Raw genomic sequence first — 45,754 nt, forward strand, 5'->3', positions numbered from 1 at the left:
AGTGGACGCAACAGGTCGGGGTCGCTTTGCGGCACAGCCTGATCGGCGAGCTCCTCGGCACAGCGCTCTTGCAGCCGGTCGTCGAACCGCCCGATCCTCGCTCCGCCCGCCGGCGCCGCTCCGTCTCCCGCTCAGTCCTTCGTCCCACGCAACGGAACCCGAGTCGGGACCGGAGCGTAGTGCGAGGCAGCGCACGCCCTTCCCGACCAGAACGTGGGATGCGAGTTGCCTACGGGATTCTCACTGTTCTAGAATTCCCATCAGTTTGGTCGGATAAATCGAACTACTAGGATTCACCCCCTCTCATAGAAAGCATTCCCATGAGCAGCAATGTCAGACGACGCAGCGTCATCGCGGCCGCCGGTGCGGCCCTTACCGCGGCTCCGGTTCTCGCCGCGTGCGGCGATGACGCCCCCTCCGCCGCGGACGCCGACAGCTCCACCGCCAGCGGCACCATCCGCCTGGGGTACTTCGGGAACATCACCCACGCCCCCGCCCTCGTCGGACTCGAAGCCGGGGTCTTCAAGGACACGCTCCCGGACGAGGTCACCATCGAGACGACCGTGTTCAACGCCGGGCCCTCCGCCATCGAGGCCCTGTTCGCCGAGGCCATCGACATCTCCTACATCGGCCCCAACCCGGCCATCAACGGCTGGGCCCAGTCCGGGGGCCAGGCCCTGCACATCATCGCCGGGTCCACCTCCGGCGGTGCCGGGCTCGTGGTCAAGCCCGACATCACCGAGGTCGAGCACCTGCGCGGCAAGGCCCTGGCCACGCCGCAGCTGGGCAACACCCAGGACGTCGCGGCCCGCTACTGGCTCAAGGAGCAGGGCTACGAGACCGACCAGAACGGCGGCGGCGACGTCTCGGTGGTCCCCATCGACAACGCCGAAGTGGCCGCCGCGTTCGAGGACGGCACCGTCCAGGCCGCCTGGGCCGTCGAGCCGCGCTACTCCCAGCTCCTGCTCCAGAACGGCGCGGTCGAGTTCCTCAACGAGCGCGAGCTGTGGGAGGGCGGCGAGTTCGTCACCACCCACATCATCGTCTCCAAGACATTCCTCGACGAGCAGCCCGCGCTGGTCAAGGCCTTCATCGAAGCCCACGTGGCCGCGCTGGACTACATCGAGGCGAACCCCGACGAGGCCCAGACGCTCGCCAACGACCACATCTTCGCGCTGACCGACAAGCGCCTGGACGACGACGTGATCGCCGCGGCCTTCGCCAACCTGAGCTTCACCGCCGACCCGCTCGCCGACTCGCTCCAGGGCAGCAAGGACCACGCCGTCGAGATCGACCTGCTCGAAGAGGTCGACCTCAAGGGCATCTACGCCCTCGACGCGCTCAACCAGGTGCTCAAGGACCGCGGCGACGCCGAAGTCTCGGCGGGTGAGCTGGCATGACCGAGACCCGCACCGACACGCGGGTCGCAGACACCGCCCGGGCCCAAGGAGCCGTGGTGCTGACCGACGTGGTCAAGCGCTACGGCCGGGGCCCGGGCGCCGTCACGGCCCTCGACGGCGTCTCGCTCAGCGTCGATCCCGGCAGCTTCACCTGCCTGCTCGGCGCCTCCGGCTGCGGCAAGAGCACCCTGCTCTCCCTCGTGGCCGGACTCGACGACATCTCCGGCGGCTCGATCGAGCACGTCGACCAGCCGGTCGCCATGATGTTCCAGGAGTCGGCGCTGTTCCCGTGGCTCACCGTCGCGGGCAACGTCGAGATCGCACTGCGGGTGAGGGGCGTCGGTCGGGCTGAACGACGCGCCCGCGCGCTCGACCTCCTGGAGACCGTGCGGCTCACCGGGTTCGCGCACAAGCGCCCGCACGAGCTCTCCGGCGGCATGCGCCAGCGGGTCGCGCTCGCGCGGGCCCTCGCGCAGGACGCCTCGGTGCTGCTCATGGACGAGCCGTTCGGCGCGCTCGACGCGATGACCCGCGACATCCTCCACGACGAGCTGGAGCGGATCTGGCGCGAGCAGGCGCTGACGGTCCTGTTCGTGACCCACAACGTGCGCGAGGCGGTGCGCCTGGGCGACCAGGTGGTGCTCTTGAGCTCGCGTCCGGGCCGGGTCCTCAACATCTACGACGTGGAGATGGACCGCCCCCGGCGGATCGACTCCGCGCCGGTCGCGGCGCTGGCCGCCGAGATCACCGACGCGCTGCGAGAGGAGGTGTCCCGCCATGCCGGTTGAGGCCGTCAAGAAGGAGAAGGACACGTCCCGCAACTGGGTCGCCGGGCTCGACGAGCTGGAGCGGACCCCGGTCACCGAGACGCGCCTGGGTCGCCTGGGCGCGAAGCTGTGGGCCGGGACCTGGCCGAAGGTCCTGGCGCTGATCCTGGTCGTGGGCTCGTGGCAGCTCCTGTTCCTCTCGGGATGGAAGAAGCCGTGGGTGCTGCCCTCGCCGCTGACGGTGTGGCAGGACCTCGTGGCGTACGCGAGCACCTCGGACTACTGGGAGGCCATCCTCATCACCGCGCAGCGGGCCCTCAGCGGCTTCGCGCTGTCGGTGCTGGTGGGCACGGTGCTGGGGATCGCGGTGGCGCGGTTCAAGCCGCTGCGGGCGGCGATCGGGTCGCTCATCACCGGACTCCAGACGATGCCGTCGATCATGTGGTTCCCGCTGGCGATCCTGCTGTTCAAGATCTCGGAGTCGGCGATCCTGTTCGTGGTGGTCCTGGGGGCGGTGCCCTCGATCGCCAACGGGATCATCTCGGGGATCGACTACGTGCCGCCCGCGTGGAAGCGCGTCGGCGCGGTCCTGGGCATGAAGGGCTTCACGCTGTACCGCCACGTGATCCTGCCCGCGACGCTGCCGTCGTTCGTGTCGGGCCTGAAGCAGGGCTGGGCGTTCGCGTGGCGCTCGCTCATGGCCGGCGAACTCCTGGTGATCGTGGCCGGACAAGGCTCGGTCGGCGCGCTCATGCAGGGCGCCAGGGAGTTCAACGACTCGGCGCGGGTGCTCACCTGGATCCTCACGATCTTGTTCATCGGCATCCTGGTCGACTCGGTGTTCAAAGCCGCTGACAACAGAATCCGCAGGTCCTGGGGCCTGCACCAAGACCGCTGACCGCACTTCCCCGCGGGCCGGGCGCACCTTCGGCCCGCGGGGACCTCCCCACCTGAATCGCTTGGGGCACGACATGACCACAATTCCCATTAAAAACATCGGACAAGTAGACATCAAGCGTGTCGCGACCCGCTTGCGGCTCGACCGCCTGCGCGTCCTCATCGGACCGGTGGCCCTGGTCGCGGTCTGGCAGCTCGGCTCGGCCACCGGCCTCATCCCCGAGCAGACGCTGGCGGCGCCCTCGACGGTGATCGCCGCGGGCGGCGAGCTGATCGAGACCGGGCGGCTCCAAGAGCACCTGCTCGTCTCGCTCGGCCGGGCCGCGACCGGCCTGGCCCTCGGCGTGGCGATCGGGGCCGTGCTCGCGATCGTCGCAGGACTGTTCCGTCTCGGCGAGGACCTCATCGACGGCCCGATGCAGATCCTCCGCGCCATCCCCGCACTCGCGCTGGTGCCCCTCGCGATCGTGTGGTTCGGGATCGGCGAGGAGGTCAAGGTCTTCCTGGTGGTCTTCGCGACCGCGTTCCCGGTGTACGTCAACACCCACGCGGCGATCCGCGGCCTGGACCCGCGCTACGGCGAGCTCGCGCGCACCGCCGAGCTCGGCAAATTCGCCCTGGTGCGGCAGGTGATCCTGCCCGGGGCGCTGCCGGGGTTCTTCACCGGGCTGCGCTTCGCGACCGCGATCTCGTGGCTGGTGCTGGTCGTGTCCGAGCAGATCAACGCCACCAGCGGCATCGGCTACCTCATGACGCAGGCGCGCAGCTTCGCCCAGACCGACATCATCGTCGTCGGCCTCGTGGTCTACGGCCTCCTCGGGCTCACCTCGGACCGGCTGGTCCGCCTCATCGAAGGGAGGGTCCTGCCGTGGCGACGGACCTTCGCAGCGCAATAGACCTCCACGTCCCGACCGCGGTGTCGGTCAAGGGACTCGACAAGTCCTTCGGCTCGCAGCACGTGCTGCGCGGGGTCGACCTCGACCTGGCCCCCGGCGAGTTCGTGGCGCTGCTCGGGCGGTCGGGCTCGGGCAAGTCGACGCTCCTGCGGGTCCTCGCCGGACTCGACACCGACTACGAGGGCGAGGCCACCGTGCCCGGGCGCCGGGCCGTGGCGTTCCAGGACGCGCGGCTGCTGCCGTGGAAGCGGGTCCTCGACAACGTCTTGCTCGGACAGAAACGCGCGAAGGAGCGCGGGCTGGAGACGCTCGCCGAAGTCGGGTTGGCGGACAAGGCGAAAGCGTGGCCGCACACCCTCTCGGGCGGCGAGGGCCAGCGGGCCGCGCTGGCGCGGGCGCTCGTGCGCGAACCGGAGCTGCTGCTGCTCGACGAGCCGTTCGGAGCCCTGGACGCCTTGACCCGCTTGAAGATGCACGCGCTGCTGCGCAGGCTCTGGGCCGCGCACCGCCCCTCGGTCCTGCTGGTGACGCACGACGTCGAGGAGGCCATCGCGCTCGCCGACCGGGTGCTGGTCCTCACCGAGGGCCGGATCTCGCTCGACGCGCAGGTCGAACTCCCCGAACACCTCCCCCGCCGGTCCCCCGAGTTCGCCGATCTGCGCGACCGGCTCCTGGGCGAACTCGGCGTCGCCGAATCCGAACGTTAAGGCAGGTAACGACAATGACCATTCCCGAGCACGCGCGAGGCTACGAGGGCTTCGGCGGCACGATCGGACGCACGAGCGACGAGTCCACCCCGTGGTGGCCCGAGGAGCCTACCGCCCCGGCCGGGGCCCCGAACATCATCGTGGTGCTCCTGGACGACATGGGCTACAGCGACATCGGGCCGTTCGGGTCCGAGATCGACACCCCGAACCTCGACCGGATCGCCGCCAGCGGTGTGCGGCTGACGAACTACCACACCACCCCGGTGTGCTCCCCCGCCCGGGCCGCGCTGCTCACCGGGCTCAACCCGCACCGGGCCGGATACGGCTCGGTCGCCAACGGCGACCCGGGCTATCCCGGGCTGCGACTCGAACTCGCCGACGACGTGCTCAGTCTTCCCGAAGCGTTGCGCGCCAACGGGTACGCCACGTACGCGATCGGCAAGTGGCACCTCGCGCGGGACGCTAACCTCGCGCCGGGCCGCCCGCGGGACTCCTGGCCGCTCCAGCGCGGCTTCGACCGCTACTACGGCTCGCTCGAAGGCCTCAACTCGTTCTTCCACCCCAACCAGCTCACCGTCGACAACGGACCGTCCCCGGTGGAGGATTTCCCCGAGGACTACTACCTCACCGACGATCTCACCGATCAGGCCGTCGAACGCATCAAGGAACTGCGCGCGCACGACCCCGAGAAGCCGTTCTTCCTGTACTTCGCCCATGTTGCGATGCACGGGCCGCTCCAGGCCAAGGCCGACGACATCGCGAAGTACCGCGGCAAGTACGCCGAGGGCTGGGACGTGCTGCGCGAGCAGCGCTTCGCCAAGCAGCTCGCCGAAGGGCTGTTCCCCGAGGGCACTCGGCAGGCACCGCGCAACACCGAGCCGGGCTTCGACGTCCCGGCCTGGGACGAACTCAGCGAGGACGAGCAGGACCGCTTCGCCCGCTACCAGGAGGTCTACGCCGCGATGGTCGACAGCGTCGACCAATCGCTGGGGCGCATCCTCGACACCGTCGAGGCCCTCGGCGAACTCAACAACACCATCGTGGTGTTCACCTCCGACAACGGCGGCACCGCCGAAGGCGGCCCGGCCGGGACCCGCTCGTACTTCTCGCAGTTCGTGCACCACCCGGTGCCCGGCGACTGGGAGCGCGACGTGCCGCACGATCCGGACCTGATCGGTTCGGCCAAGCTCGGCGTCCACTATCCCAGGGGCTGGGCCCAGACCTCGAACACGCCGTTCCGGTTCTACAAGGGCCAGACGTTCGCGGGCGGGGTGCGGGTGCCGTTCCTGCTCTCGTGGCCCGCCGGGCTGCGCCGCGCGGAGGGCGACGACGGCGTGCGGGACCAGTACGGGTACGTCACCGACGTGTTCCCCACGCTCCTGGAACTCGCCGGGCTCACCGCCCCGGGCGAGCGGGCCGGACGAGCGGCGCAGGAACGCGACGGGGTGAGCCTGGCCGAGGTACTGCGCGGCAAAGAGACCGCCAGCGCGCACACCGAGCAGTACGCCGAGTTCGGCGGGCATCGCGGGTACTACAAGGACGGGTGGAAGCTCGTCACGCTGCATCGTCCGGGCACGCCGTTCGAGGACGCCGAGTGGCAGTTGTTCGACACGCGCACCGATCCGACGGAGCTGGTCGACGTGGCCGACGAGTTCCCCGACGTGGCGAAGGAACTGGCCGAGGCGTGGGAGCACGCGGCTTGGCGCAACACGGTGTTCCCGCTTCAGACGGGCCGGGCGTTCGGGTCGGGGGCGCGGCGGCCGTTCGACGAGCGGTTCTCGCGGCCGGTGCGGCTGCTGCCGGGTTCGCCTGTGCTGGAACGGCACCGGTCGGCCTCGCTGGTGCAGTACCGGTCGTTCACCGTGGACGTGGAGTTGACCGACGACGGCGGCGACGGGGTCCTGGTGGCGCACGGCGATCCGCAGGGCGGGTACGTGCTGTACATCGAGGACGGTCGGATCCGGTTCGGCTACAACCAGTACGGCAAGGCCACGGTGATCGACGGCGGCGACGTCCCGGCCGGGACGCGTTTGATTCGGCTGCACGCGCAGGCCACGCCGAAGCTCCAGTGGGACTTCACGATCGGTCTCGGCGACGGCACCGGTGAACCCGTCGAGGCCGGGCGGTTGCCCGGGCGGCTCCAGCTCGCCGGGCTCGCGCCGTGGACGGGCATCTCGGTCGGGCGCGACGCGAGGGGCCCGGTCCTGTGGGACCTGCGCGAGCGGCGCGGGGCGTTCCCGTTCAACGGCGAGCTCGCCGCCGTGACCTACACCCCGGGGCCGCTCGCGTTCGGCCCCGAGGAGATCCGCGCGATCAAACGCGAAGCCGAACTCCTCGCAGATTAAACGACACATATCGAAAGGCACGATGACATGACCACCGCTTCCCGCCGCACCCTGCTCGGGGCCGCCGCCTCCGCACCGCTCGCCGCGCTCGGCCTGGCCGCGTGCTCTGACGACGCGGACGGCTCGGTCACGCTGCGGATCGGCGAGCTCGGGGCGACTCCGGTCACCCAGGAGCTGTTCAAGGCCGCCGGGCTCGACCAGGACCTGCCCTACGCCATCGAGTGGAAGCAGTTCGTCAACGCCGGACCCGAGTACATCGAGGCCGCCGGGGCCGACGCGGTGGACGTGGGCTTCACCGCCGACACCCCGCTGATCTTCGCGGCCTCGAACGGAGTGAAGCTCAAGGCGATCGCGGCGACCACTGTGGACGACCCGTCCACGTCGTTCAACGCGATCCTCGCCGGCCCCGGGACCGGGATCTCATCGGTCGCCGACCTCAAGGGCCGCAAGGTGTCCTTCCAGGAGGGCACCATCACGCAGTACCACGTGGTCAAGGCGCTCGAATCGGTCGGATTGAGTCTCGACGACGTCGAGACGGCGAACCTGCCGGTGGTCGACGCCAACACCGCGCTGGCCAACGGCGAGATCGACGCGGTCGCGACGCTCGGCATCTACTGGTCGCAGGCCGAGCTCGCCGGGGCGACCTTGGTGGCGACCGGGGCGGACTACTTCCCGAGCATCTCGTTGCTCTCGGCGCGGACCGAGATCATCGAGGACGAGGCCTATGCCGATGCGCTTGCGGACTATGTGGAGCGATACGGGAAGGCCCAGGAGTGGCGTTACGCGAACCTCGACGCGTGGGTCGAGCAGTACGCCGCGCTCACCGGGCTGCCGATCGAGGTCGTGGAGGCGACCGAGACGCGCGCGCCGGTGACGCTGGGGCCGATCACCGAGGAGATCCGCGCGTCCCAGCAGGAGCAGTCCGACGGGTACGCGGCCCTCGGCATCATCGACGAGCTGGACGCCGCGGGCCAGTTCGACGACCGGTTCAACACCGTGTTCGAAGCCTGACAGCCCATTGAAGACGGTCGGCGGCGGGATTCCCGATCAGCTCGCGGGATTCCCGCCGCCGACGCCCACACCGAGAGGAACCGACATGCCCACCGCTTCCAAGTCCTATATCGACACCAATGCCGCCCGGCAGCTCGTCGAAGAGCACCAGGCGATCCTGGTCGACGTCCGCACCCCCGGCGAGTTCGCCACCGAACGCATCACCGACTCCCGCAACATCCCGCTCTCCCTGGTCAAGTCCGCCCAAGGCGCGCTCGGCGAGACCGAACGCCCGGTGATCCTCGTATGCGCCTCGGGCGCCCGCGCGGGCCAGGCGAAAGACCTCCTCGGCGAGGAGACCGGCGTCCCCGTCCACATCCTCGAGGGCGGCCTCACCGCCTGGAAGCAGGCAGGAGCCCCGGTCGAATCCACCGGCCGCAGGGTCTGGGGCATGGAACGCCAGGTGCGCCTGACGGCGGGCGCCCTCGTGATCACGTTCGTGGCACTGAGCCTCGCCTGGGAACCACTCAAGTGGCTGGCCGCGGCGATCGGAGCGGGCCTGGCAATAGCGGCGATCACGAACACCTGCGCGATGGCGAGGGTCCTCGCGATCCTCCCCTGGAACCGCCGCGCAGCCTGACCATTGGGGACGGCGCGGCCACGCAGGCTACGATCATGGCCGCGGCGGTGACCGGGACTACCCGCTCGCCGCTGCCTCGCCCGACGCCCCGAACCCATAGCTGGATCCCCATGCCCTTCACGCCCCAAGGCCTCGACATGAGGCCGCCGATCAATGTGCGCCATGAAGTCGTCTGCGCCGTCCTGCCCCTCGGCCTCGCCGCAGCGATCGCCGCCGCCGCCTGGCTACACATGTTCGCGGCCGATTCGGCGCTCACCACCGCCGCCTTCGTCATCTGCGTCCTCATCGCGACGGTCGGGGCAATCGCAGTGGTGGCGACGACGTTCATGGGCCGCCTGCGCCAGGCCATGGGTCGCCTCACCTACCTCGTCCCGGCATTCGCGCTGCTCGGCGCCATGGTCCCCATGTACGCACTCGACCAGTTCGCCCTCGTCCACCGCGGCATACAGGTCCAGTGCGAGGTGGTCGCGATCGACAACTACGTGCGAGGCAGCGACACCTTGCGGACCGACCACGAGTTCGCCTGCCCCGGTTGGCCTTCGTTCAACGCGGACACCTCGCGCGCGGAGCGGTTCCCGATCGGACACGACCTGATCGCGACTATCGACCCGCTCGACCGCGCCGAGCCCTCGATCCGCGAGGTCTCCTCGACCAATGCCCTCATCGCGGCCGCGTTCTCGATCGGCCTGCTTGCGGCGGTCGTCTTCGGCCGACTCGACGCCGTCGACGACGGCCGGATCCGTGCCGCGTGGAGGGTCCGAATTCGGCGCCTGCGCAATCGCGGGGTCGCATGAGCGTTCGTAGACGAGAGCTCAGGCTTGCCGTTGTTCCGCCGGTGGTCGCCGCCGTGGCGGTTGCGAACTTGAGTTGGACGGTCATGTTCGAGCCGTCGTGGGTGCCGGGGTGGTGGACCGGCGTCGGTGTCGGGGGCACTGCGGCCGCCGGGTTGGGGTTGTTCGCCACGGCGCTCGTCGGGCGGCTGCGGCGCAAGGGTGTCGCCTGGTTCATCGTGCCGTTCTTCACCGCGTTCGGCCTCGCCGGGCTCGTCCCCGCGTTCGACGCCACCGCGCTCGCCATGCGGGGCGTCGAGGTCGGATGCACCGTGGCCTCCAAGTACGAGGAGGAGCACCGGGGCACGATGTACGTCTACCACGTGCTGGAATGCCCAGGCTGGCCGTCGCCGACGATGAGCACCAAGCGGGCCCAGCAGCTCGACGTCGGCGAGGCCGCGTCGGCCGTGCTCGATCCCGAGGGGCGGACCCATCCGGACTTCGACGGGGTCGACTGGGCTGCCGGGCCGCTGTGGGCGGCGGCAGCGCTCGCGGTGGCCGCCATCACGGTCACGAGCCGGATCGTCATGGTCGACGACGAGTTCAGGGCCAAGCTCACCAGGGGCATCGCACCCGAATCGGCGGCGAACAAACGGTGAACCGCGTCCGCATTCATGGCCGGTGCGAACTGGCCAGGTTACGGTTGCGGCGGTGCACTGTCTGCCGAATGGAAGGTCCGCCGTGATCTACAGCCTCTTCGACTCCGCTGCCGCGTACGAGCTCAGTGAGGACGACCAGGCCGGGGCGGTGCCGCCGGTCGAGGCGGTGCTGTTCGACTTCAGCAACACGATCTTCAAGCTCATCGACGTGGAGACCTGGCTGCGCCGCTTCGAGGCCTCCACCGGGCGGGCCCTCAGCGCCGAGCTGCTGGAGAAGACCGCCGGGCAGCTCGGAGAGACCTACCTGATGCCCGAGGTCGCCGCCGCGCAGGTCGGGCGGGACGAGTCGGCCGAGCAGCACCGCACCGCGCTGTTCACGTGGTTCTCCCACGTCGACTACCTCCAAGGCCACGAGGACACCGCGTACGACCTCATCGCCGCCCCCGACGCGTGGGTCCCCTACCCCGACACCGAGCCGCTCCTGCGGGAGCTGCGCTCGCGCGGGATCAAGACCGGGATCGTCTCCGACTTCGCATGGGACGTGGGCGTCCACATGGAGCACCACGGCATGCTCGACCTCATCGACGTGCGGGTCGTCTCCTACCAGCACGGCACCGAGAAGCCCGACCCGGTGCTGTTCCTCGCCGCGTGCGAGCAGCTCGGCGTCGACCCCCGCCGCACCCTCATGGTCGGCGACAACCCGACCAAGGACGGCGGCGCAGCAGCCTCGGGCCTGCGCGCCTACATCCTCCCGGGCGAACCCCGCACCGGCGAGCGGGGCCTGCGCCACGTCCTGGGATTCCTCGAATAGGTCACCGATGCGGCTGCGCGCGAACGGATCGCGGCGTCGCTGGCGCTGCTCGGCGCGCACACCGGCTAAGACTTGCGCTTGGGCTTAGCGCGCAAGTGGGCCCTTTCGCCTTGGGCGCCGAAGAGGCTGAGGAACTCGACCGGGTGTTCGTCGGCGCTGCCGAACCAGTGCGGGGTGCGCGTGTCGAACTCGGCGGCCTCGCCGGGCTTCATCACGAAGTCGTGCTCGCCGAGGACCACCCGCAGGCGGCCGTTGAGGACGTACATCCACTCGTAGCCCTCGTGGACCTTCAACTCCGGCTCGCCGCGCTCGCTCGGGGCGATCACCAGCTTGTAGGCCTGGATGCCGCCCGGGTTGCGGGTGAGCGGCAGCATCGTCATGCCGTGGTGGGTGATCGGACGCAGGTGGATGCGCGGATCGCCGGTCTGAGGCGCGCCCACGAGGTCGTCGAGGGTCACGCCGTGCGCTTTCGCCAACGGCAGCAGCAGTTCCAGCGTGGGCTTGCGCGCACCCGACTCCAGGCGCGAGAGAGTGCTCACCGAGATCCCGGTGCGCTCCGAGAGGTCGGCGAGGGTCGCCTCGCGTTGCTTGCGCAGCGCCCGCAGGCGCGGCCCGACCGAGTCCAGGGCCTGGTCCATCGCTTCGTCCATCCATCGAGTTTGCCAGATCGGCAAGAAAGTTTGCCAGTTTCGACCAGCTCGACTTACGGTCGTGGCGGAGGTGGTCGAAGTGACCGATGAACTGAAGGACCGGTACGACGTCGTGGTGATCGGCGGCGGCGCCGCAGGCCTGAGCGGGGCCCTCATGCTCGCCCGGGCCCGCCGCTCGGTGGCGGTGATCGACGCTGGCGAGCCGCGCAACGCCCCCGCCGAAGGCGTCCACGGGCTCCTCGGCCGCGAGGGCATGCCGCCCGCCGAGCTGCTCGAACGCGGCCGCGGCGAAGTGCGGCAGTACGGCGGGCACGTCGTCAGCGGTACCGTGACCGGCGCGAAGGCCCTCGACGGCGGCTTCTGCGTGTCACTGGAGGACGGGCGCGAAGTGCGGGCCCGGCGGGTGCTCGTCACCACCGGCGTCACCGACCGCATGCCCGACATCCCGGGCCTGCGCGAGCAGTGGGGCCGCGGCGTCGTCCACTGCCCCTACTGCCACGGCTGGGAGATCCAGGGCCAGGCCATCGGGATCGTGGCCACCGGCCCGGCCTCGGTGCACCAGACGCTGCTGTTTCGCCAGTGGAGCGCCGACCTCGTGCTCTTCACCAATGAGGTGCTGGAGCCGAGCGCGGAAGAACTGGAGAAGTTCGCGGCCCTGGGCATCCGCGTCGTGAACGGCCCGATCGCGAGGATCGAGACCGCCGACGACGCGATCACGGGCGTGCGGCTCGCCAGCGGCGAACTGGTCGAACGCCAGGCCCTGACCGTGGCGACCCGGCCCGAAGCCAGGGCCGGGTTCATCGGCGGCCTCGGCCTGGAAGCGGTCGAGCACCCCTCGGGGATGGGCGAGCACGTGCCCGCGGACCCGATGGGGCGCAGCGAGGTCCCCGGTGTGTGGCTCGCGGGCAACGTCACCGACCTGATGATGCAGGTCGGCAACGTCGCCGCCGCGGGCGCGATGGCCGGGGCTCAGATCAACATGGAGCTCGTCGAAGAGGACACGGCCGCCGCTCTGGCGGCCTACCGCGAGTAGCTACGGCTTCCGGCCTGATCCCGCCGAGCCGCCGGTGGCCAGGCGCATCAGGTCGGAGCTCAGGTCGATGTCGAGCTCGGTGCCGCCCGCGCTGCCGTACTCGTGCTGGTAGGACTTCCACGACTCGGTGCGGACCTGCTCGGCGAACCCCGACTCCATGAGCAGCAGCAGCTCGATCGCGGCGCGGTCGATCCGCTCCCCCAGCTCCTTCGCGGTCCAGTCCTCGGTGGCGGCGAAGACCGAGGTCGGCACCGTCATCGTGCGCAGGTACGCGAACAGCGAGCGCATCTGCTCGTCGACGACCAGCGCGTGCCGGGCCGTCCCGGCCGTCGCGGCCAGCACCACCGGCTTGGCGATGAGCAGGTCGTTGTCGAGGAGGTGGAAGAACGAGCTGAACAGGCCGCTGGGGGCGGCCTTGTAGACCGGGGCGCTGGCGACCACGGCGTCGGCCGCGCCGAGCAGCTCGACCGCGCGGGTCAGCTTGGGGCCCATGAACTGCGAGACCAGGGCCGTGGCGATCTCGCCCGCGAGTTCGCGCAGGTCGACGACGTCGGTCGTGACGCGCTCGCCGCGGCGTTCGGCGTGGGCGCCCACGCGGGCGGCGATCCGGTCGGCGAGCATCCGGGTCGAGGACGGGTCGCTCGTACCGGCGCTGACGACGACGAGACGGAACGGCGTTTCGGGGTTGCGGGCGTTCATCGCGGGGCCTCCTGGCGGTTCGGGCGGCGGGTCTGGGGCGGCGGTGCGGGGTCGCAGGCGGCGAGCTTGCGGCCGATCGCTTCGAGCTGGCGCATCTCCTCGTCGGTGAGGGCCGCGTTCACGGCGCGGGCCACATCGACGGCGTGGCGTCCGCCCACGCGGCGCTGCTGCTCGCGACCGGTCTCAGTGAGCGCCAGACGCAGGCCGCGGCCGTCGGCCGGGTCGGGCGCGCGCTCGACCAGGCCGCGTTCGGCGAGGCGGTCGACGAGCCGGGACAGGGCGGGCTGGCTGAGCAGCACGCCCCGGCCCAGTTCGTAGAGTCGCATGGGCTCGCCGTGCTTGGCGAGCGTGTAGAGCACGTCGTACTCGCGCATCGACAGCTCGTCCCAGATCGGTTCGGCGGCGAACCGCTTCATCAGCGCCGCGTGGGCGGTGAGCAGCGATTCCCAGGCGTCGTTCGCGAGGCGACTGCGGCTGCGTGGCATCGGGGGCTCCTAGATGGTCGGGTACTCGGCTTCGGCGTCCCCGTCCTGGTAGGGCGAGCCTCCGGTGACGTTGTCGCCGCGGTTGGCGTTGGGGCGCGGCTGGCGGGCCGGCCGGTCGCCGTACTTGGCCTTGACGAGCCCCTCGTGGGTGGGCGCGTCGGCCGTCTCGGGGTCGCGCCGGGAGGCGAGCTCCTTGCGCAGCACCGGGACGACCTCGCCGCCGAGCAGGTCGAGCTGGTCGAGGACCATCTTGAGCGGCATCCCGGCGTGGTCGAGGAGGAACATCTGGCGCTGGTAGTCGCCGAACGTCTCCTGGAAGGTCAGGGTCTTGTCGATGACCTCCTGCGGGCTGCCGACCGACAGCGGCGTGCCCTTGGTGAACTCCTCCAGCGTGGGACCGTGGCCGTAGACCGGGGCCTCGTCGAAGTAGGGCCGGAATTCCTTGACCGCGTCCTGGGACTTCTTGGCGATGTACGCCTGCCCGCCCAGGCCCACGATGGCCTGCTTGCGGGTGCCGTGCCCGTAGTGCTCGAAGCGCTGGCGGTAGAAGTCGATCAGGCGCTTGGAGTGCGAGGACGGCCAGAAGATGTGGTTGGCGAAGTAGCCGTTGCCGTAGAACGCGGCCTGCTCGGCGATCTCGGGCGTGCGGATCGAGCCGTGCCACACGAACGGCGGCACGTCGTCCAGCGGCCGGGGCGTCGAGGTGAAGCCCTGGAGCGGGGTGCGGAACTGGCCTTCCCAGTCCACGACGTCCTCGCGCCACAGCCGGTGCAGGAGGTTGTAGTTCTCCAGCGCCAGCGGCAGGCCCTGGCGGATGTCCTGGCCGAACCACGGGTAGACCGGGGCGGTGTTGCCGCGCCCGAGCATGAGGTCCATGCGGCCCTTGGCCAGGTGCTGGAGCATCGCGTACTCCTCGGCGATGCGCACCGGGTCGTTGGTGGTGATGAGCGTGGTCGCGGTGGTCAGGAGCAGCCGCTCGGTGCGCGCGGCGATGTTCGCCAGCAGCGTGGTGGGCGAGGAGGAGAAGAACGGCGGGTTGTGGTGCTCGCCGATCCCGAAGGCGTCGAGGCCGACCTCTTCTGCGTGCACGGCGATCTTGACGATCGCGTCGATGCGCTCGGCCTCGGTCGGAGTGGTGCCCGAGATCGGGTCGCGCGTGATGTCACTGACTGAGAAGATACCGAACTGCATCGTCTTTCCCCTGCTCCCGCCGCCGCAGCGGCCTGATGTTCATGCGTTTGCATCTACTTGAACAGACTACCGCCCCGAGTTGTTCCCGTCAGGGGGACGTGAGGCGGCCCATAGGCCTAGAGCAGGGCGTGGACGAATTCGTAGGCGAGCCAGGCGGCGAAGATCAACAGGACAGCGCCTGAGAAGCGGTCGAACCAGACGCGGCGTTCCTTGGTCAGGACGCGGCGCATGCCGGCCGCGGCGCCCGCGAGGAGGAGGAACCAGAGCCAGGAGGCCGAGAGCGTGCCGATCGCGAACGTGGTGCGCGTGGCGGCGCTCTGCGCGGCGATCGCGGCGCCGAGGACCCCGACGGTGTCGAGGATCGCATGCGGGTTGAGCAGCGACACGGCGGCCGTGCGGCGAAGGGTCTGCGCGGGGGTCCACGTCCCGGTCTCGTCGGCGAGTTCGGCGGGTTTGGCGCGCAGCGACTTGACGCCCAGGTAGGTCAGGAACGCGGCCCCGCCGATGAGCATCGCCGGGCGCAGGCCCGGCACCGAGTCGAGCAGCGCGGAGGCCCCGGTCGCGCCGAGCACGATGAGCAGCGTGTCGCACAGCCCGGCCCCGAGCACGGCCCACAGCGCCCGCGGCATCCCCAGGCTCACGCCCTGGCCGAACACGAACACGTTCTGAGCCCCGATGGGCACGATGAGCGCGAGGCCGAGCGCGAGCCCGGTGAAGAACGCGACGGTCACCGCATGCCGCTCTCGAACACGTTGCCGCCCAAGCTGTTTCACTCTCCGCGCGGTTCAAGCGGGCCGAAGACCGACCCGCACCAGGGGCAAGCGTATCCAAAGCGGGCCCGATGCGGCTCATCAAATTTCCGGGCTCGGCGTTGACAACCGTTCTGCCGTCGCACCTGTATCTATTGCCACGACCAGCCGACGAGATGGGAACGCGACCGATGCGACACCGACCTTTGCTCACCGCGGTAGCCGCCTGCGGTCTGCTCCTGGCCGCCGCGTGCGGCGACGAGCCCGCCGAGCGCGGCGGCACCGAGCCGAGCGCCGAGGCCGTGGCCGAGGCGGAGCGGCTGTATCAGATCGTCAACGAGAACCGCGTCATCGACAAGGAGCTCGAGGAACTGGAGCAGCGGGTCGTCAAGCGCTGCTTGGAGGACGAGGGGCTCACCGTCCACTACCCGGCGGTCTTCCCGCCGCCGAGCACCTACCTCTACGGGGCCTCGGGCTACCTCAGCGAAGCGCCGATCAACGGCGTGCCGACCCCGGAGGCGGCCGAGCGATGGGGCTTCGGCCTGTGGGTCGACTATGTCTACGACACCGAGGAGGGCGACCTCTCCGGGGAGCTGCTGACCCCGGAGGCGAGAACCGCGTTCGACCTCCCGCAGGAGGAGACCGCCCCGCCCGACTCCGGCGAATGGGACGCGCAGAGTGAGGAGTACCGCGGCGCCTGGATCGAGGCCTACAGCGGCTCCCCCGCGATCGAGGACTCGATGAAAGGCCCGCAGCTCGACAGCGAAGCGCCCCTGGGCGGTTGCCGCTTGGCGATGATCGAGACGATGTACGGCGAGCCCCATGTGGAGGAGGACGAGGAGGGCACGGTCGAGTACGCCCATGAACCGAGCCCGGTCTCCTCGATCGAGGACTCCGAAGGCTCGGGCGGGCTCTACGAGCAGCTTGAGGACGAGCGCGTCGCGTTCGAGTCCTGCCTCATCGACAACGGTTACGAGGGTTGGGAACTGAGCGACGAGCTCTACCCGCCGGTGTGGCAGTACTTCGGCCGGCTGTACGCCCCTGAACGCTTCGAGGACGGCACCGATGAGGGCGCGCCGGTCCCGGACCTGCCCGAGGAGGCCCCCTCGGGCTTCCGCGCCGTGATGGACCACGAACGCGAAGTCGCGAGCGACTTCGCCGCCTGCGGGGTCGAGAGCGGCCTGCGCACCGCCATCGAACAGGCCTGGGCGGCGCTCCTCGTCGACGCGTACCTCCCGATCGAAACCGAACTGGTCGCCTGGCAGACCAAGATGCAAGGCCACCTCGACGACGCCCAGGACTACCTCCAATCCTGAAGCACCGTCCGAGGCGGTTCATGACGCGTCGGCGGGTGGTGTCCGGTGGAATCGTCGGATCATCGCGATGCGGGGCCAGCGGTCGAGGCCGTGGATGGCCTCTTCGGCTCGGATGTGTTGGAGGCCCGGGCTGAGGCGCTCGTCCGGGATCGGGGTGAAGCCGCAGCGGGTGTAGTACGGGGCGTTCCAGGGGACCTCGGTGAACGTGGTCAGGGTGAGCGACTCGAGGCCGCGTTCGGCCGCGGCCCGGGCGGCTTCCTCGATGAGGGCGCGGCCGATGCGGCGGTGGGCCCAGTCGGGGTGGACCGAGACCTGCTCGATGTGCAGCGCGCCGTCCACCGGCTCGGCGATGAGGTACGCGACCGGGCGGTCGGCCGCATCGGCCGCGACCCAGGCCAGACCCGAGCGGCGGTAGGCGTCGAGCCGGTCGAGATCGAGCGGCTCGTCCTCGGCGATCTCGGGCATGTCGACGGTGCGGAAGCACTCCCCCGCGGCCCGTTCGATGTCCCCGAGCAGCGGCAGATCGGCGGCAGTGGCGGGCCTGATGCGCATGGGGCCAGTGTGCGGGAAGTGCCGGTGGGCCGCAAGCGGATTGCGGCCTAGCGGTGCTCCGGCAGCGGGTCGGCGAGGTGCCAGCCCGCGGCGATCAGGGCGTCCACGGCTTCGACGGCCTGCGCGAGGCGGTGCTCGTGCGGGCCGCGGAGGTGGACGTAGGGCCTGCCGGTGCGCTCCAGTTCCTCGGCGAAGCGGCCGGTCATCCACGGCCGCAGGTGCTCGCCGTCGCGCAGCCCGTCGTCTTCGAAGTCGACGCCCTCGTGGTCGGTGAGCAGCCACAGGTGGTGGCGGCAGGCCTCGGCGATCGGGTCGATCTCGGGGTTGCGGCCGCCCAGGTAACGCTCGTGCCAGATCGCGGTCGCGAAGGAGTCGGTGTCGCAGAACAGGACCGGGCCGCCGAGCCTGGCCGCGGCTTCCTCGGTCTCGTTCTGGCGCTGGGCGATCAGCGGGAACTCCTCGGACGCGAACCGCACGTCGGACCAGGTCGCGTCCGGATTCGCCGCTTGGAGCGAGGCGAGCTTCTCCTCGCTGAACGTACGGCCGTATTCCTCGACCAACTGCGTCGCGGCCCAGGGGCCGCCGCGGGCGCGGTAGTGCTCGGCCAGCGCGGCCGCGATGGTCGTGGTGCCGGTGGACTCGGCCCCGAGGGCGACCACGCGGAGGGCGAGCCCGGCGCGGACCGGGCCTTCCAGGTGGTCCCAATGGGTCACGGGGTCGGCGCGGATCTTGGTGCCCGAGACCGGGAAGCGGGTCCGGTCGAGGTCGACTTCGACGTGGGCGGCGCCGAGGCGGCGGGCGAGTTCGGGGCCGTAGGTCTCGGAGGTGAAGAGCGCGTCGATGCGTTCGGGCACCGCGGCTTTGAAGATGTCGACGTGGGCCTGCCAGATCGCCTCGTCGTGGAGGTCCATGTGGACGTTGTCGACGGTGCCGATGACGCGGGCGCCTGGGTGGGCCTCCTGGAGCCAGGCCACGCGGTCGGCGAGCGGGATGGACTCGACGTCGGCGTGGCTGACCAGGACGGTGAGGCGGCGGCATCCGGCCAGCGCGGAGCGGATGAGGTGGTGGTGGCCCGCGTGCGGCGGGTAGAACTTGCCGAGGACGAGTCCGTGGTCGGGCAGGCTCACGCGGCGGCCTCCGCGGGCTCGTGCTCCTTGAGGAGGTCCCTGCGCCAGCTCAGCAGGCCGACCACACACAGCGCCATGAATCCGATGTAGAGGATCGCGGTGAGGTACAGGCCCTTGTAGGCGTAGAGCGGGATGAACACGATGTCGGCGGCGATCCACAGGTACCAGGACTCGATCCGCTTGCGGCACTGGCCGTACGTGGCCATGAGGGAGAGCACGGTGGTCAGGGCGTCCCAGAACGGCACGTCCGAGTCCGTGGCCGTCGTCAAGAGCAGGGCGATGGCGGCGAGGCCGAGTGCGCCCGCGCCGACCAGGCCGATCCACTCGTTGCGGCTGGTGCGGCTCACGGGGAGGGTGTCCGTGGCGGGGCCGCCGCCTTTGACCCAGTTCCACCAGCCGTAGATCCCGAGGGTGATGAACACGAGCTGGAGGCCGGCGTCGGCGTAGAGGCCGGCTTGGGCGAACAGCACGATGAACATGAGGCAGTTGAAGATGCCGAGGGGCCAGTTGGCGAGGTGCTGGCGGGCCACGAGCCACACGCAGAACGCGCCGGAGACGAAGCCGAGCACTTCGATGAGCGTGGTGGGGACGCCGAAGGCGTTGAACAGCAGCGGGTTGGGGAAGTCGGCGAGCACGAGGGGCCTTTCGGAGGGGAGGCTTAGGATCCCACGATCGCGTAGGCGCGGGTGGGGAAGGTCGCCAGGCCGGCGATGCGCGGGGGCGCGGCGTGGAGGCGGGCGCCGGTGGCCGGGAGCCGGTCGAGGCCGGTGAGGTGTTCGAGGATCGGGATGTCGGCGGTGAGGAGGCCCGAGTGCGCGGGGCGGGGTCGACCCTCGCCGCTCGCGTCGTCGATGTTGACGCTGTCGATGCCGACCAGGACCGCGCCGGAGGCGGCGAGGTGCGCGGCGGCGGCTTCGCCCACGAACGGCGCGGTGGCGGTGTCGAGGTAGGCCTCGGTGCCCCAGTGGCGGTCCCAGCCGGTGCGCAGGAGCACGGCGGTGCCGTCGAGCCCGGACGCGGGAAGGTCGGCGGGGGTGATCTCGCGGCCTTGGAGGCCGGTGAGGTCGACGAGCGTGATCGGGACGTCGGCGACGCGGGCGAGGTCGAGCCCGGCGAGGTCGTGGCCGTCGGCGTAGCGGTGGTTCGGAGTGTCGAGGTAGGTGCCGGTGTTGGCGATCAGCTCGATGCGGCCGATGGCGAACTCGGTGCCGGGCTCGTAGTGCGCGCGGGAGTCCTCGCGGGTCAGGAAGTCGGTGATCCGGGGCCCGGGGATGCCCGGGTAGGTGATCATGCCTTCGCTGATCGGGTGGTTGAGCTCGACGAGTCTGCGCGCGGTTTCGGCCATGAGGCATGTAACCACACCAGTCACGACCCGTAACACCGGACTCGTGGAGGTCGGGGCGAGGCGGGAGGCGCGACACGTGTACTTTACCGATAAACACACGTCTCGCACCGCCAAGGAAGGCCTCCATGACCGTCTCCGCCGTGATCAACGTCGACATCAAGGGCCCGCGCATCAGCCGCCACGTCTACGGGCACTTCGCCGAGCACCTGGGCCGGTGCGTCTACGGCGGGTTCTACGTGGGAGAGGACTCAAGGGTCCCCAATGAGGGCGGCATCCGCCTCGACGTGGTCGAGGCACTGCGCGCGCTCGACATCCCGAATCTGCGTTGGCCCGGCGGCTGCTTCGCCGACGAGTACCACTGGCGGGACGGCGTCGGCCCCAAGGCCGAGCGCCCGGTCATGGTCAACACCCACTGGGGCGGGGTCGAGGAGAACAACCACTTCGGCACCCATGAGTTCATGGCCCTGTGCGAACTGCTCGGCACCGAGCCGTACATCTCCGGCAACGTCGGCTCAGGCACCGTCCGCGAGATGAGCGAATGGGTCGAGTACCTCACCCGCGAGGGCGACTCCCCCGCCGTGCGCGAGCGCAAGGCCAACGGACGCGAGGAGCCGTGGAAGGTCAAGTACTGGGGCCTGGGCAACGAGACCTGGGGCTGCGGCGGCAACATGACCGCCGAGCACTACGCGAACGAGGCCCGCCGCTACGCGACCTACTGCCGCGACTTCGGCGACAACAAGCTCTACCGCATCGCCGCCGGGGCCGCCGACTTCAACTACCACTGGACCGAGACGCTCATGAAGCAGCTCTCCCACCTGGGCTGCCAGCGGGTCGAACGCCCGCTGTACCAGGCGATCTCGGTGCACTACTACACGATCGCGGGCACTTGGGAGGACAAGGGCGCGGCCACGGTCTTCACCGAGGACGAGTACTACACCACGATGCTCAAGGCCGCGCGCACCGATGAGCTGCTCACCGGTCACGCGGGCGTCATGGACCTGTACGACCCGACCAAGGAGATCGGGATCGTGCTCGACGAATGGGGCACGTGGTGGAACGTGGAGCCGGGCACGAACCCCGGGTTCCTGTACCAGCAGAACACATTGCGGGACGCGCTGGTCGCGAGTGTCCACTTCGACATCTTCCACCGCCACGCCGACCGGCTGGTGATGGCGAACATCGCGCAGACGGTGAACGTGCTCCAGGCGATGATCCTCACCGACCCCGACACCGAGGCGCTCGTCCTCACCCCCACTTACCATGTGTTCCAGATGAACAAGGGCCACCAGGACGCCTCTTCGCTGCGGGTCGACGTGCGCGGCGAGCTGCCTTCCCGCGAGGTCGGCGATGGTGTGCTGAAGACGGTGTCGGTCTCGGCCAGCCGCAAGGACGACCGGCTCCTGGTCTCACTGTCCAACCTGGATGCAGCGATCGAGCAGGACGTCGAGATCGACCTGCGCGGCGGGAACGTGACCGATGTCGAGGCGCGGATCCTCACGGCCGCAGCGCTTCAGGACCACAACACGCCCGAGGCTCCTGCCGCGGTGGCCCCGCGGTCCTTCGACGGCGCGACCGTCGAGGGCGGCAAGCTCCGGGTGCGCCTTCCCGCGCACTCGTTCGCGACCGTGTCGGCCACGCTGAGCTAGCGTTCGAACACCCTGAGGCGAGTTCGGTCGCCGATGGGACAATAGGGACGTCGTCGAACCTGAGAGGCGGTTTCCGAAGTGGTGACGATGAGCGATGTGGCTCGACTGGCGGGCGTGTCGAAGATGACCGTCTCGAACGTGGTCAACAACCGGCCCGGGGTATCAGACCCCGTGCGCCGCCGCGTGCTCGACGCGATCCAGGACTCCGGATACCGCCTCAACGTCAACGCCCGCACGCTCAAAGCGGGCCGCACCGGGGTGATCGGCCTCGCGGTGCCCGAAGTGGACCGTCCTTACTTCGGGATGCTCGCCTCGCATGTCATCGAGGCCGCGAAGGCCCAGGGCTTCCACGTGGCGATCGAGCAGACCGGGGCCGCGGCCGAAGGCGAGGCCGACGCGATCGCGCAGTCGCACAAGCTCCAGTTCGACGGGCTGATTCTCAGCGCGGTCCAGCTCGACCCGAGGGACCAGGGCCAGAAGTGGGGCGACTTCCCGATCGTGATGCTCGGCGAACGCGACTACGGCGCGAGCATCGACCACGTGGGCATGGCCAACGAGGCGGCCTCGCGTGCGGCCACGGCGCATCTGATCGCGCAGGGCTGCAACCGGATCGCGAACATCACCGGTCGCTCGCTCGAAGGCGTCCACGTGGTCTCGCGCCGCCATGAGGGCTACGCGCAGGCGCTGCGGGAGGCCGGGATCGAGCTCGACCCGGCGCTGGTGTCCTTGTCCGGCATGGATTTGGACGCCGGCCGCCGGGCCGTGCACGAGCTGCACGGGACCGGATTCGACGGCGTGGTCGCCGTGACCGACACGGTCGCGCAAGGAGTCCTGCGAGGCCTGGCCGACCTGGGCCTCAGCTGCCCCGAGGACGTGCGCGTCATCGGCTTCGACGACATCCCCGAAGCCGCCTACCTGGCCCCGGCCTTGTCGACGATCGCCCCCGACCACCGCTGGATGGCCGAGAAGGCCGTGTCCCTCATCGCCTCCCGCCTGGAGAACCCCGCCCGAGCCCCCGAAGAGCACACGGCCCCTTGGCGTCTGGTCACGCGCGAGTCGACGTGACTACCACCCCGCGGCGACCCGAATCGCTCCGAAGAGGATCGCGGCCACACCGAGCCCGATCGCGATCTTGGGCAACTGCGAGCTCTTGGCGGTGCCGTTGTCGGCGCGGTAGAGCCCGATCGCACCGAGGATGACCGCCGGAAGCGCGGCGCCGGGCCACACGAACCCGGCGATCGCGCACCAGATCGCGGCGACGCTGACCCCGTCGCCGGTCCGGCGTGACGGGTCGATGCTGACCACCGGCACATGGTTCTGACGGAGCCGCTCGGCGGCGGTGCCGCGGCTTCGCGGCGCGACCGGTTCGGGCGGCAGGTCGTCGAGGATCGGACGCAGGTCCGCATCGGTCTTGGCGTCGAGCACCGCGTCGGTGCGGTCCTGGAAGTACGCGGTCCCGATGCGCCCCTCGGTCATGGCCCGACGCAGCCGCTCCAGCGCGGCATCGCGGTCGGCGGTGCTGATGCGCATCTCGCCGGTGCGGCTGCGCGCCGGCCGCGGCGCGCCCGCTCCGGGCAGGTCGGCGAACAGGGCGTCGAAGTCGCCGTAGGTCTTGGCGGCGCCTGCGAGCGCGACCCGCTCGCGGTGCTCGTCCGCGTCGAGCCGCCCGACCTCGAACGCCTCGTCCAGCCGCGACACGGCGAGCGTCCGCTCCGCGTCGGAGACCCGCAGGCTCGTGTACGGCTGATCGGTCATGTCGTCGTTCCCGTCGTGGGGCAGGTCGACCAGGAAAGGGCGAATCCGACTCAGCCTATCGGAATCGCGCCGTCCCAGTCGTACTCAGGCCTTGACGGTGGCCACGATCTTGCCGATCTGGGCACTCTGCTCAAGATAGCGGTGGGCCTCGACGATGTCTTCGAGGTCGAAGGTGCGGTCCACTGTGGGGGTGAAGGCGCCGGATCTCAGGCCCGAGGTCACGAAGGCCGCGGCTTCGCGGAGCCGGGCCGGGTTTCGGGTGGTCTCATGGACCAGGAAGGTGCGGATGCTCAACGCGGGCATGCCGAGTGCGAAACCCGGGTAGGGGGTCGGCTCGCCCGACAGCGCGCCGTACAGGAACAGGGTGCCGTTCGCCGCGACCGAGCGCGCGAGCGCGGTGATGCCCGAACCGGCCACCGCGTCGAACGCGAATTCGGCGCCGCGTCCTTCGGTCAGGGCGAGCACGCGTTCGTCCACTGCCTCGTCGGCCGTGGTGATCACATGGGCCGCACCGGCTTCCAGGAGTGCGTCGCGCTTCGCGGCGGTGCGGGTGGTGGCGATCGGGACCGCGCCGATGCGGTTCGCGATCTGGATCGCCGCGAGCCCGACACTGCTGGAGGCGGCCGTGATGACCACGGTGTCGGCCGGTTTCATGCCGCCGACCTGCACCAGAGCGCCGTACGCGGTGAGGTACGGCATCCAGACCGCCGCTCCGGCCACCGCGTCGAGGCCCTCGGGGCGGGCGATGAGCGAGTCGACCGGGACGATCGCCTCCTCGGCGTACACGCCGTAGTCGTTCATCGAGAACGTGGGGATGACGCTGACCGCCTGCCCCGCTTCGAAACCGGTGACATCAGGGCCGACCGCGAGGATCTCGCCCGCGGCCTCGGCGCCCACAAGGGACGGGAACTCGCGGACCTGTTCGATGTAGACGCCCATGCGGTACAGCGCTTCAGCCCGGTTGAGGCCCACGGCCTCGATGCGCACGCGCGCCTCGCCGGGGCCGGGCTCGCCGACCGGGACGTCCTCGACCCGCAGGACCTCGGGGCCGCCGTACTCGTGGAACCGGACAGTCTTCACCATTTGGCTCTCCTTCGATCCGGGGCCACGATACCTCGCATTCGGCCCCGGGACCCAAACTCCAGGTGAAGCGAAACCGTCCCCGACAGCGCGCTGTCGGGGACGGCGTCCTTGCGGTTACGACAGTGAACCGGTGACGTTGCCGCCCGACTCGGTCACGTAATACGTGAGGGTCTCACCGCTCCAGAAGTGGAACGTCAAGGTGACCTTCTGACCGTCGTTGACCTCGGCGAAGAACGCCTCGGTCAACGTGGTCTCACCCGCGGCGTAATCCGGTCCGAAGGCCCGGGCGAACTCCTTGTAGGAGGTCCAGTTCTGCGGTCCGGCAGGCGTGCCGTCCGCATAGGTGGCCTCCATCGTGGCCAACTGGTCGCCGTTGAACGCGGTCGGGATCGCGAACGCCGTGGCCGGTCCGCTCGCGGCCGAGAGCACCGGCGTGTCGTAGGAGACCACGCTGATGCGCCACGGCGCGCCGTTCGAGAACACGGCGTGCAGGTCGGCCCGGACCCCGTACGAGCGGTCGCCCAGCAGCTCGGTCAGCTTGGCGGCCTTGATGGTCAGCGTCTGGCCCGACACGGTGTAGTCGGTGCCCTCTGCGAGCGGGGTCGAACCGTGGTGCAGGCCCTCGAAGGTGGTGCCGCTCAGGTTGAGCTCCACAGTGGCGTCGCCGACCGCGCCGGACTTCTCGACGAACACCTGGTCGGTCGAGGCGGTGCCCGAGCGGGACGACCAGGAGGCCTCCAGCATCGCGAACAGCTCCTGGTCCTTCCACTCGAACGCGGTGCGGTCGAAGTGCTGGCCGTTGTCCCACAGCTGGAGGGTCATGCCCTTCTCGTTCGCGTAGTGCCCGGCGTACTCGAAGAACTTGAGCTTCTCGCCCTGCTCGATCGTGCCGGTGTGCGCGTCGAAGCCGAGGAGGCCGTACTCGCCGATGAGCACCGGGACGCCGTTCGCGACGAACTCGTCGTACGCCCGGTCGAACGTGTCGGTGACGTCCTGCTGGACTTCGGCGTTGAAGGTGGTGTAGCCCGCGATGTTCACGCTGAAGGGCCAGAACCCGTAGTAGTGGATGGTCGCGGCCAGGTTCGGGTCGTCGAGCGCCTCGATGGTCTCGGTCAGCGCGTCCAGGCGGCCCTGGTCGGCGTTGGTGTGCAGCGTGGGCAGGATGAGCACGCGGTCGGCGTTGCCGCCACCCGAGTCGCGCACGATCGCGTGGAACGAGGTGTTCAGGTCGTCGAGCAGCGCGTAAGCGGTCGCGTCGTCCACATTGTTGAACTGCGGCTCGTTCACGCTCTCGAACAGCAGCTTCGGCGAGGCGTCCTTGAAGCGGTCGGCCAGCGTGGTCCAGATGGACTCGTAGCGCGCCTCGACCTCGGTGCGGTTCGCGTTCATGTCCGCGATCCAGATCCACGAGTCGTGGTGGATGTTGAGCACGACATAGAGATCGGCGTCGAGGGCCCAGCCGACGACCTCCTCGACGCGGTCGAGGTAGTCGGCCTCGATCGCGTAGTCGGGGCCGGGGCCCTGGTGGTCGTCCCACGTGACGGGGAGGCGGATGCTGTTGTAGCCCTGGGCGGCCACGTTCTCGATCAGGGCCTGCGTGATGCGCGGGTTGCCCCAGGCGGTCTCGTCGGGGCCGACCGAGTCGAGGGAGTTGCCGAGGTTCCAGCCCGGCTGCATGGCGGCCACGGTCTCCATCGCGGAGAGGTCACCGGTGGGCGGCGGAGTCGTGACCGGCGGGGTGCTGGGCTCGCCGACCGTGCCGTCGCAGGCGGTGCCGTTGAGCGCGAACGAGGTCGGGATGCCGTTGGTGCCCGACCAGGAGCCGTTGAATCCGAAGGAGACGGTGGCGTTGCCGCCGATCGAGGCGTTGTAGCCCGCGTCGGTGGCCGTGACCTGGTCGCCCACATTGGAGGTGGTGGCGTTCCAGGCCTGAGTGACGCGCTGGCCGTCGGGGAAGGTCCAGGCGAGGCTCCAGCCGTTGACGGCCTGGCCGAGGTTGGTGATGGCCACGTCGGCGGTGAAGCCGCCGGGCCACTGACTCACGATCTCGTAGTCGACCTCGCAGCCTTCGTCGGCGTGGGCGACGGAGGGGACGAGCATCCCCAGCCCCGCCGCGAGGACGGCCACAGCCGCCACGAGCAGTGCGGCCCATTTGCGGGGCCGTCGTTTGAAGTCTTGCATGGCTCTCCTTATGTCCGCGTGTGCTGCCGGAAGGACACAGGGCATGGCCCTATCGAAAGTCCTCGATGCAAGACTAAGTTGGGTCACCCAACTTTGTCAAACGCTCCCGCCGGCGGCCCCGCGGTGGATCAGCCTCGTGCGGCGGCGCGGCGCTCCATCTCCTCGGGCGTGACGTCCTCGACATGGCTGGCGACGTGCCACCGGTGGCCCCAGGGGTCCTCGAAGGACCCGATCCGGTCGCCGTAGAACTCGTCGGTGACCTCGCGCAGCTGCGTGGCCCCTGCGGCCAGTGCCGCGGCTACGACCGCGTCGACGTCGGGCACGTACACGTGGATCGACACGGGCGTCCCGCCGAAGTGCCGCGGGCCGCGCACGTCCATCTCGGGGTACTCGTCGGCGAGCATGATCATCGAGTCGCCGATCGCGAGCTCGGCGTGCCCGACGCGGCCGTCTGGTCCGTCCATGCGGGAGCGTTCGGTCGCCCCGAGCACGCTGATGTAGAAGCCGATGGCGTCGGCGGCGCCGTCGACGTGCAGGTACGGGGTGACTCGGGGGTAGCCCTCGGGGACGGGTCGCACTTCGGTCATGGCGGTGCCTCTCTCGCGGGCCGGGGCGCTGCTCGCCCCGGGTCTTCGCTCCAGGCAACCACCGACCTCGGTCCCGCGGCGCGGTTCCGGTCAAATTCCGGGGCGTGCGCGCAGGCGCGTGGCGATGAGGAACCACGCCGCTCCGGCCTGGCCTTCGGTGGCAATCCAGGTGACGGTGTGCGAGGCGGCACCGGAGAGGGTCGTTCCGAGGAGGACGCCGACGATCAGGAGCGGGAGACTCGCCGTGAGCAGGACGGCAAGCGGACGCGGCACGGTGCGGCGGCGCAGGCAGGCGATGCCCAGCACCGTCGCTCCGATGTAGATCAGGTGCGAGAGCGACCACGCCGGGATCGCGGCGAAGGCGAATCCGGCTGCGGCGTCCTCGGGGAGCATCGGGCCCGCGGCGTTCACCAGACAGCCTGCGGCCGTGCAGATCAGACCGGCGACGAGCAGGCCCAGACCCCAGTGTCCACCGCGCCCGGACTCGGCGCGGTGCCGGGACCGGAAGGCGAGGATGCCGATGAGCACAAGGGACACCGCGGCGATGCCCGCGCCGTTCGCGACCAGGCGGGCGGTCGTGCCCTCCGCGTCACCCGCGAAGAAGCCGAAGGCGGCGAAGCCCGTGGCCCCCAGCATCATCGCGGCGGCCTTGCCGCTGCTTGCCGTGATCGGTTCGCGGGCTTCGACGGTCGGGTTCACGGGGCCTCCTCGCACGCCGAGGATCGGCGGCCGTCCCATGTTCTGTCGATCCGGTCCGCGACGCGTCCCCCGGGCGGGGTAGGCGCCTCCCCCGCGAGGGTGAGCCACAGCCTGGCGACCCGGATCGATGCCGGCGGGAAATGGGCGCGCGGCCTCGCGGACCGGGTGACATGATCACCGGGTGCTCATGACCATCTCCACTACGCATAGGCCCGCCACCGACCTGGGGCGGCTCCTGCGCAAGCATCCGGACCGGGTGCAGGCGTTCGAGCAGTCCTTCGGCACGGCGTGGGTCATGTACCCCGAGGCCGACGAGGAGCGCTGCACCGCGGCGCTGCTGCTTGAAGTGGACCCCGCGCGCCTGGCGAAGGCCCACGGCCGCGGCTCGGGCGACGCTTCGCTCAGCCAGTACGTGAACGACCGGCCGTACGCGGCCTCGTCCCTGCTGGCCGTGGCGCTCGGCAAGGTGTTCAACTCCGCGCGTGGCGGGACCAGCGCCGAGCGGCCCGAACTGGCCGCGGCCGCGATCCCGCTCGAGGTCGCGCTTGCGGCGGTGCCGTGCAAGGGCGGGCCGCAGCTGGTGCGGGACCTGTTCGCGCCCTTGGGGTGGGAGGTCGAGGCCGAGGCGGTGCCGTTGCCGGGCTTCGACAAGGACTCGCGGCACGTGCGGGTGCGCCTGCGCGGCGAGCTGCGGCTCTCGGACGCGCTGAGCCAGTTGTACGTGCTGCTGCCGGTGCTCGACGACGCGAAGCACTACTGGGTCGACATCGGCGAGGTCGACAAGCTCGTGCGCTCGGGCGGCGACTGGCTCGCCGCGCACCCCAGGCGCGGGTTGATCACGCGTCGGTATCTGGCGCACCGCAAGTCGTACGAGCGTGCGGCACTTGAGCGGCTGCTCGACGGCGCCGAGACTGAGTCGCATGTGGACGAGGAGGCGGCCGAGGCCGAGACCGAGCGGGCTTTGCCGTTGCACCGCATCCGGATCGCGTCCGTGCTCGGCGCGCTGCGCGAGGCCGGGGCGGCATCGGTGCTCGACCTCGGCTGCGGTTCGGGCAAGCTCGTCGCCGAGTTGCTGAAGGACGCGCAGTTCACGCGTGTGACCGGCGTGGACGTCTCGTCCCGGGCGCTGGAGCAGGCCGAGCGGCATCTGCGCCTTGACCGGATGTCCGAGCGGCAGGCGAAGCGGCTGCGGCTCGTCCAGGGCTCGGTCGTGTACCGCGACAAGCGGTTCGCCGGGCACGACGCGGCGGTGCTCATGGAGGTGATCGAGCATCTCGACCTCGGGCGGCTGCCCGCGATGGAGCGGGTCGTGTTCGGCGAGGCCCGTTCGCGCATCGTGGTCGTCACTACCCCGAACGCCGAGTACAACGCCGCCTACGGCATGAAGGCCCACCAGATGCGCCACGCCGACCACCGGTTCGAGTGGGACCGGGCCCGCTTCACCGAGTGGGCCGAGGCGACCGCCGCCCGGTACGGCTACCGGGTGCGCGTCGAGGGGATCGGCGCGATCGACCCCGAAGCCGGAACCCCGACCCAGATGGGAGTGTTCGACCGTGACTGATGCGACCGAGACGGTGATAGGCGTCCCCGCGATGTCTCTCGTGCTCCTGGTAGGCGTGTCCGGCTCCGGAAAGTCCACGTTCGCCGCCGAGCACTTCGGGCCCACGCAGGTGATCTCCTCGGACTACTGCCGGGGACTGGTCTCCGACGACGAGAACGACCAGACCGCCACCGGGGAGGCGTTCGCGCTGCTCCACCACATCGTGGGGGTGCGGCTGCGCCGCGGCCTGCTCACGGTCGTGGACGCGACGAACGTGCAGCTGCGCGCCCGAGCCGAGCTGGTGCGGCTCGCCAAGTCGCACCACGTGCTCGTCGACGCGATCGTGCTCGACGTCGAGCCCGCGATCGCGACCGAGCGCAACCGGACCCGCCCCGACCGCGACTTCAGCGACTCGGTGATCCGCCGCCAGTACAAGGATCTCAAGCGGAGTCTCAAGGGGCTGGGCAGGGAAGGGTTCCGGCGCGTCCACCGGCTCACCGGAGCGGAGGCGATCGCGAACGCGCGCATCGTGACCGAGAAGGGCTGGACGGACCTGCGGGAGGAGACCGGCCCGTTCGACATCATCGGCGACGTCCACGGCTGCCGCGCCGAGCTCGAGTCGCTGCTCGGCGAGCTCGGCTGGGCGATCGAGCGCGACGGCGAGGGCCGCGCGACCGGCGCCGCGCACCCCGAGGGCCGCAAGGCGGTGTTCGTGGGCGACCTGGTCGACCGCGGCCCCGACACTCCGGGCGTGCTGCGCCTGGTCATGGGCATGGTCGAGGCCGGGAACGCGCTGAGCGTGTGCGGCAACCACGAGCAGAAGCTCGTGCGGGCCTTGCACGGCCGCAAAGTCAAAGTGGCGCACGGCCTCGCGGAGTCCCTGGAGCAGCTCGGCGCGGCCGACGAGGAGTTCCGGGACAAGGCCGTGTCGTTCATGGACGGTCTGCGGAGCCACTACCAGCTCGACGGCGGGCGGCTCGTGGTCGCCCACGCCGGGCTCAAGGAGGAGTACCACGGCCGAGCCTCGGGCAAGGTGCGGTCCTTCGCGCTCTACGGCGACACCACCGGCGAGACCGACGAGTACGGCCTGCCGGTGCGCCTGCCCTGGGCCGAGGACTACCGCGGCGAGGCCGCGGTGGTCTACGGCCACACCCCGGTGCTGCGTCCTGAGTGGATCAACAACACGATCTGCCTCGACACCGGCTGCTGCTTCGGCGGCCAGTTGACCGCACTGCGGTACCCCGAAAGGGAACTCGTGGCAGTCGACGCCGAGCGGGAGTGGTACGAGCCGGTGCGCCCGCTCACCGCGCCGAGCGAGCGCGAGGCGACCATGCTCGACCTCGACGACGTCTCGGGCGACCGCTACCTGACCACGGCGCTCGCCGGCACGGTGAAGGTGCGGGCCGAGAACGGCGCCGCTGCTTTGGAGGTCATGAGCCGCTTCGCCGACGACCCGAAGCGGGTGCTGTACTTGCCGCCCACGATGGCTCCGGTCGACGCCTCCGATGTGGAGGGCTACCTGGAGCATCCGGCGCAGGCGTTCGAGCAGTACCGAGGCAAGGCCGAGCGGGTCGTGTGCGAGGAGAAGCACATGGGTTCGCGCGCGGTCGTGCTGGTGTGCCGCACCCCGGAGGTCGCCGAGAAGCGGTTCTCGATCACCACGGCCCCTTGGGGAGCCGTACTCACCCGCACCGGCCGCGCGTTCTTCGAGGACCCTGCCCTGACCGGTGAACTGCTCGCCCGGGTGGCCGCCGCCGCGGAGGGCTCGGGCCTGTGGGAGCGCCTGGACACCGACTGGGCGCTGCTCGACTGCGAGCTGCTCCCCTGGTCGGCCAAGGCGATGAAGCTGGTCGAGGACCAGTTCGCGTCGGTGGCCGCCGCGGGCCTCGCCGCGCTCCCGGCCGCTTCGGCGGTCCTGGACGCGGTGGCGGCCAGGGGCATCGACGTGGCGGACTTCGCTGCGCGCACCGCGTCACGAACGTCCAATGTCGAGGCGTTCGCGAAGGTCTACCAGCAGTACTGCTGGCCCACGGAGGGACTCGACGGGGTGCGGCTCGCGCCGTTCCAGATCCTCGCCACCGAGGGCGCCAACCGGGCCGACCACCGGCACGACCGGCACTTGGAGGAGATCGACGCTCTGGTGGCGGCCGACGCGACCGGGACCCTGTTGGGGACGCGGCGGCGGTTCGTGACCCTTGGGACCGACGAGGAGGCCGAGGCCGTCCGGTGGTGGACCGAGCTGTGCGCCGACGGCGGCGAGGGCATGGTGGTCAAGCCGATCCTCGACGAGCGGCCCAGGCTCCAACCGGGCCTGAAGGTCCGCGGCCGGGAGTACCTGCGGATCATCTACGGCGCCGACTACACCGACCCGGTCAACCTCGACCGGCTGCGGCAGCGGCGGTTGACGCACAAGCGGTCCCAGGCGCTGCGCGAGTACGCGCTCGGGCTCGAAGCGCTCGACCTCGTGGCCGCCGACGCGCCACTGTGGAAGGTCCACCAGTTCGTGTTCGCGATCCTGGCACTGGAGTCCGAGCCGGTCGACCCGCGCCTGTGAATCGGGGGCGGCCCCTCGCGGGGCCGCCCCGGTCTCAGCCTCGCAGCGTGACGACCACGATCACGACCGCCAGGATCGTGTCGAGCACGACGCAGAACTCGGCCAGCGAACGCGAGACGACCCGCTCGACCCGGTGGTGGTAGACGTCCCAGGCCGCATGGGCCAAAAGGCCCGCCGCCACCAGGTAGGCCGCGAGGTCGCCGCCGACCAGCAGCGCCGCGGCGGCGGCCCCGCAGAAGGCGAGCGCCGCGAGACCCTGCAACGGCAGGCCCGCGAACGGGCGGCCCTCGCCGCGCTGGAGCCCGAAGACCAGCAGGACGGCCCCGAGCGCCACGAGTATCCACACGGCACTGTCCTCATAGGTCGTGAACGAGGCGACGCCGATCACCACGAACGTGACGAAGAACAGCGGCCAGGCAGCGCCGCGGCGACCCACGGCGGCAGCGCCGAGATAGACGAACGCCGAGGCGGTGAGCACCGGCGCGAGATCCCCGCCGGAGGCCAGGCCCCAGGCCACGAACGTCGCGAACGCGACCCCGGCGACCGAGGGCCAGCGCCGCAGCACGGTGTCGAGCGGGCGGGCGGTGTCAGGGGTGGTGGTGGACATGATCTGCTCCTCATATACCTACTGGGGGTATCCGACCTCTCCACCCTCCTCTGGGCCGCAACGCGCAACAAGCAGTGCGCCGGGGCAGGTCCGAAATCTTGGCATCCTGGTCTTTCAGACCTACCCTGAGAGGATGGACCCGCATCGCGTACTGGTCGTCGGCTACGACGACGCCGAACTCCTCGACATCGCCTGCGTCACCACCACCCTCGACGCGGTGCGCGTGATCGACCCCGCGAAGGGCTACCAGATCGCGCTGGCGACCCCGGGCGGGCGCCCGATCACGTGCTCCACGGGTCTGGTGCTGGGCGGGCAGGAGACGTTGGAGCGGGTGAAGGGCCCGATCGGGACGCTCGTGGTCTCCGGGGGTCTGGGGCATCTCCGCGCGGCCGCGGACGAGCGGTTCGTGGGGCATGTGCGGCGGTTGGCGCGCGAGAGCGAGCGGGTGGCGTCGCTGTGCACCGGGGCGAGCGTCCTGGCGGCGGCGGGCCTGCTCGACGGGCGGCGCGCGACGACCCACTGGCATTTCGCCGCGCAGTTGGCGAGTGAGTATCCGCAGGTGACGGTGGACGCGCGGCCGATCTATGTGCGGGACGGCGAGGTCTACACCGCGGCGGGGGTGACCAGCGCGCTGGATCTGTCGCTCTCGTTCATCGAGGCGGATTTCGGTCCGGACATGGCGCGCTGGGTCTCGCGGGCGATGGTGACGTACTTGCACCGGCCGGGGAACCAGGCGCAGATGAGCATGTTCACCGCGGCGCCGGCGACCGACCACAACCTGGTCCGCAAGGTGACCGACCATGTCGCGGCGGGGCTCGACGCCGATCTGTCGACGGCGGCGCTGGCCCGCCTCGCCCGCGTCAGCCCTCGCCATCTGACCCGCCTGTTCCAGGCCCATCTCCACCAGACTCCGGGCCGCTACGTGCGCCGCACCCGCCTCACGGCCGCCGCGCAGCTCCTGTCGACCACGGATCTTCCGATCGCCCGCATCGCGGCCCGCTGCGGCTTTTCCTCCCCCGAGTCGCTCCGCCAGGCCTTCACCCGCGAGTACGGCACCGCCCCGTCCCAGTACCGAGCCCTGGCCTCGACGGCGGCGTGAGCACGCGTGGGCTTCAATGGCGCTGTCGCGGATTGAGGAGTTGGTCGGGTGTTCTCACGAAGGGCCGGTTCGGGTTCGACCTTGTTCCTGGTGTACCTGCTGGGCGGGTTGACCTTGTGGTGCGGTTCGTCGATCGCGTTGGACTTCGAGACGTTCTACGCCTCCGAGCCGGTGCCTGCGGTGGTGGTGGACAAGGGCTATGAGTCGAGCACGAGAGGTGGCGGCAACCGGACGGTGACCGTGGAGTTCACCGACGACGAGGGGCGGCTTCGGACTGAGAAGTTCTCGGGTGGAGAAGGGCTGTCGGTCGGTGAGGAGACCGAGGTGCGGATCGGGACCTTGACCGGGGCGGTGGAGCTGTTCCGCCCGGCTCCGACGGGTCTCGCGGCCGTGACGCTTTTCAAAGCGCTCGGCCTGGCCGCGTTGGGGTGGATGTTCGTCTCGTTCTGGCGCGACTACCGGCGCGAGAGGGACCCTGAAGATGAACCGGCGTCTTGACGCACAGCGCCCGCCGGTCCCGAAGCTCGGGGCCGGCGGGCGTCGCGTCGCTAGTGGGCCGCGGCGACCACGGGGGCCGCGTCGTCGGGTTTCTTGACCAGGAAGGACGCCGCGACGGCCACGAGGGCCATGCCGGTGCCCCAGATGAAGGCCTCGTGGATGCCTTGGGCCTGGGCGGCCGTCTCGGTGGCGCCGTCGGCGATCGCGGCGGCTTGGCCGGTGGTCATCAAGGTGATGAAGACGGCGGTGCCGGCCGCGCCCGCGACCTGCTGGAGCGTGCTCAGGATCGCGCTGCCGTGCGAGTAGAGCTCGGGGCGCAGCGCGCCGAGCGAGGAGGTCATGAGCGGGGTCATGAGCGTGCTCAGGCCGAGGCTGAGGAGCACGTGGGCGACCACCACGAACCAGATCTCGCTGGACTGGTCGAGCAGCGTCAGGAGCCCGAGGGCGCCGGCGAGGCCGATCGCGCCCGGGATGACCAGCGGCCGGGGGCCGAAGCGGTCGTAGAGGCGGCCGACGATCGGGCCGGTGAGCCCCATGGCGAGGCCGCCGGGCAGGACGATGAGCCCGGTCTCCAGTGTCGTCAGGTGCAGCACGCCCTGGAGGTACATGGGCAGGATGATGAGCGATCCGAACAGGGACGCCATCGAGACCAGCAGCATGATGATGCCGACGGTGAACGAGCGGCTCTGGAAGGCCCGCAGGTCCATCAGGGCCGAGTCGGTGCGCTGGAGGCGCAGCTGGCGCAGCACGAACAGGCCCAGCGCGACCACGCCCGCGGCGATCGCGGCGTACGGCGGCACGGGCGGGTGCCCGCCCCCGGCGGACTCGCCGATGCTGCTGAGGCCGTAGATGAGCCCGCCGAACGCGACCGCGGAGAGCAGCGCCGAGAGCGGGTCGAACTTGACCGCGCGAGGCTCGGCGAGGTTCTTGATCAGCAGGGCGCCGAGGATGAGGCCGAGCACCGCGATCGGCAGGACCGCGATGAACATGAAGCGCCACTCGAAGTGGGCGAGGATGAATCCCGAGAAGGTCGGGCCGATCGCGGGGGCGACGGCCATGACGATCGTGATGAGGCCGATGGTGCGTCCGCGGCGGTCGGCCGGGACGTAGGTCATGACGGTGGTCATCAGGAGCGGGATCATGAGCGCGGTGCCGGAGGCCTGGACGACGCGGGCGATCACGAGCACGGCGAACACCGGGGCGGCCGCGGCGAGCAGCGTCCCGGCGGTGAACAGCCCGATCGAGGCGATGAACACCGCACGGGTGGTGAAGCGCTGGAGGATGAGACCGGTCATGGGGATGACCACGGCCATCGTGAGCATGAACCCGGTGGTGAGCCATTGGACGGTGGCGGCGCTGAGCCCGAACTCGTCCATCAGGCGCGGCAGGGCGACGCCCATCACCGTCTCGTTGAGGATCATGACGAACGCGGCCACGAGCAGCACGCCGAGGACGAGCTTGATCTGGCGCGGGATCCCGGTCTCGGGGGGTTCGGCGGCCACCTCTGGGGTGTCTGCCGGTCGCTGGTCAACGGTCATGGGGATCCTTAGGACGGAGTGCCTGTCCGGTGCCGACGGGGCCGCGCCGTCGGGCCCGGGGATGCCGGGGGCGGCGCGGGTGCACCGGAAGTGTCAGTGACTGACAATCATTGCAGTTGCTACCATCCAATCATGGCCGCCGGTGGGAGTCTGCGAGAAGTGTCACGTCGGGCCGTGCAGTCTCGGATCGCACGGACCGCCGAGTCGCTGTTCGCCGACAAGGGTTTCGAGGAGACCACGGTCGACGAGATCGCCGCGGCTGTGGGCATGTCGCAGCGCAGCTTCTTCCGCTACTTCTCCTCCAAGGACGACGTGGTGTTCGACTCGGTCGAGCGCCTGCGCGTGACGCTCGCCGAGCGTCTGGCCTCCCGCCCGATCGACGAGTGCGCGTGGGAGTCGCTGCGCCGGACGTTCGACCCGGTCGCCGAGCGGTTCGCCGACCCCGAGCTCCGGGCCCACGACAAGGCCGTGCAGCAGATCATCGACCGCAGCCCCCGGCTCCTGGCCGCGTACCTGTGCCACCTGGAGCGCCTTCAGCGGACGCTCACCGAGGCGATCCTCGAACGCGCGACCCGCCGCACCGGCCGCGAGCCCGACCCGGTCGTGGTGCGCGCGATGGTCGGCGGCGCGTGCGCGTGCCTCCACGCCGCCACACTCCACGCGACCGGCGACCCCGAGGTGTTCGACGTGAGCCTCGACCGCGCCATGTCGGCGCTGCGCCCGGCCTCGATGCCGACCTGACGCCGCGACGCTCGACGCGATCGACGCCGTCCCCTGACCGTCGCCGTGTCACCAAGGCACAGCCTTGCCGCCGCGTTCGACGCCGCGTCCCTCGACCGAGCCTGACGGCCGCACCGCTCGACGCCACCGGCGACCGCAACGCTTCTCCATCCAGCACGACCCCGCACCGCCGCGAACCGGCCCGCGCGGCTCCGTCCCTCGGTAGATTGCAGACCGGTGCCGGGGGCGAGCCGAGATCGCTCCCCAAGGGACGGTGAGAGGCATGGGCGGGCGTTTCCAGCGGTGGGCCGACCGCCTCGCCAAGCAGCGCCTCGACCACCTCGAACCGCCCGGGCCGAAGGGCCAGCCGCCGCCGTCGTGGGAGCTCATCCGGTTCCTGCGCGACCTCGGCGTGGCGCTCAGCGGCTCGGGTGCGGCCACCGGGCGGATCGTGGCAACCCTCAGGTCGCTCGCCGAGGCGTACAACGCGCCGGGCGTGGACTTCTTCATCTTCCCCACCGGGGTCTTCGTGCGCATCGCCGACCCCGACGGGACGCTGCGCACCGACTTCGCGGCCACCCCGTCAGATCCGTTGCGGCTCTATCAGATCGACGCGCTGTATCGGCTCATCGGGGAGGTCGCCGAGACGCGCATGGCCCCGGCCGAGGGCCGCAGGAGGCTCGAAGTGATCCTCAAGGAGCGGCCCCGGCACGGACTGTGGACGGTCGCGGTCGGGGCGATGCTCCTGGCGATCGGGCTGGGCCTGACTCGGAACCCGCCGTGGGAGGCCCTCGCCGGGTACGCGATCCTCGGCGCGGTCAACGGAGTCCTCCAGATGCTCGCGACCCGCTTCGGGGTGCTGTCGCTGGCGCTGCCGGTCGTCGCCGGAGCGGTCTCGACGGTGATCGCGTTCAGCCTGCCCGACTCGCTGACTGGCGGCGACCCGGTGCGGCTGCTCATCCCCTCGCTCATCATCTTCCTGCCGGGGGCGGCGCTGACGATCGGCGCGATCGAGCTCTCGACCGGCTCGATGGTCGCCGGGGCCGCGCGGCTGATGTACGCGTTCAACCTGCTGTTCCTGCTGGCGTTCGGCATCCTCGTGGGCACCGAGCTCGTGGACGTGACCTATGTCGACAGCACGTCGTCGACGCTCGGCGCGTGGTCGGCTTGGGTGGGCGTGGCGATCGTCGGCGTCGGGTACGCGATCAACCAGCACGCGCCCACGCGCACGCTCGGCTGGGTCCTGGTGGTGCTCTACGGGGTGTGGATCGCGCTCAACGCGGGCGAGGCGATGGGCTCGGCGCTGCTCGGGGCGTTCCTGGCCGGGCTCGCGCTCACGCCGCTGTCGTACCTGGCCCAGTCGCGCCCGTCCGGACCGCCCGCGCAGGTGACGTTCCTGCCCGCGTTCTGGCTCATCGTGCCCGGGGTCCTCGGCCTCACCGGCGTGTCCGAACTGATCACGGGCTCCACCGAAGCCGCCACCGGCATCACCGACCTGGTGACGGCGCTGCTCACCGTCGTCGCGATCGCGCTCGGCATCCTGGTCGGCTCCGGGTTCACGCAGGCGAACGACGCGCTCTCCCCGGCCAGGGCGATACCCCCCGAGCCCGCAGCGCACCCAGAACCGCCGCCGCGCACACCAGAGCCGAGCTGACCCACAGCGGACCCGCCGGACCCGCGGCGGTGTGACCGAGTCCCGCGAGCACCGGGCCGAGCATGGCCCCGACGTTGAGCGCGGCCGTGGCGAACGAACCGCCCATCGTCGGTGCGTCCGACGCGCTGGCCATGACCCTGCCGATGAGGGTGCCGCCCACCGCGAACGAGAGCGCGCCCTGCACGAACATGAACGCGAACAGGGCCGCTGGCGCGGCGGCGAGCACCGCGAAGACGACCCAGCCGAGCAGCAGCAGTGGCAGTCCCGCGGCCAGGAGCGTCCGCCAGTGGCGGTCGGCGACGCGCCCGGCCGACCAGACGCCGAGGAACGCGCCGACGCCGAACAGCGCTAGAGCGATCGGCACGGCCCCGTTCGCGAGTCCGGCCGCGTCCGTCACCAGCGGGGCGGTGTAGGTGAACGCGCCGAAGGTGGCCGCGTTGACCAGGACCGCCAGTGCCGTCGAGGCGATGAGCGACGGTTCGGCGAGGACGCGCAGTTCGGCTCTGAGCGCGAGTGGTGCGGCGGCTCCGGCCCGGCCGGGGGCCGCGGCGAGCACGGCCAACAGTGCGGGGAGCGAAGCGATCGCGACGGCCCACAGGGCGGCTCGCCAGCCGAGGGCGCCGCCGAGGAGCGCGCCGCCGGGCACGCCGGCGACGAGTGCGAGTGTGGTGCCGCCCAGGACGATCGACAGGGCGCGGGCCCGGGAGTCGGCCGGGACCAGGGCGGCGATGGTGGCGAGTGTGACGGCGAGGAATCCGGCGTTCGCGGCGGCGGCGAGCGCGCGGGTGGCGAGCAGGACCCCGAAGTCGTCGGTGAGCGCGCCGACCGCATGGGCGGCGATGAACAGGACGAGGAACCCGGCGAGCGCGGTGTGCGGGGGCCAGCGGCGCGCGAGCGCGGCCATGACCGGGGCCCCGGCCGCCATGCCGGCGGCGAACGCGGAGGTGAGCAGGCCCGCGCGGGCGAGGCTCACGTCGAGGTCGTCGGCGACGGCGGGCAGGAGCCCGGCGAGCATGAACTCCGAGCAGCCTTGGGCGAACACGGCGACGGCGAGCAGGTACAGCAGGACTGGCATGGTGATTGCTCCGAAGAGTCGAAAGGACGGGAGGCGCGTGGCCGCCGGCCTTTCGGGCGCACCAGTAGATCCCGCTTGCGCGGGTTCGGGTGCGGCGGAAGGCTACCGGCGGGCCGGCAGCCCCCGTCTGGACGCTTCGGGGCTGGACATGGGAGGCAAGCTATCACCCGGTGCGGGGCGGGTGCGACGGGTTTTCGGGCCGGTGGTCGAGCAGGGCCGCGTAGAGGGTCAGGCCGGGGCCGAACGCGATGGCCACGACCGGGCCGGGCGGCAGGTCTTGTTGCAGGAGGTCGCGGAGGACCAGGAGCACGGTGGCCGAGGAGCAGTTGCCGTGCTCGTCGAGGACCGCGCGGGAGGCGTCGAGCGCACTGGCGGTGATGCCGAGGCCGTCCTGGACGGCGTCGAGCACGCGGGGGCCGCCGGGGTGGACGGCCCAGCTTCGGACGTCGGGCACGTCGAGGCCGTGCCGGGCGAGGAGGTCCTTGACCAGCGGGCCCACGTGTTCGTGGAGTGCGTCGGGGACTTCGGGCGAGAGGCCCATGCGGAATCCGAGGTCGGTCATGCGCCAGGTCATGTGCTCGCGCCGGACGGTGTCGGTGCGGGCGGCGACGTCGACCACGCGCAGGCCCGGGCCCTCGCCCGGGAGCACGGTGAGCGCGGCGGCGGCGTCGCTGAACAATGCGTGGACGACCGCCTGGTCGATGTCGCTTGTGGACGGTTGAATGTGGAGCGATGGCAGCTCGACGCACAGGAGCACGGCGGGTCTGCCGTTCGCGGCGACGTAGTCGCTGACCGCGCCGAGCGCGGGCAGCGCCGCGTGGCAGCCCATGTGGCCGATGAGGAGTCGCCGGGCGTCGGGTCGCAGCGGGAGGGCGCCGGCCAGGTCGATGTCGGTGCCGGGGGTGCCGTAACCGGTGCAGGTGGCGACGGCGAGGAGGCCGATCTCCTCGGGTCCGGTGCCCGCGGCGGCGAGGGCGTCGCGGACGGCGCGCAGGCCCAGTTCCGGGGCGCGTTCGGCGTAGCGGCGCATGCGCTGCTCGGTGGACCAGTCGGCCACGTCGGGGAACTCGCGGGGTTCGGTGACGGAGTGGCGGCAGGTCACGCCCGCGTTGGCGAAGAGCCGCTGGGCGACCTTGCCGCCGCCGAAGTGCCTCCGGAACGTCTCGTCCCACAGTCGCTCCTGTGTGTACAGTGGCGGCAGGGCGGTGCCGAGTCCGGCGATGCGGGCGCTCACCACCGCGGCACCGCGGCGCGGTCGGGGTCGGCGCCGAGGGCGGCCGCGCCGAGCCAGTCGGCGCACACGTCCGAGGTCGCCGGTTGCAAAGCGCCGCAACGGGCGTCGCGGTAGAGGCGCTCCAGCGGGTGCCCGCGGCGGGACGCGCCGGTCCCGGCCGCTTCGAGGAGCGAGGACGCGACTTGGAACGCGGTGTCGCCCGCGGTGAGCTTCGCGCGCCAGACCCAGCGGTTGGTCTCGGTCTGGCCGGGGCTCGCGTCGATGCGGGCGGCGGCTTCGGCGACGACGAGTTCGGCTGCGGCCACGGCGTTGTCGGCGCGGCCCATGCGGGCGCGGATGGAGGCGAGGCCGTCGAGGCCGCGGGAGCGCACGTGGTCGGCGGCGGCGTCCACCGCTGCGCGGGCGACTCCGGTGTACACGGCCGCGTAGGAGGCGACCAGCCATTGCGGCATGGCTTCGGCGAGGATGAGCGCGAGCCCTTCGATGCCGCCGAGGAGCGCGTCGGGGCCCACGTCGAGATCGAAGTGGACGTCGTGGCTTCCGGTGGCGCGCATACCGAGCGAGTCCCAGGTCTCCTCGACGCGGATGCCTGCTCCGGCGGGGACAAGGAAGTGGGAGACCTGCGGGTCTTCGGATTCGGCGTCGCGGGCCGTCACGAGGTAGGCGTCGGCGTGGCCCGCGCCGGACACGAAGGCCTTGCTGCCGGTGATGCGGTAGCCCTCGCCGGAGCGCCGGTAGGCGGTGGTGGTGCGCGAGAGGCGCGAGCCGCCGCCGCGCTCGCTCATCGCGACCGCGTACAGTGCGCCGTTCGCCGCCGCCGCAAGGGCTTTGTCGCGGGCTTCGAAGGTGCTCTCGGGTGCGCCGAGCTGGCGGACGAGCGCTTCGGGGGTCTGGGCGAGCGCGCCGGTCACGGAGGCGTGCATGTTGAAGATCAACGCGGTCGATCCGGCGCCGCGTCCCAGTTCCCTTGCGACGGCGGCGTATTCGCTGAAGGTCGCGCCGGTGCCGCCGAGGCGGGCGGGGACCATGAGGCCGAGGAGTCCGGCGTCGCGGAGGTCGGCGAAGTCGGCGGCCGGGAAGCGGCCTTGGACGTCGTGCGCTCCGGCCCGTTCGGCCAGTCTGGGCACGAGTTCCCGGGCTCGGTCGAGGGCCTTTCCGGGGTCGCCTTCGCTTCCGGTCGTGGTCGGCATGAGCGCTCACTCCTCGGTCGTGGCTGGTGAGCCGATCGGCCGTGTCGCCAAGGGTGCGTGGCGGACCGGTGACTCAACCTACGGCGACCCCAGTATGGAGGAGCAGCGCGACATCGACAAGGGCCACGAGCATCACGGCCCGGAACGCGGCCCGCGACCTGGGACGGCGCCCGAGCGCGAGCCCGGCCGCGAGAACGGCGGCCGCGACGGGCACGGCGATGAGGCCGAGCGCTGCCGCGGGCCCGGGCGGGGCGAACGCGAGGAGCACGGAGGCGGCCAGGACCAGAATCGCGGCCGCGTACGGAGTCGCCTTGGGGCCCAAACGGTGCGGCAGACCCCGGACGCCGGTCGCGGCGTCGTCGGCGAAGTCGGGCAGGGTGTTCACGAAGTGCGCGCCGCTGCCGAGGCACGCGGCGGCGGCCATGAGCCACCAAGGGGGCCAAGGGCCGTCACCGCCGAGCGACACGATCGCCGGAAGCAGCCCGAACGACAGCGCGAACGGCAGCACCGATGCCACTGTGGACTTGAGCCGGAGATTGTAGGCCCAGGCTGAAAGCAGTGCGACGAAATGCACGGCGGTCGAGGCGAGCCCGGAAAGCGACGTGAGCAGCACGGCCGCGATCGCACTGACCCAGAACGCGATCCGCACCGCAGAGGGGGCGAGACTCCCGGCGGCGAGCGGCTTGTCGGTGCGCCCGGCCTGCGCGTCCCGCGAGGCGTCGAGCAGGTCGTTGAGCCAACCCACGGAGAGCTGACCGCAGAACACTGCCGCCGCGATCGCGAACGTCCCAGGCGCCGATCGACCTGCGGTGAGGGCAAGTCCGGCGGTGACGAGGGTGACCGCGAGCGCCGGAAGCGGATGCGACGCTTGGAGAAGCGCCTTGCTCGCATGCACGGTCGACTGCATGCGCCTCAGTGTGCCACGCTGGCGGGATGACTGGGGAGCGCGCGAGGCCGGGCGATCCGGCGCTGTTCGAACGCCTGGCGCACCGCTGGTGGGAGCCGCGCGGCGAGTTCGCGATGCTGCACTGGCTCGCGGTCGCCCGAGCCGAACTCATCCCCGAAGCCTCGCATCCGGGTGCGGTCCTGGTCGACCTCGGCTGCGGCGCAGGCCTGCTCGCCCCGCACATCGCCGACCGCGGGTACACCCACATCGGAGTGGACCGGTCCCCGAGCGCATTGCGGCAGGCCGCCGACCACGGCGTCCACAGTGTCCTCGCCGACGTGACTGCGGTGCCGCTGCCCGACGCTTGCGCGGACGTGGTGGTGGCCGGGGAGATCCTCGAACACGTGACGGACCCGCCCGGAGCCGTCGCCGAGGCGTGCAGGCTGCTCAAGCCGGGCGGGCTGCTCGTGATCGACACCCTGGCGGCCACCGCGCTGTGCCGCGTGCTCGCCATCCATGTGGCCGAACGGATCCCCAAATGGGCGACACGAGGCGTCCACGACCCGGAACTCCTGGTCGACCGCAAGACCCTCGTCGAAACGGCCGCGCAGCACGGAGTGCCATTGCAGCTCAAAGGGATCAGGCCGTCGATGGGCGACTTCGCGGCTTGGGCGTTCAAGAAGCGGAACTACGTGCGGATGGTGCCGGTGCGGTCCACGGCGGTGCTGTTCCAAGCCTGGGGGCGCAAGCGGGAGTGAGAGCGGGCGGCATCCGCTCGGGATGCCGCCCTGCGTTCAGGCCCGGGACTTGCGCTTCGACGACATGCTTTCGGCGACGCCGATGAGGAGCACCGCGGCGACCACGGCCACGATGAACCCGATGATGTTCAGCTCCCAGATGCTGCCGGTCCCGAGCAGGTTCGCGATCGTCCCGCCGATGACCGAGCCGACGAGCCCGAGCAGGAGCGTGGCGATCCAGCCGAGGTTCTGCTTGCCGGGTTTGATGAGCCGCGCGAGCGCCCCGATGACGAGTCCGGCGACGATGAAACCGATCATGGCGTCCTCCTGAGTCCGTTCGATACGGGATACCCCTTCGAGACCATCTCTACCATCGCCGCCGCAGGTCGTGGCTCATTCGAGCATTCGTGACCGAACCTCGGAAAGCAGGCGTATGGACGCCCGGCGGTACGATGGGCGGCGCGCAGGCACCCCGAGGAGACCGCATGAGGAAGCTCGAAGCGCAGCCGATCGTCACGATCGGGCACCTCACCGACCAGTCGGAACGCGTGTGGGGCTTCTTCTGGTGGGGCCACACCGAGCACTACCGGACCTTCGCGCATTTCCTGGAACGCCCGGCCGCTGGCAGCGACCTGATCGACCTCGAATGCCACGAATGCGGCGAGGAACTCGTGCTGCGCCTCGACAGCCTCGAACGCCAGCGCCGCACCCGCCGCCGCCTCCTGACCACAGCAGCTGTCGGCTTCACGGTCACGGCGGCGACCGTCGCGCTCGGCCTCATCACCGACGAGATCGGCAAACCGCTGCTCCTCTCCGAGGCCCCGGGCGTGATCACGCTGCTGGCGTTCCTGGCGAGCCTCCCGGTCGTCGGCATCGCGGTCTTTCACTGGTGGCGCGAGAACGGCATGCGCCTCCACTCGACGACGGGCCGCACCGACCCGAAGCACTGCCGAATCGACGGAACCGAGATCATCCGCGCCGTTCCCTAGACGGACCTCACATCGCGTCGAAACCGTTTGTCGAACGGCCGGGGCGGGGGCAAGCTGGTGTGGGCCCGGATCGGCACGGGCACCACCTGCCTCCGTTCGATTGGACCACCGTGACCCACTCCGCCCTGCGCGAGCCCGCCCCTTCGCGCCTCGACCCCGTGCTGGCGCGCTGGCGCAATGCCGTGCTCGTCGTGTTCGCGCTCTCCGGCTTCGTGTTCGCCAACTGGGCCGCTCGCATCCCGAACATCCGCGACCTGCTCGGGGCTTCGACCCGCGAGATGGGCGTGCTGATCGTGGGGATGTCGATCGGCGCGATCCTCGGGCTGCTGGCTTCGAGCCATGTGATCTCGCGGATCGGCGCGACGCAGGCGATCCGCTGGTTCCTCTCGGCCGCGGCGTTCGGACTGATCGCGGTGGGCGTCATCGCGGCCGTCGCGCCGCTGTACTGGCTGCTGTTCGCGGCGTTGATGGTGCTCGGCGCGGGCAACTCGGTGCTCGACGTCGCGATGAACCTTTCGGGCGCGGCGAACGAGCGGCGGATCGCGAAGACGCTGATGCCGCTGTTCCACGCCGCGTTCAGCCTCGGCACGATGCTCGGGGCCGGGACCGGCGCGTTGACCGAGAAGCTCGCCGTGCCGGTGGGGCTGCACCTCAGCGTGGTCGGCGCGGTAACGCTGGCAGGCGGGCTGTACGCGGCCCGGTTCCTTCAGCCGGCCGAGGAGCCGGTCGCGGAGGGCACCGTGGTCGCCGCGGGCTGGCGCACCCGGCTGGCGCCGTGGGCCGATCCGCGGGTGCTGCTCATCGGGCTGATCATCCTCGGCATGGCGTTCACCGAGGGCACGGCCAACGACTGGCTGGGGCTGGCGATGGTCGACGGCTACGGCCTGTCGAACCCGGGCGGCGCGGCGGTGTTCGCGGTGTTCGTGACCGCGATGACGGCCGGGCGCCTGTGCGGCGGGTTCCTGCTCGACCGGTTCGGTCGGGTCCCGGTGCTGGCCGGTTCGGCGGTGCTCGCGTTCGCGGGCCTGCTGATGGTGATCCTCGGCCCGACCGCTCCGGTCGCGATCACGGGGACGGTCCTGTGGGGTGTGGGCGCATCGCTCGGCTTCCCGGTCGGCATGTCGGCCGCGGCGGACGACCCGGCGAAGGCGACGGCGAACGTCGCGGCCGTGGCCACGATCGGCTACATGGCCTTCCTGGTCGGCCCGCCCCTGATCGGCGTCCTGGGCGAGGAAGTCGGATTGCGCAACGCCTTCTACGTGGTGCTCGCCCTGGTGGCGATCGCGCTCCTGTGCTCCCCCGCGGCGAAGAAGCCGAAGCACATCGAGACTCCAGCCGAGTAACGAGCCGAGCTCGGCTCGGCTCGGCTCGGCTCGGCTCGGCTCGGCTCGGCTCGGCTCGGCTCGGCTCGGCTCGGCTCGGCTCGGCTCGGCTCGGCTCGGCTCGGCTCGGC

General features: G+C 70.8%; 45 protein-coding genes. 24 read left to right on the forward strand and 21 right to left on the reverse strand.

Features of this window, described 5'->3' with window-relative positions; all coding sequences use genetic code 11:
* Positions 1 to 320: 320 nt before the first annotated feature.
* The 11 genes from AB0B28_RS20615 (at position 321) to AB0B28_RS20665 (ending at position 10,882) form a co-directional block, all read left to right on the forward strand.
* Positions 321 to 1,400, forward strand: coding sequence for an ABC transporter substrate-binding protein (locus AB0B28_RS20615; protein WP_360123849.1), 1,080 nt, complete (start codon positions 321 to 323; stop codon positions 1,398 to 1,400).
* Complete coding sequence (locus AB0B28_RS20620; RefSeq protein WP_360123852.1) at positions 1,397 to 2,188, forward strand: ABC transporter ATP-binding protein; 792 nt, start codon at positions 1,397 to 1,399, stop codon at positions 2,186 to 2,188. The genes AB0B28_RS20615 and AB0B28_RS20620 overlap by 4 nt, the downstream gene beginning before the upstream one ends.
* Positions 2,178 to 3,065 (forward strand): ABC transporter permease, encoded by an 888-nt coding sequence (locus AB0B28_RS20625; protein WP_360123855.1) that lies wholly within the window; start codon positions 2,178 to 2,180, stop codon positions 3,063 to 3,065. The genes AB0B28_RS20620 and AB0B28_RS20625 overlap by 11 nt, the downstream gene beginning before the upstream one ends.
* Positions 3,066 to 3,138: 73 nt before the next feature.
* Positions 3,139 to 3,960 carry an ABC transporter permease gene (locus AB0B28_RS20630; protein WP_360123858.1) on the forward strand — a complete coding sequence of 274 codons (822 nt, stop codon included), beginning with the start codon at positions 3,139 to 3,141 and terminating at the stop codon, positions 3,958 to 3,960.
* Positions 3,933 to 4,667, forward strand: coding sequence for an ABC transporter ATP-binding protein (locus AB0B28_RS20635; RefSeq protein WP_360123861.1), 735 nt, complete (start codon positions 3,933 to 3,935; stop codon positions 4,665 to 4,667). The genes AB0B28_RS20630 and AB0B28_RS20635 overlap by 28 nt, the downstream gene beginning before the upstream one ends.
* Positions 4,668 to 4,681: 14 nt before the next feature.
* Positions 4,682 to 7,012, forward strand: coding sequence for an arylsulfatase (locus AB0B28_RS20640; protein WP_360123864.1), 2,331 nt, complete (start codon positions 4,682 to 4,684; stop codon positions 7,010 to 7,012).
* Between the two features lie 27 nt (positions 7,013 to 7,039).
* On the forward strand, positions 7,040 to 8,023 hold the full coding sequence (locus tag AB0B28_RS20645) for an ABC transporter substrate-binding protein (protein WP_360123867.1): 984 nt from the start codon (positions 7,040 to 7,042) through the stop codon (positions 8,021 to 8,023).
* Positions 8,024 to 8,108: 85 nt separating this feature from the next.
* On the forward strand, positions 8,109 to 8,642 hold the full coding sequence (locus AB0B28_RS20650; protein ID WP_360123870.1) for a rhodanese-like domain-containing protein: 534 nt from the start codon (positions 8,109 to 8,111) through the stop codon (positions 8,640 to 8,642).
* Positions 8,643 to 8,779: 137 nt separating this feature from the next.
* The gene (locus AB0B28_RS20655) at positions 8,780 to 9,436 is read left to right on the forward strand and encodes a hypothetical protein (protein WP_360123873.1); all 657 of its coding nucleotides are present in this window, start codon (positions 8,780 to 8,782) and stop codon (positions 9,434 to 9,436) included.
* 68 nt (positions 9,437 to 9,504) lie between these two features.
* The gene (locus tag AB0B28_RS20660; protein WP_360123876.1) at positions 9,505 to 10,071 is read left to right on the forward strand and encodes a hypothetical protein; all 567 of its coding nucleotides are present in this window, start codon (positions 9,505 to 9,507) and stop codon (positions 10,069 to 10,071) included.
* A gap of 82 nt (positions 10,072 to 10,153) precedes the next feature.
* Positions 10,154 to 10,882 (forward strand): HAD-IA family hydrolase, encoded by a 729-nt coding sequence (locus AB0B28_RS20665; protein WP_360123879.1) that lies wholly within the window; start codon positions 10,154 to 10,156, stop codon positions 10,880 to 10,882.
* A 65-nt stretch (positions 10,883 to 10,947) separates the two neighbouring features.
* Here the strand turns inward: AB0B28_RS20665 and AB0B28_RS20670 are convergent, their stop codons facing one another.
* Positions 10,948 to 11,532, reverse strand: a complete 585-nt coding sequence (locus tag AB0B28_RS20670; RefSeq protein WP_360123882.1) for an XRE family transcriptional regulator — start codon at positions 11,530 to 11,532, stop codon at positions 10,948 to 10,950.
* A gap of 79 nt (positions 11,533 to 11,611) precedes the next feature.
* On the opposite strand from AB0B28_RS20670, the gene AB0B28_RS20675 reads away from it, so the two are divergent.
* Positions 11,612 to 12,565: an NAD(P)/FAD-dependent oxidoreductase gene (locus AB0B28_RS20675; protein ID WP_360123885.1), complete on the forward strand. Its 954-nt coding sequence runs from the start codon at positions 11,612 to 11,614 to the stop codon at positions 12,563 to 12,565.
* On the opposite strand, the gene AB0B28_RS20680 is transcribed toward AB0B28_RS20675, so the two are convergent.
* The 4 genes from AB0B28_RS20680 to AB0B28_RS20695 all read right to left on the reverse strand — a co-directional run bounded on the left by AB0B28_RS20680 (position 12,566) and on the right by AB0B28_RS20695 (position 15,671).
* Positions 12,566 to 13,264 (reverse strand): CE1759 family FMN reductase, encoded by a 699-nt coding sequence (locus AB0B28_RS20680; RefSeq protein WP_360123888.1) that lies wholly within the window; start codon positions 13,262 to 13,264, stop codon positions 12,566 to 12,568. It lies immediately after the preceding gene.
* Positions 13,261 to 13,749, reverse strand: a complete 489-nt coding sequence (locus AB0B28_RS20685) for a MarR family transcriptional regulator (RefSeq protein WP_360123891.1) — start codon at positions 13,747 to 13,749, stop codon at positions 13,261 to 13,263. Before AB0B28_RS20685 ends, AB0B28_RS20680 begins: the two co-directional genes overlap by 4 nt.
* Positions 13,750 to 13,758: 9 nt before the next feature.
* Entirely contained in the window at positions 13,759 to 14,940 is a 1,182-nt protein-coding gene (locus tag AB0B28_RS20690) for an LLM class flavin-dependent oxidoreductase (RefSeq protein ID WP_360123893.1), read from the reverse strand.
* Positions 14,941 to 15,056: 116 nt separating this feature from the next.
* Positions 15,057 to 15,671, reverse strand: a complete 615-nt coding sequence (locus AB0B28_RS20695) for a LysE family transporter (RefSeq protein ID WP_360123896.1) — start codon at positions 15,669 to 15,671, stop codon at positions 15,057 to 15,059.
* A gap of 209 nt (positions 15,672 to 15,880) precedes the next feature.
* Here AB0B28_RS20695 and AB0B28_RS20700 point away from each other — a divergent pair, with 209 nt between their 5' ends.
* Entirely contained in the window at positions 15,881 to 17,005 is a 1,125-nt protein-coding gene (locus AB0B28_RS20700; protein ID WP_360123899.1) for a hypothetical protein, read from the forward strand.
* Positions 17,006 to 17,023: 18 nt separating this feature from the next.
* On the opposite strand, the gene AB0B28_RS20705 is transcribed toward AB0B28_RS20700, so the two are convergent.
* From AB0B28_RS20705 to AB0B28_RS20720, 4 genes are read right to left on the reverse strand one after another with little or no spacing between them, the layout of a single operon-like run.
* Positions 17,024 to 17,557, reverse strand: coding sequence for a GNAT family N-acetyltransferase (locus tag AB0B28_RS20705; RefSeq protein ID WP_360123902.1), 534 nt, complete (start codon positions 17,555 to 17,557; stop codon positions 17,024 to 17,026).
* A 47-nt stretch (positions 17,558 to 17,604) separates the two neighbouring features.
* The gene (locus tag AB0B28_RS20710; protein WP_360123906.1) at positions 17,605 to 18,684 is read right to left on the reverse strand and encodes an AAA family ATPase; all 1,080 of its coding nucleotides are present in this window, start codon (positions 18,682 to 18,684) and stop codon (positions 17,605 to 17,607) included.
* Positions 18,681 to 19,295: a nicotinamide riboside transporter PnuC gene (gene pnuC, locus AB0B28_RS20715; RefSeq protein ID WP_360124017.1), complete on the reverse strand. Its 615-nt coding sequence runs from the start codon at positions 19,293 to 19,295 to the stop codon at positions 18,681 to 18,683. The genes AB0B28_RS20710 and pnuC overlap by 4 nt, the downstream gene beginning before the upstream one ends.
* Before the next feature lie 47 nt (positions 19,296 to 19,342).
* Positions 19,343 to 20,029 (reverse strand): cyclase family protein, encoded by a 687-nt coding sequence (locus AB0B28_RS20720; protein WP_360123909.1) that lies wholly within the window; start codon positions 20,027 to 20,029, stop codon positions 19,343 to 19,345.
* A gap of 125 nt (positions 20,030 to 20,154) precedes the next feature.
* On the opposite strand from AB0B28_RS20720, the gene AB0B28_RS20725 reads away from it, so the two are divergent.
* Positions 20,155 to 21,675, forward strand: coding sequence for an alpha-L-arabinofuranosidase C-terminal domain-containing protein (locus tag AB0B28_RS20725; protein WP_360123912.1), 1,521 nt, complete (start codon positions 20,155 to 20,157; stop codon positions 21,673 to 21,675).
* An 87-nt stretch (positions 21,676 to 21,762) separates the two neighbouring features.
* Entirely contained in the window at positions 21,763 to 22,740 is a 978-nt protein-coding gene (locus AB0B28_RS20730) for a LacI family DNA-binding transcriptional regulator (protein WP_360123915.1), read from the forward strand.
* On the opposite strand, the gene AB0B28_RS20735 is transcribed toward AB0B28_RS20730, so the two are convergent.
* From AB0B28_RS20735 to AB0B28_RS20755, 5 genes are all read right to left on the reverse strand, one after another.
* A complete protein-coding gene (locus AB0B28_RS20735) occupies positions 22,741 to 23,430 on the reverse strand; it encodes a DUF1707 domain-containing protein (protein WP_360123918.1) in 690 nt (229 codons plus the stop codon).
* An 84-nt stretch (positions 23,431 to 23,514) separates the two neighbouring features.
* Positions 23,515 to 24,513, reverse strand: a complete 999-nt coding sequence (locus AB0B28_RS20740; RefSeq protein ID WP_360123921.1) for a zinc-dependent alcohol dehydrogenase family protein — start codon at positions 24,511 to 24,513, stop codon at positions 23,515 to 23,517.
* A 114-nt stretch (positions 24,514 to 24,627) separates the two neighbouring features.
* The gene (locus AB0B28_RS20745; RefSeq protein WP_360123924.1) at positions 24,628 to 26,694 is read right to left on the reverse strand and encodes a cellulase family glycosylhydrolase; all 2,067 of its coding nucleotides are present in this window, start codon (positions 26,692 to 26,694) and stop codon (positions 24,628 to 24,630) included.
* A 128-nt stretch (positions 26,695 to 26,822) separates the two neighbouring features.
* Positions 26,823 to 27,281 carry a VOC family protein gene (locus AB0B28_RS20750; protein WP_360123927.1) on the reverse strand — a complete coding sequence of 153 codons (459 nt, stop codon included), beginning with the start codon at positions 27,279 to 27,281 and terminating at the stop codon, positions 26,823 to 26,825.
* Positions 27,282 to 27,371: 90 nt separating this feature from the next.
* Positions 27,372 to 27,980 (reverse strand): hypothetical protein, encoded by a 609-nt coding sequence (locus tag AB0B28_RS20755; protein WP_360123930.1) that lies wholly within the window; start codon positions 27,978 to 27,980, stop codon positions 27,372 to 27,374.
* Positions 27,981 to 28,167: 187 nt separating this feature from the next.
* On the opposite strand from AB0B28_RS20755, the gene AB0B28_RS20760 reads away from it, so the two are divergent.
* Positions 28,168 to 29,541, forward strand: coding sequence for a 3' terminal RNA ribose 2'-O-methyltransferase Hen1 (locus AB0B28_RS20760; protein ID WP_360123933.1), 1,374 nt, complete (start codon positions 28,168 to 28,170; stop codon positions 29,539 to 29,541).
* A 31-nt stretch (positions 29,542 to 29,572) separates the two neighbouring features.
* A complete protein-coding gene (locus AB0B28_RS20765; protein WP_360124020.1) occupies positions 29,573 to 32,074 on the forward strand; it encodes a polynucleotide kinase-phosphatase in 2,502 nt (833 codons plus the stop codon).
* A gap of 34 nt (positions 32,075 to 32,108) precedes the next feature.
* On the opposite strand, the gene AB0B28_RS20770 is transcribed toward AB0B28_RS20765, so the two are convergent.
* Positions 32,109 to 32,681: a hypothetical protein gene (locus AB0B28_RS20770; RefSeq protein WP_360123936.1), complete on the reverse strand. Its 573-nt coding sequence runs from the start codon at positions 32,679 to 32,681 to the stop codon at positions 32,109 to 32,111.
* Positions 32,682 to 32,814: 133 nt separating this feature from the next.
* On the opposite strand from AB0B28_RS20770, the gene AB0B28_RS20775 reads away from it, so the two are divergent.
* Positions 32,815 to 33,780: a GlxA family transcriptional regulator gene (locus tag AB0B28_RS20775; protein ID WP_360123939.1), complete on the forward strand. Its 966-nt coding sequence runs from the start codon at positions 32,815 to 32,817 to the stop codon at positions 33,778 to 33,780.
* 48 nt (positions 33,781 to 33,828) lie between these two features.
* Positions 33,829 to 34,278 carry a hypothetical protein gene (locus tag AB0B28_RS20780; RefSeq protein ID WP_360123942.1) on the forward strand — a complete coding sequence of 150 codons (450 nt, stop codon included), beginning with the start codon at positions 33,829 to 33,831 and terminating at the stop codon, positions 34,276 to 34,278.
* A 50-nt stretch (positions 34,279 to 34,328) separates the two neighbouring features.
* Here AB0B28_RS20780 and AB0B28_RS20785 read toward each other — a convergent pair whose 3' ends face one another.
* Positions 34,329 to 35,816, reverse strand: coding sequence for an MDR family MFS transporter (locus AB0B28_RS20785; RefSeq protein WP_360123945.1), 1,488 nt, complete (start codon positions 35,814 to 35,816; stop codon positions 34,329 to 34,331).
* A gap of 174 nt (positions 35,817 to 35,990) precedes the next feature.
* Here AB0B28_RS20785 and AB0B28_RS20790 point away from each other — a divergent pair, with 174 nt between their 5' ends.
* Both AB0B28_RS20790 and AB0B28_RS20795 read left to right on the forward strand, forming a co-directional pair.
* Positions 35,991 to 36,557, forward strand: coding sequence for a helix-turn-helix domain-containing protein (locus AB0B28_RS20790; protein ID WP_360123948.1), 567 nt, complete (start codon positions 35,991 to 35,993; stop codon positions 36,555 to 36,557).
* A 262-nt stretch (positions 36,558 to 36,819) separates the two neighbouring features.
* A complete protein-coding gene (locus tag AB0B28_RS20795) occupies positions 36,820 to 38,190 on the forward strand; it encodes a threonine/serine exporter family protein (protein WP_360123951.1) in 1,371 nt (456 codons plus the stop codon).
* Here the strand turns inward: AB0B28_RS20795 and AB0B28_RS20800 are convergent.
* The 4 genes from AB0B28_RS20800 to AB0B28_RS20815 all read right to left on the reverse strand — a co-directional run bounded on the left by AB0B28_RS20800 (position 38,093) and on the right by AB0B28_RS20815 (position 42,596).
* Positions 38,093 to 39,265, reverse strand: coding sequence for a Cmx/CmrA family chloramphenicol efflux MFS transporter (locus tag AB0B28_RS20800; RefSeq protein WP_360123954.1), 1,173 nt, complete (start codon positions 39,263 to 39,265; stop codon positions 38,093 to 38,095). The genes AB0B28_RS20795 and AB0B28_RS20800 overlap by 98 nt on opposite strands.
* A gap of 163 nt (positions 39,266 to 39,428) precedes the next feature.
* Positions 39,429 to 40,499: a type III polyketide synthase gene (locus tag AB0B28_RS20805; RefSeq protein ID WP_360123957.1), complete on the reverse strand. Its 1,071-nt coding sequence runs from the start codon at positions 40,497 to 40,499 to the stop codon at positions 39,429 to 39,431.
* Positions 40,496 to 41,689, reverse strand: coding sequence for an acyl-CoA dehydrogenase family protein (locus AB0B28_RS20810; protein ID WP_360123960.1), 1,194 nt, complete (start codon positions 41,687 to 41,689; stop codon positions 40,496 to 40,498). Before AB0B28_RS20810 ends, AB0B28_RS20805 begins: the two co-directional genes overlap by 4 nt.
* A 73-nt stretch (positions 41,690 to 41,762) precedes the next feature.
* The gene (locus AB0B28_RS20815; protein ID WP_360123963.1) at positions 41,763 to 42,596 is read right to left on the reverse strand and encodes a UbiA family prenyltransferase; all 834 of its coding nucleotides are present in this window, start codon (positions 42,594 to 42,596) and stop codon (positions 41,763 to 41,765) included.
* Between the two features lie 26 nt (positions 42,597 to 42,622).
* Here AB0B28_RS20815 and ubiG point away from each other — a divergent pair, with 26 nt between their 5' ends.
* On the forward strand, positions 42,623 to 43,333 hold the full coding sequence (gene ubiG, locus AB0B28_RS20820) for a bifunctional 2-polyprenyl-6-hydroxyphenol methylase/3-demethylubiquinol 3-O-methyltransferase UbiG (RefSeq protein ID WP_360123966.1): 711 nt from the start codon (positions 42,623 to 42,625) through the stop codon (positions 43,331 to 43,333).
* A gap of 36 nt (positions 43,334 to 43,369) precedes the next feature.
* Here the strand turns inward: ubiG and AB0B28_RS20825 are convergent, their stop codons facing one another.
* Complete coding sequence (locus tag AB0B28_RS20825) at positions 43,370 to 43,630, reverse strand: hypothetical protein (RefSeq protein ID WP_360123969.1); 261 nt, start codon at positions 43,628 to 43,630, stop codon at positions 43,370 to 43,372.
* A 167-nt stretch (positions 43,631 to 43,797) separates the two neighbouring features.
* On the opposite strand from AB0B28_RS20825, the gene AB0B28_RS20830 reads away from it, so the two are divergent.
* A complete protein-coding gene (locus tag AB0B28_RS20830; protein ID WP_360123972.1) occupies positions 43,798 to 44,301 on the forward strand; it encodes a hypothetical protein in 504 nt (167 codons plus the stop codon).
* Between the two features lie 110 nt (positions 44,302 to 44,411).
* Positions 44,412 to 45,644, forward strand: coding sequence for an MFS transporter (locus AB0B28_RS20835; RefSeq protein ID WP_360123975.1), 1,233 nt, complete (start codon positions 44,412 to 44,414; stop codon positions 45,642 to 45,644).
* The last annotated feature ends 110 nt before the right edge of the window (positions 45,645 to 45,754 follow it).

The sequence above is a fragment of the Glycomyces sp. NPDC046736 genome (assembly GCF_040645615.1).
Lineage (GTDB): Bacteria > Actinomycetota > Actinomycetes > Mycobacteriales > Micromonosporaceae > Glycomyces.

Bases quoted from the DNA above. Each gene is read 5' to 3' on its own strand.
- AB0B28_RS20615 (WP_360123849.1), top strand. From the start codon at position 321: ATGAGCAGCAATGTCAGACGACGCAGCGTCATCGCGGCCGCCGGTGCG.
- AB0B28_RS20620 (WP_360123852.1), top strand. From the start codon at position 1,397: ATGACCGAGACCCGCACCGACACGCGGGTCGCAGACACCGCCCGGGCC.
- AB0B28_RS20625 (WP_360123855.1), top strand. From the start codon at position 2,178: ATGCCGGTTGAGGCCGTCAAGAAGGAGAAGGACACGTCCCGCAACTGG.
- AB0B28_RS20630 (WP_360123858.1), top strand. From the start codon at position 3,139: ATGACCACAATTCCCATTAAAAACATCGGACAAGTAGACATCAAGCGT.
- AB0B28_RS20640 (WP_360123864.1), top strand. From the start codon at position 4,682: ATGACCATTCCCGAGCACGCGCGAGGCTACGAGGGCTTCGGCGGCACG.
- AB0B28_RS20645 (WP_360123867.1), top strand. From the start codon at position 7,040: ATGACCACCGCTTCCCGCCGCACCCTGCTCGGGGCCGCCGCCTCCGCA.
- AB0B28_RS20650 (WP_360123870.1), top strand. From the start codon at position 8,109: ATGCCCACCGCTTCCAAGTCCTATATCGACACCAATGCCGCCCGGCAG.
- AB0B28_RS20655 (WP_360123873.1), top strand. From the start codon at position 8,780: ATGAGGCCGCCGATCAATGTGCGCCATGAAGTCGTCTGCGCCGTCCTG.
- AB0B28_RS20670 (WP_360123882.1), bottom strand. From the start codon at position 11,532: ATGGACGAAGCGATGGACCAGGCCCTGGACTCGGTCGGGCCGCGCCTG.
- AB0B28_RS20680 (WP_360123888.1), bottom strand. From the start codon at position 13,264: ATGAACGCCCGCAACCCCGAAACGCCGTTCCGTCTCGTCGTCGTCAGC.
- AB0B28_RS20685 (WP_360123891.1), bottom strand. From the start codon at position 13,749: ATGCCACGCAGCCGCAGTCGCCTCGCGAACGACGCCTGGGAATCGCTG.
- AB0B28_RS20690 (WP_360123893.1), bottom strand. From the start codon at position 14,940: ATGCAGTTCGGTATCTTCTCAGTCAGTGACATCACGCGCGACCCGATC.
- AB0B28_RS20700 (WP_360123899.1), top strand. From the start codon at position 15,881: ATGCGACACCGACCTTTGCTCACCGCGGTAGCCGCCTGCGGTCTGCTC.
- AB0B28_RS20705 (WP_360123902.1), bottom strand. From the start codon at position 17,557: ATGCGCATCAGGCCCGCCACTGCCGCCGATCTGCCGCTGCTCGGGGAC.
- AB0B28_RS20720 (WP_360123909.1), bottom strand. From the start codon at position 20,029: ATGGCCGAAACCGCGCGCAGACTCGTCGAGCTCAACCACCCGATCAGC.
- AB0B28_RS20725 (WP_360123912.1), top strand. From the start codon at position 20,155: ATGACCGTCTCCGCCGTGATCAACGTCGACATCAAGGGCCCGCGCATC.
- AB0B28_RS20730 (WP_360123915.1), top strand. From the start codon at position 21,763: ATGAGCGATGTGGCTCGACTGGCGGGCGTGTCGAAGATGACCGTCTCG.
- AB0B28_RS20735 (WP_360123918.1), bottom strand. From the start codon at position 23,430: ATGACCGATCAGCCGTACACGAGCCTGCGGGTCTCCGACGCGGAGCGG.
- AB0B28_RS20740 (WP_360123921.1), bottom strand. From the start codon at position 24,513: ATGGTGAAGACTGTCCGGTTCCACGAGTACGGCGGCCCCGAGGTCCTG.
- AB0B28_RS20745 (WP_360123924.1), bottom strand. From the start codon at position 26,694: ATGCAAGACTTCAAACGACGGCCCCGCAAATGGGCCGCACTGCTCGTG.
- AB0B28_RS20750 (WP_360123927.1), bottom strand. From the start codon at position 27,281: ATGACCGAAGTGCGACCCGTCCCCGAGGGCTACCCCCGAGTCACCCCG.
- AB0B28_RS20760 (WP_360123933.1), top strand. From the start codon at position 28,168: ATGACCATCTCCACTACGCATAGGCCCGCCACCGACCTGGGGCGGCTC.
- AB0B28_RS20765 (WP_360124020.1), top strand. From the start codon at position 29,573: ATGTCTCTCGTGCTCCTGGTAGGCGTGTCCGGCTCCGGAAAGTCCACG.
- AB0B28_RS20770 (WP_360123936.1), bottom strand. From the start codon at position 32,681: ATGTCCACCACCACCCCTGACACCGCCCGCCCGCTCGACACCGTGCTG.
- AB0B28_RS20775 (WP_360123939.1), top strand. From the start codon at position 32,815: ATGGACCCGCATCGCGTACTGGTCGTCGGCTACGACGACGCCGAACTC.
- AB0B28_RS20785 (WP_360123945.1), bottom strand. From the start codon at position 35,816: ATGACCGTTGACCAGCGACCGGCAGACACCCCAGAGGTGGCCGCCGAA.
- AB0B28_RS20795 (WP_360123951.1), top strand. From the start codon at position 36,820: ATGGGCGGGCGTTTCCAGCGGTGGGCCGACCGCCTCGCCAAGCAGCGC.
- AB0B28_RS20800 (WP_360123954.1), bottom strand. From the start codon at position 39,265: ATGCCAGTCCTGCTGTACCTGCTCGCCGTCGCCGTGTTCGCCCAAGGC.
- AB0B28_RS20810 (WP_360123960.1), bottom strand. From the start codon at position 41,689: ATGCCGACCACGACCGGAAGCGAAGGCGACCCCGGAAAGGCCCTCGAC.
- AB0B28_RS20815 (WP_360123963.1), bottom strand. From the start codon at position 42,596: ATGCAGTCGACCGTGCATGCGAGCAAGGCGCTTCTCCAAGCGTCGCAT.
- ubiG (WP_360123966.1), top strand. From the start codon at position 42,623: ATGACTGGGGAGCGCGCGAGGCCGGGCGATCCGGCGCTGTTCGAACGC.
- AB0B28_RS20825 (WP_360123969.1), bottom strand. From the start codon at position 43,630: ATGATCGGTTTCATCGTCGCCGGACTCGTCATCGGGGCGCTCGCGCGG.
- AB0B28_RS20830 (WP_360123972.1), top strand. From the start codon at position 43,798: ATGAGGAAGCTCGAAGCGCAGCCGATCGTCACGATCGGGCACCTCACC.